The sequence below is a fragment of the Salmonella sp. 741265073_HBA genome (assembly GCF_046569105.1).
Taxonomy (GTDB): domain Bacteria; phylum Pseudomonadota; class Gammaproteobacteria; order Enterobacterales; family Enterobacteriaceae; genus Salmonella; species Salmonella enterica.
In genome coordinates this window covers 57,672-115,142 of record NZ_JBKFRY010000012.1, presented here as the reverse complement: position 1 = coordinate 115,142, position 57,471 = coordinate 57,672, and the positions used below count along the sequence as shown (strand labels likewise).

The following is a 57,471-nucleotide window of genomic DNA, read 5'->3' as shown; positions in this document are numbered from 1 at the left end:
GCATCCTGGGTCACGGATTACTGCGCGGCGCAGGTCTTGGCGGCCCGGTCGGCGCGGCGTTAAACGGCGTCAAAGCGATGAGCGGCAGCGCGTATCGCGTGACTATTCCGGCGGTGTTGCAAATAGCCTGCCTGCGACGAATGATGGCAGCCGTTCAGGCGTGAATGCCCTCACAGGGGGAAATATTTTCTTTTCCCCCTTATTAGATCATAGACAGTCCTCTTCCCCCTGATTATTATGCCGCGCCCCGAATACGGAACTCGTTATTTTGGGAAACTATTTCACCATTCAATTATGATGATTTTGAGGAATTATGGGCAACACTAAGTTGGCTAATCCGGCACCGCTGGGCCTGATGGGCTTCGGCATGACCACCATTCTGCTTAACCTGCACAATGCCGGTTTTTTCGCCCTGGACGGTATTATTCTGGCGATGGGGATTTTCTACGGCGGTATCGCGCAAATTTTTGCCGGTCTGCTGGAGTATAAAAAAGGCAATACCTTTGGTTTAACGGCCTTTACCTCTTACGGTTCGTTCTGGCTGACGCTGGTCGCTATCCTGCTGATGCCGAAAATGGGCCTGACGGATGCGCCTGACGCTCAGCTACTCGGCGCTTATTTAGGTCTGTGGGGCGTGTTCACGCTGTTTATGTTCTTTGGTACGCTGAAAGCCGCCCGCGCGCTGCAATTTGTTTTCCTGAGCCTGACCGTACTGTTCGCTCTGCTGGCGGTCGGCAATATCACCGGCAACGAAGCCATTATCCATATCGCAGGCTGGGTTGGTCTGGTTTGTGGCGCCAGCGCTATTTATCTGGCGATGGGTGAAGTACTAAACGAGCAATTTGGCCGCACTATTCTGCCAATTGGCGAGGCGCACTAAATCTCTTTTATTCCTCCCGCACCGGGAGGAATAACCCTACTATCAGTATCTTCCGGTCAGGATGACATATTCTCACGTCTGGCGCTCTTCGGACGGAAAGCGGCAACCACTTCCGGCGCGGTTTCGACATACGGCCCGTCAAGCAGCTGTATGCAATACGGCACGCTCGCAAAAATGCCCGGCACGCTAACGCTGCCATCGTCCGCTTTTACGCCTTCCAGCGTTTCTTTGATCGATTTTGGCTGTCCAGGCAGATTAAGAATTAACGCCTGTTTACGGATAACGCCCACCTGGCGGGAAAGAATGGCGGTCGGCACAAAGCGCAGGCTGATCTGGCGCATCTGCTCGCCAAAACCTGGCATTTCACGGTCGGCGATGGCAAGGGTCGCGTCCGGCGTGACGTCGCGACGCGCCGGACCGGTACCGCCAGTGGTCAGCACCAGATGACAGCTCATCTCATCAACCAGTTCACACAACGTTTGCTCGATAATTTCCTGTTCATCAGGAATTAAGCGCCGCTGGACCTCGAAAGGCGTGGTCAGCGCAGAAGCGAGCCACTCCTCAAGCGCAGGAATGCCTTTATCCTGGTAAACGCCGCTTGAAGCGCGGTCGGAGATAGAAACTAAGCCAATACGTAAGGTATCCATAATTATTCCGTTAAAACAGTCTCGTTAAACAGAATGATACACTGCGAAGGGAAGGACAGACAGGTTTCAGAAGAGGTAGCGTGACCCATATCAGGGCCACGCGTTAATGATTACAGCAGATCGCCGATCATTTTTTCCAGTTTTTCCTGGTCTACCGCAAACTTACGGATACCATCCGCCAGTTTGTCAACCGCCATGGGATCCTGGTGATGCTGCCACAGGAACTCGGCTTCGGTAATGCGTTCCGGGCGCGCTTTGACTTCGCCGGAGAAAGAGAGCTTACGCTCAATCGCCCCTTCGCTTTCCGCCAGTTCTTTCAGCAATGCCGGCGCGATAGTCAGACGGTCGCAGCCCGCCAGCTCCAGAATTTCGCCTACGTTACGGAAGCTTGCGCCCATAACGACGGTTTCGTAACCATGCTGTTTGTAGTACTCGTAGATTTCCGTTACGGAAACCACGCCCGGATCTTCAGCTGGCGCATAGTCTTTCTTGTCGGTATTGGCTTTATACCAGTCAAGAATACGACCTACGAACGGCGAGATCAGGTAGACGCCCGCTTCGGCACACGCACGCGCCTGCGCGAAGGAGAACAGCAGCGTCAGGTTACAGTTGATGCCTTCTTTTTCCAGCTGTTCGGCTGCGCGAATGCCCTGCCAGGTGGACGCCAGCTTGATCAGGATACGATCGTTGCTGATACCCGCATCATTGTAGAGTTTAATGATACGTTTTGCTTTGGCGATAGACGCTTCAGTGTCATAAGACAGACGCGCGTCAACTTCGGTAGAAATACGCCCCGGCACCAGCTTCAGGATTTCCAGGCCAATATTCACCGCCAGCTTATCGGTCGCGTCAACAACCTGCTGCGCGCGGTCGCTGCTCTGCTGTTTCGCCCAGGCGACAGCATCGTCAATCAGCTTACGATATTCCGGGATTTGCGCTGCGTTAAGAATGAGAGAAGGGTTAGTTGTAGCATCCTGCGGCTGGTACAGCTTCATTGCCGCGATATCTCCGGTATCAGCCACTACGGTGGTGAACTGACGAAGGGAGGTCAATTTGTCCGTCATGATAGAGTTTCTCTTTAAACAGCTTGTTAGGGGATGTAACCGGTCTACCCTGATGATAACACGACGCACTCACAGCGCAACCGCCTACATGCACCTGGCTGCCCTTGTGCACTGTTTGCGTATCTGCCAATGGTTGATGCGCAATTAAAGGATACCGCCGTATTTATGGTAAACTGCCGTTAATATTAGTCTGACAAGGTCATCTACATCATGGGTCACGCTTATACAGGATCATCAAAGCGTGACGGCATCAACAAGAGGGACGTTAATGCCTGAGTTTTTCAGTTTTATTAACGAAATACTCTGGGGCTCGGTAATGATTTACCTGCTGCTCGGCGCAGGATGTTGGTTTACCTGGCGTACCGGATTCATTCAATTTCGTTATATTCGCCAATTTAGCCGCAGTCTGAAAGGCAGCTTTAGCCCGCAGCCAGGCGGTCTGACGTCATTTCAGGCACTGTGTACCAGCCTCGCGGCGCGGATTGGCAGCGGTAATCTGGCCGGCGTGGCGCTGGCTATCGCCGCAGGCGGTCCCGGCGCGGTATTCTGGATGTGGGTCTCGGCCATCATTGGTATGGCGACCTCCTTCGCCGAGTGTTCGCTTGCCCAGCTTTATAAAGAACGTGACCCGACAGGCCAGTTCCGCGGTGGCCCGGCGTGGTATATGGCGCGCGGGCTGGGAATGCGCTGGATGGGCGTGGTTTTCGCCCTCTTTCTGCTCGTCGCCTACGGGTTGATTTTTAATAGCGTGCAGGCGAATGCCGTCTCACGCGCGCTCCATTTCGCCTTCAACATTCCGCCACTTATCTCCGGCATTGCTCTGGCGTTCTGTGCCCTGTTAATTATCATTCACGGCATAAAAGGCGTCGCCCGCCTGATGCAATGGCTGATTCCCCTCATCGCGTTATTGTGGGTCGCCGGCAGCGTGTTCATTTGCCTCTGGCATATTGAGCAAATGCCTGGCGTTATCGCCTCGATAGTCAAAAGCGCATTTGGCTGGCAGGAAGCCGCGGCAGGCGCAGCCGGATATACGCTCACTCAGGCTATTACCAGCGGTTTTCAGCGTGGGATGTTCTCTAATGAAGCGGGAATGGGGTCAACGCCTAATGCGGCCGCAGCGGCAACGTCGTATCCCCCTCACCCTGTCGCGCAGGGGATTGTGCAAATGATTGGCGTATTCAGCGACACCATTATCATCTGTACCGCCAGCGCGATGATTATCCTGCTGGCGGGGAATCACGCGTCCCATTCGTCAACAGAAGGCATTCAGCTTCTCCAACATGCAATGGTTTCGTTGACCGGTGAATGGGGCGCCAGCTTTGTCGCGCTTATCGTCATTCTGTTCGCGTTCAGTTCTATCGTCGCCAACTATATTTACGCCGAGAACAATCTGTTTTTTCTGCGGTTACATAACGCAAAGGCCATCTGGCTATTACGCCTTGCGACGCTTGGCATGGTTATCGCCGGTACGCTTATCAGTTTTCCGCTGATATGGCAGCTCGCTGACATGATCATGGCCTGTATGGCCATTACCAATCTGACGGCGATTTTGTTGCTCTCACCGGTGGTGTATACCCTCGCCAGCGATTATCTGCGACAACGGAAACTGGGCGTAAGACCGCAGTTCGATCCGCGGCGCTTCCCGGATATCGAACCACAACTGGCGCCAGATACCTGGGATGCGGCATCGCGCGATTAAGCCGACAATCACAACCATCGGTCAACTCTGCGGCGTTTTTTTGCTAAAGTCGCAGAAAATTCCCTGCAAGGACTGGATATGCTGATTCTGATTTCACCTGCAAAAACGCTTGATTATCAAAGCCCGCTGGCCACGACCCGCTATACCCAGCCGGAGCTGTTGGATCACAGCCAGCAGCTTATTCAACAGGCCCGCCAGCTTTCGGCGCCGCAAATTTCCAGGCTGATGGGAATTAGCGACAAACTGGCGGATCTCAACGCCACGCGTTTTCATGACTGGCAGCCTCATTTTACGCCGGATAATGCACGCCAGGCGATTCTGGCGTTCAAAGGCGATGTTTATACCGGTCTACAGGCGGAAACGTTCAACGACGCGGATTTTGATTTTGCTCAACAGCATCTGCGTATGCTCTCTGGCTTGTATGGCGTATTGCGCCCGCTGGATTTAATGCAGCCTTATCGTCTGGAGATGGGGATTCGCCTGGAGAATCCGCGCGGCAAAGATCTTTATCAATTCTGGGGCGATATCATTACCGATAAGCTCAACGAAGCGCTTGAGGCGCAGGGCGATCGGGTGGTGGTGAATCTGGCCTCCGAGGAATATTTTAAATCGGTGAAGCCAAAGAAACTGAATGCCGAACTGATTAAGCCCGTGTTCCTTGATGAGAAAAACGGCAAGTTTAAGGTGGTAAGCTTCTACGCCAAAAAAGCGCGCGGACTGATGAGCCGTTTTATTATTGAAAACCGCTTAACGAAGCCGGAACAGCTTACCGCGTTTGACCGTGAAGGGTATTTCTTTGATGAAGAAACCTCCACTCAAGACGAGCTGGTCTTTAAACGCTACGAGCAGTAACGACATCGCCGGATGGCGGTTACGCCTTATCCGGCCTACAAATCGACACCACCCATAGGCCCGGTAAGCGACAGCGCCACCGGGCGCAATGGTTATTGGCGGGTCATCATCAGCTTACGCAGGGCGGCAAAATCCGCAGGCAGATGATGTGAAAGTAGCGGCAGATCGGCGCGTTCGGCGAGCGCTTCAGGCAAGGCCAGCGTTTCTCCCAGAATGGACTCCACGCTTTCTTTAAACTTCGCCGGATGTGCCGTTCCGAGAAACAAGCCATACTCGCCAGGGTTTAACTGGTCGCGTAATGCCCGATACGCTACCGCCGCATGAGGTTCCGAGATATAACCTTTCGCTTTCAGCTCGCGCATCGTCTGCTGTGTCGTAGTATCATCTACCGCCGCATAGCCCAGCTCAGTCAGACGCCAGATTTTACGGCGGAATAGCTCCTCCACGCGCGGCCAGTTATTCGGCTGGCTGACATCCATCGCATTCGACAGGGTCGCCTGCGTCGCTTTCGGCGCCCACTTCCCGTCATGCAGAAAACGCGGCACCGTGTCGTTGACGTTGGTAGCGGCGATAAAGCGTTTCACCGGTAGGCCTAACGACTTCGCCAGCAGTCCTGCCGTCAAATCGCCAAAGTTGCCGCTGGGTACGGAGATCACCAGTTGGTTACGCGCCTCCTGCGGCAGTTGCGCCACGGCTTCAAAGTAGTAGCAAATTTGCGCCAACAGGCGGCTGATATTAATCGAATTAGCCGAATTCAGCCCCAGCGCCGTTTTCAGATCTTCGTCATCAAATGCCTGTTTCACCAGCGCCTGGCAAGCATCGAAATCGCCGTCGATCGCCACGGTTTCAATGTTGCCGCCCAGCGTACAGAACAGTTTTTCCTGCAACGGACTGATTTTACCGCGCGGGTAGAGAATGACGACCCGCACATTTTCCAGGCCATAGAACGCGTGAGCCACCGCCGCGCCGGTATCGCCTGACGTTGCGGTCAGAATCGTCACCGGTTTGTCGCCGCTGATATGCGTCAGCATTTGCGCCATAAAACGCCCGCCGAAGTCTTTAAAGGCCAGCGTCGGACCATGGAACAGCTCCAGGCAGCCGACATCGCTTTCTACCTGCGCTACCGGCGCCGGGAACGCAAACGCCGCGCGGACGCGCTCTTCCAGAATTTGCTGCGGTATTTCATCGCCAATAAATGCCGAGAGGATCTTTGCGCTACGGCTGACAAAGTCCTGGTTGAGCATCTCATCAATTTCCGTCAGGCTAAACTCCGGCAGTTCGTGCGGAAAAAAAAGTCCCTGCTGTTTGCCCAGTCCTTGCGTGACGGCCTGCGCAAAGCTGACCTGCTCATTATGGTCTTTCAGATTATAGAGTTTCATTGATTATCCCACTACTCGTGCGCCCGCCGTATCCAGCCGGCAAATATGAACGAAGCCTTCCTGATTTTGCAGATAATGTTTGCTCAGCCAGTCCGCGACGCGCTGCGCCGTCTCCGGTTTATCGCATAGCGCAAACAGCGTCGGCCCCGACCCGGAAATCCCGCTCGCCAGCGCGCCGATCTCCGACACCGCCTGCCGCGCCTGGCTAAAGCCCGGCAGTAAACGCGCGCGGTATGGTTCGGCAATAACATCTTTCATCAGCGCGGCGGCAAGCTGCGGCTGCCGCGAGTAACAGGCGTGAATAAAACCGGCCAGATGCCGTCCATGCGCAATGCAATCCTGACGGCGATACTGCGCAGGCAAAATGGCCCGTGCTTCTGCGGTGGAAACTTTAATGCCCGGATAAGCCAGTACCCATAGCCACTCATCAAAGCCCGGCACCTGCTGACTAATAATGCCGTTTTCTTCAATCATCAACTGCATACCGCCAAGAAAGCACGGCGCGACGTTATCGTAATGGATGCTGCCGGAGATACGGCCTTCCAGCTCGCCCATCAGCGCCAACAGACGCGTGTCGTTTAACGGTTTGCCGCAGTGCTCATTCATCGCGACCAGCGCGGCGACGACGGAACAGGCGCTGGACCCTAACCCGGAACCAATCGGCATATTTTTTTCCAGCGTCATCGCCACCGGGATGGTTTTCCCCAATGCCTGGCAAAAACGTTCCCAGCACTGATAAACAATATTTTCACGCGGCTCCGGCGGCAGTTTATCGGCAAATCGCCCCAGGTTATGCAGACGGAAATGGTCCGCTGCTTCAACGGATACCACATCGCCCAGCAACGTGCCGTCAACGGGTGTGACGGCTGCGCCCAACACGTCGAAACCGACGCTCATGTTCGCGCTGGAAGCCGGGGCATACACTTTCACCATGTTAAACTCCTAACTTCCATGAGAGGGTCCGTAACAGATCGGCAAACACGCCCGCCGCCGTCACATCATTGCCTGCGCCGTAGCCGCGCAGCACCAACGGCAAGGGCTGATAATAGTGGCTGTAGAACGCCAGCGCGTTTTCACCGTTTTTCACTTTGAAGAGCGGATCGTTACCATCAACTTCGGCAATCTTCACGCGGCACACGCCATCCTCTTCGATATTGCCCACATAGCGCAATACCTTACCTTCATCACGAGCTTTCGCCACACGGGCGGCAAACGCGTCGTCAAGCTGCGGCAGATGCGCCATAAAGGCGGTCACATCGCCGGAGGCGTCAAACTCGTCCGGCAACACCGGTTCAATCACGATATCGGAAAGCTCCAGCTCGCGGCCCGTCTCGCGGGCGAGGATCAACAGTTTACGCGCCACATCCATACCGGAAAGATCGTCGCGCGGATCGGGTTCGGTATAGCCCATCTCGCGCGCCAGCGCGGTCGCCTGTGAGAGACTCATCCCCTCTTCCAGTTTACCGAAAATAAAAGAGAGCGACCCGGAAAGAATGCCGGAAAATTTTTGCAGTTCATCACCCGCATTCAGCAGATTTTGCAGGTTTTCGATCACCGGCAAACCGGCACCGACGTTGGTGTCATACAAGAATTTGCGCCGTGATTGCGCGGCGGCGAAACGTAGCTGATGGTAGTAGTCCATCGACGAGGTGTTCGCTTTCTTGTTTGGCGTCACCACATGGAATCCTTCACGCAGGAAGTCGGCATACTGGTCGGCCACCGCCTGACTGGAGGTACAATCAACAATCACCGGATTGAGTAGATGATATTCTTTCACCAGGCGAATTAAGCGTCCCAGATTGAACGGCGCGTTCGCTTGCGCCAGTTCCGCCTGCCAGTTGTCCAGATTCAGGCCATGCACATTGGTTAGCAACGCCTTTGAGTTTGCCACGCCGCACACGCGTAGATCGATGTGCTTGTTCTTCAGCCAGGTTTGCTGACGTTTAAGCTGTTCCAGTAGCGCGCCGCCGACGCCGCCGACGCCAATGACAAACACTTCAATCACCTGATCGGTATTGAACAGCATCTGGTGCGTTACCCGCACGCCGGTGGTGGCATCGTCGTTATTCACCACCACAGAAATGGAACGCTCAGAAGATCCCTGAGCGATCGCCACGATATTGATATTGGCCCGCGCCAGCGCGGCGAAGAATTTCGCTGAAATGCCGCGTAGCGTGCGCATACCGTCGCCGACAACAGAGATAATCGCCAACCGCTCCGTAACCGCCAGCGGCTCCAGCAGCCCCTCTTTCAGCTCCAGATAGAACTCATCCTGCATCGCACGGCGGGCACGCGCGCAGTCACTCTGCGGCACACAGAAGCTGATGCTGTACTCAGAGGAGGACTGGGTAATGAGCACCACCGAGATCCCGGCGCGAGACATGGCGGCGAAAACACGCGCCGCCATCCCAATCATCCCTTTCATTCCCGGGCCGGAGACGCTAAACATCGCCATGTTGTTAAGGTTAGAGATCCCTTTAACCGGCAGATTATCATCGTCGCTGGATGCGCCGATCAGCGTTCCTGGCGCCTGCGGATTGCCGGTATTTTTAATCAGACAGGGGATCTGGAACTGGGCGATAGGCGTTATGGTGCGAGGGTGAAGGACTTTGGCGCCGAAGTAAGAGAGTTCCATCGCTTCCTGGTAGGACATCGATTTCAGCAGCCTGGCGTCCGGCACCTGGCGCGGGTCACAGGTATACACGCCATCGACGTCAGTCCAGATTTCACAGCAGTCAGCGCGTAAACAGGCGGCCAGCACGGCGGCGGAATAGTCGGAACCATTACGGCCCAGCACCACCAGTTCACCCTTTTCATTACCGGCGGTAAAGCCCGCCATCAGGATCATGTGATCAGCTGGGATCTGGCTGGCGGCGATACGGCGAGTCGATTCCGCGATATCGACGGTAGATTCAAGGTAATGGCCCACCGCCAGCAGTTTTTCTACCGGATCGATCACCGTGACGCGATGTCCACGCGCCTCCAGGAGTCCCGCCATAATCGCGATCGACATTTTTTCGCCACGGCAAATCAGCGCGGCGTTGATGCTGTCCGGGCACTGACCCAGCAGGCTGATACCATGCAAAACATGTTTGATCTGAGCGAATTCTTGTTCGACAACCATTTTCAACCGTGCAAGCGGGAATCCCGGCTGCGCGCTGGCAAGTCCTGCGAGCAGGTCAGAAAAAATACGTTCGGCATCGCTGATATTCGGCAAAGCATCCTGGCCGCCGATAGTTTTTTCAATCATTGCCACCAGATGGTTGGTAATTTTCGCGGGGGCGGAAAGTACGGTCGCTACCTGCCCTTGCCTGGCATTGCTTTCCAGAATATCGGCAACACGCAGAAAACGTTCTGCATTTGCCACTGATGTACCGCCGAACTTCAACACTCGCATGGTTGTTACCTCGTGATCTCTGGTCGAAAAAAAAGCCCGCACTGTTCAGGTGCGGGCTTTTTTCTGTGTTTCCTGTACGCGTCAGCCCGCACCGTTACCTGTGGTAATGGTGATGGTGGTAATGGTGGTGGTGCTGATGCGGTTCATGGATGTTGTGTACTCTGTCATTTTTATTTGTCTGTCTTGTATTCCTATATTGGTTAAAGTATCTGCCCGCCTAAGTCAATAAATTTTTAAATTGATCACATTCCGAAACTTGTTCATGTGCTGCTGGCGATATATTTATTTTCAACCAATTCCCCCTGTCATGATCTCTTGCAACCAGACGTAATCTCTTATTATTTTAAAAATTACAGCACGTTATTTTGTTAGTTTTTTTTCAATATCATGGACCAAACGGTGCAACATTACCGTATCTCGCTGTCCCAGCAGGCCGATTCGCTGTTGTAGCCAGTCGGTTAATTTGTGGTCATCGGCCGCCTCCAGAGTCGTTAACAGACGTAAAAGGCGCGCGCGTAACGCCTGTAACTGCGATTCATCAGCAATATCAACGGATTCAGTGGTCTGTTGCATTAAACCTGCTAATTGATAGCAATACACCATGACTGCCTGTCCCAGATTGAGCGAAGGGTAATCCGCCGCCATCGGCACGCCGGTCAATACATCCGCCAGCGCCAGCTCGTCATTGGTCAAACCGGAATCCTCACGGCCAAAAACCAGCGCGGCATGACGCATCCAGCGTGATTTTTCCTGTAATAAGGAAACCAGTTCAGCGGGCGAAGCGTAGTAATGAAATTTTGCCCGGCTGCGGGCTGTCGTCGCGACGGTAAAATCCACATCGTGGAGCGCGTCGGCAAGGGTGCGAAAAACCTCAATATTATCAATAATATCTCCAGATCCATGTGCGACCCAACGGGTGGCGGGCTCCAGGTGCGCCTGGCTGTCGACAATACGCAGGTCAGTAAATCCCATGGTCTTCATAGCCCGGGCGGCTGCGCCGATATTTTCCGCTCTGGCGGGAGCGACAAGAACGATTGTTACACGCATTTCATTACTCTTTTTGACTAATTTACAGGAAATTAGCTGGCGTTTGTAAGCATATTACGCTTCGCAAATTTACAAAATTTTAACGGATATCACTGAAAAAGCATTTTTGATTTCGTAAAAGACGCTACACTATTGCGTATCTGTACTATTGCTGTTTATGTTAACAGAACATCGTTATCCTGCTGTTTATTTAGGATAATTTAATTTAAAATAGATCCTGCTCTTTGGATTCATCGCATTTATTAGTTGGCTTACGTAACTAGTTGGAATATTGCAAATTTGTGATGAAAGCTAGCATTTAGCTACGATGATTTCATCAAACTGTTAACGTGCTACAATTGAACTTGATATATGTCAACGAAGCGTAGTTTTATTAGGTGTCCGGTACGTCTTAGCCTGTTATGTTGCTGTTAAAATGGTTAGGATGACAGCCGTTTTTGACACTGTCGGGTCCAGAGGGAAAGTACCCACGACCAAGCTAATGATGTTGTTGACGTTGATGGAAAGTGCATCAAGAACGCAATTACGTACTTTAGTCATGTTACGCCGATCATGTTAATTTGCGACATGCATCAGGCAGGTCAGGGACTTTTGTACTTCCTGTTTCGATTTAGTTGGCAATTTAGGTAGCAAACATGCAGACCCCGCACATTCTTATCGTTGAAGACGAGTTGGTAACACGCAACACGTTGAAAAGTATTTTCGAAGCGGAAGGCTATGATGTATTCGAAGCGACAGATGGCGCGGAAATGCATCAGATCCTCTCTGAATATGACATCAACCTGGTGATCATGGATATCAATCTGCCAGGGAAAAACGGTCTCCTGTTAGCGCGTGAACTGCGTGAACAGGCTAACGTTGCGCTGATGTTCCTGACGGGCCGCGATAACGAAGTCGACAAAATTCTCGGCCTCGAAATCGGCGCGGATGATTACATCACCAAACCGTTTAACCCACGCGAATTGACCATCCGTGCCCGCAACCTGCTGTCCCGTACCATGAACCTGGGTACCGTCAGCGAAGAGCGTCGTAGCGTTGAAAGCTACAAGTTCAACGGTTGGGAACTGGATATCAACAGTCGTTCACTGATCGGCCCGGACGGCGAGCAGTATAAACTACCGCGCAGCGAGTTCCGCGCGATGCTTCACTTCTGCGAAAACCCTGGCAAAATTCAGTCGCGCGCAGAGCTGTTGAAAAAAATGACCGGGCGCGAGCTGAAGCCGCATGACCGTACTGTTGACGTTACCATTCGTCGTATTCGTAAGCATTTCGAATCCACGCCGGATACGCCGGAAATCATCGCCACCATTCACGGCGAAGGTTATCGCTTCTGCGGCGACCTGCAGGATTAATTCGGCCCAGGCGCCAAACCGTAAAAACAGCCGGTAAGTTATTCTTACTGGCTGTTTCTTATGCTCCCCTTCCGCTAAGCGGCCCCGCTTTCCCTCCTGACCTGCCGTTATGACGTACTCTTTTACATAAAAATTGTCATGTAGCGCTGTTTATCTCAGCTTGCGAAAGTTAAGGTAGTTTGTGTATTAACATTAAAGAGTAATACACGGGATTTGTTGGTCCCCAAAAAATAAGGGGATGCTCACAGGACGTGAGGTTTCAAAGGATGAAAAAATCACCATTATGCTGCTACCTGTTTTGTGCAGCGATGTCAGCTTCATCAGCCGCGCTGGCTGCTACCGCGCCGGTCTCCGCAGGCGTTATTCATTTCAAAGGCCAGATTGTCGAATATGGTTGTAACCTTGCGCCTCACGATCGCAATATCGAGGTATCATGTTCGCGGAATAATATCCCCCATTTGCAGACAGTCGCCACACCGTCTGGAAACGCTATTTCGTTGATGAATGGAATCGCCACGGTACGGCACGTGTCGTTAAAAGATCATCCGGAGATTCAAAGTTTGATCGTCCAGTACCGCTAACCGCTTATGGCTCCCGCCGGGAGGAGTTCCGGCAGGCGGCGATTTCGCTCAGTAAAACGCCGCCCGCCTGCATTTTGTACTTTTCTCTCATTCGTATCCTACAACAGCGATGAACATCGCTTCGCTATCCTGTACGCTCTACGCGCTCGTTAAGCACGGTACCTATGATAGCTGTCATAAAATGATTGCAAATAAAATCATCACATTTACTATGGTTAACCTTACAAACAGCGTTGTCGCTCATGCATTGATAAGGTGAATACATTGACTTAAATATTCTTGTTGGCTATTTTAATTTACTTAATTATAATTTTAAGTGAATATTAAATTTATGTTTACCTTTTAATAGTCAACCACTTTATCAGCCATAATAATGGGGAAGATATGAAGCATTTAAACGGCGGGAATGTGTATCGTCCCACAGGGAAAGAAAAAAACCTGCAAGCCATTTTAAATATTCATCGGCACGTTATTCAAAACATCTCCCCTGTCACTATTACGGCCGGTAAAACACTGGATATCAAGATTGATAATCAATCCCACATCCTGTTAATCACTAAAGGCGCTATTAAAGTATGTCGGCGTATCGACAGCATTGTAATGGGCTGCGGTGTCTCACCAATGATTTTAGGCCTTGTAGATGCCTATGCTGACTTATACCAGTTAGAAGAGAATTCAGACGTCTTTTTTATCGCCGAAACCACCTGTGAATATTATCCTGTCCCAGTAAAAGATTTTGTGGAAATAGCCGATGAAAAGCATCTCTGGCGTGACATTTCGAACATCCTGATGTACCGCATTGCTTTCATGACTAACCGTGACAGAAACCTTATCGGGCAGGACGCCTATAGCCAGATAAAAGCGCTGTTACTTGAACTGTGGTCGTATCCTGAAAGCTCACGATTTGAGATCAACGCACAGAACTTCATACAGCAGAGAACCGGGCTTTCACGCAGCCGTATCATGCAGGTACTTTCAGAACTAAAAGCGGGGGACTATATAAAAATACTGCATGGAAGACTGTTAGAGCTTCGAAACCTGCCGGTTTCATTTTAAACGGACAAGCGTCGTATATTCTTAAAAATAAAGCAATATAGAGTTAAATAAACCCTCCAGGAAATAATAACTATTATCAAAAAAGAGATCTTGCTCTATAAATCCAGTCATCAACCATACTTCTTTAGTGGTATTTTATTAAACTTTGTTACCGGGTCCGAAACTGGACTGCCGTTCAATATTGCATCAGAATTTTTATTGAGTTCATAGTTGATATACGTAGAATAGCCGCCTGCTTATCTACAGAACAGAAAGAAGCGCATACAGAGTAAAATATAATATTTTATTTTATATGGCTATCTTTATTTTTCAGCGAATAGAATCAGGCAACAATTAATATGTTTAATAAGAAAATTATCATCCTGGCAATGTTAACTGCCGTAGCATCCGCACCGGTATTTGCCCAGAACACGATTACGTTCAATGGCAAAATTTACGATCAGGCATGTACGGTTCAGGTTAATGGCTCCACGGATACCACCATTGATTTAGGTAATTACAGCAAAGAACGCATCGCGGAAAAAGGCGCCACAACCGATTACGTGCCGTTTACCGTAAGCCTGGTTAGCTGCCCGGAAGCAGGGACTGGCGTACCGACCCAAGCCATGTTCCGCTTCCACGGCGCAACAGATGATTCCAACCCAACGTACTTCAAAAACGCGGACGAAGGATCGGAAACGGGCGCCGCGGGTGTCGGTATTTCTATTCAGAACGCTTCACATAGCGATGTGACAGATAACACGGATGATGCCGCAGTAAACCTGCCAACCGACGGCTCGACAGCAGACTTTACCTATTACGCCGCCATGGCTAACGATGGTTCCGCAACCGTAACCGGTGGAGATGTTAGCACTCAGGTTACGTATACCGTTTCGTATCAGTAAGGCATTCTCATCCTGATGTGGACAGGCAGGATGCCAGTCCATAGCGTAAAACATCTTTACAGAGTAAAAAATGAAACACATAAAGAAATCCGTGTTGGTCGTATTACTGACAAGCCATGTTGCCCATGCCAGCATTGTTGTTGGCGGAACCCGACTGGTTTTCGACGGCAATAATGATGAGTCGTCAATCAATGTAGAGAATAAAGACAGCAAAGCGAATCTTGTTCAGTCATGGTTATCGGTTGCCGATCCCCAGGTCACAAATAAGCAGGCGTTTATTATCACCCCTCCTCTTTTTCGCCTTGATGCCGGGCAAAAGAACAGTATTCGGGTTATTCGCTCTGGCGCCCCCCTACCTGCAGATCGGGAGTCTATGTACTGGCTCAATATTAAGGGTATTCCTTCTATTGATGATAATGCCTCCGCGAACCGCGTGGAAATCTCCATTAATACCCAAATAAAGCTTATATATCGACCGCCAGCATTAACAAAATCGACGCCTGATAGCCAGAGCCAGCAATTAAAATGGCAGACGGCAGGTGATGTTATTACCGTAAATAACCCCACTCCCTATTATATGAACTTTGCCAGTGTGACGCTTAACAGCCATGAAGTGAAATCAGCGACCTTCGTTCCGCCAAAATCATCAGCGTCATTTAAATTGGGTTCTACTGCCGCCTCTCATGGCACGGTAACGTGGCGATTAATCAGCGATTATGGGATGAGTTTAGAGCCGCATTCCGGTTCATTCTAGCCATTAACGACTTCACTTTACTTTTACCCTTTCAGGACTTTTACTGTGCAATTCTCCAGAGTAGAGCCCCGTTCTCAATTAGCGTTATCGTTTCTCTTTATATGCTGTTCCATAAAACCAGCGTTAGCGCATGATCATTTTAATCCATTATCGTTGGAAAATGATGAACCGGGCGTGGAGAATGTCGATCTATCGGTTTTCGAAAAGGGGGGGCAAGCAGAAGGCACCTATAACGTTGATATTTATATTAATAACACCAGTGTTGAAACAAAAAATATTGCCTTTAAAAATAAAAAATCAGCAGATAATAAGCTCTCCCTACAGCCGTGTCTTAGCGTTGAACAACTCAAGCAGTGGGGCGTAAAAACAGAAAACTTCCCCGAGCTTAAAAATGACCCAAACGGGTGTACCGATCTTAGTCTGCTGGCTGGCGCTGTAGCAAAGTTTAATGTCATCGGTAACCGGCTGGATTTAGCGATCCCTCAAATCGCGTTGATCGCCGACCCGCGAGAATTCGTCCCTACCAGCGAATGGGATGAAGGCATTAATGCTTTTTTGCTGAACTACAGTTTTACCGGATCACAGGATCACGATATTGATGAAAACCGGACGGAAAATAGCGAATACGCCAATCTGCGCCCTGGTATTAACATTGGCGCATGGCGTTTTCGTAACTACTCAACCTGGAATCATGATAGCGATGGACAAAATAGCTGGGATTCTGCCTACACCTATGTTTCTCGCGATATCGAATTTTTAAAAGGACAGCTGATCGCCGGGGAAAATAACACGCCCGCGGACGTCTTTGACAGTATTTCATTTAAGGGCGTACAGATCTCTTCTGATGACGATATGTTGCCGGACAGTATGAAAGGGTTCGCCCCGGTCATTCGCGGGGTGGCCAAAAGCAGCGCGCAGGTAACCGTTGAACAAAACGGTTATACCATCTACAAAACTAACGTTCCGGCGGGTCCATTCGCCATTAATGATCTTTATCCAACCGGCGGTTCGGGCGACCTGTACGTCATCATCAAAGAATCCGATGGTTCTGAACAGCATTTCATTGTGCCCTACGCCAGCGTTCCGGTATTACAGCGTGAAGGCCATCTGAAATACGACCTGACGGTAGGCCGCACGCGTTCATCAGATACGCATTCCGCGCAACAGAATTTCGCAGAACTGACGGCCTTATACGGATTAGCAGGCGGCATAACCGCCTATGGTGGAATAGAGAGTACGCTGAGCAATGATATTTATCATGCGGCGCTCATCGGGACAGGCTTAAACCTTGGCGATCTGGGCGCATTGTCTTTAGACGTCACCAACTCATGGTCAAAAATTAAAGCAGGCGATGTGGTTAGCGATACGCTTACCGGACAATCCTGGCGTATTCGTTACAGCAAAGATATTCAGTCAACAGGCACCAATTTCACTGTCGCCGGCTACCGTTATTCGACCAAAGATTACTACGCTCTTGAGGATGTGCTGGATACCTATAGCGATAATAGTCACTATGATCATGTACGTAATCGCACCGACCTGTCGTTGTCGCAAGACATTATCTACGGTTCCATTTCAGTCACTTTATATAATGAAGATTACTGGAATGACACTCATACCACATCATTAGGTATTGGCTATAACAACACATGGCATAACGTAAGCTATGGCATTAACTATTCTTATACGCTGAACGCCGATAATTCTCAGGATGAAGACGACGATACGGAAGACAGCAATGACCAGCAAATTTCAATCAATATTAGTATTCCGTTAGATGCCTTTATGCCGTCAACGTATGCCACCTACAATATGAACTCCGCGAAAGACGGCGATACCACGCATACTGTCGGTTTAAACGGAACAGCGCTGGCACAGAAAAATCTCTCATGGAGCGTTCAGGAAGGTTATTCCTCTCAAGAGAAAGCCACCAGCGGTAATGTGAGCGCAACCTATAACGGGACGTATGCGGATATTAACGGCGGATATAGCTACGATAATCATATGCGCCGTCTGAATTATGGCGTTCAGGGCGGCGTACTGTTACATCGAAATGGCCTGACACTATCCCAGCCAATGGACGACACCATCATATTGGTTAAAGCCCCTGGCGCAGCGGGTGTCCCCGTGAATAACGAAACGGGCGTGGACACCGATTTTCGCGGGTATGCCGTCGTACCTTATGCTTCGCCTTACCATCGTAATGAAGTGTCTTTAGATACGACGGGCATTAGAAAAAATATTGAGCTCATTGATACCAGTAAAACGCTGGTGCCTACCCGTGGCGCGGTGGTCAGGGCTGAATATAAAACCAATATTGGTTACAAGGCATTGATGGTATTAACCCGCATAAACAATCTACCTGTTCCTTTTGGCGCGACCGTCTCGTCTTTAACAAAACCAGACAATCACAGCAGTTTTGTTGGTGATGCGGGGCAAGCCTGGTTAACCGGACTGGAAAAACAAGGGCGGTTATTAGTGAAGTGGGGGCCAACAGCAGCAGACCAGTGTCAGGTCTCTTATCGTATACCGAGCTCCCCCTCCGCTTCTGGCGTAGAAATCTTACACGAGCAATGCCAGTGATTCTGGTGGGATAAAAGATGAATATGAACAGATTTGCTGCATTAGCCGCCCTGTTAACGTTCACGGGTCTGGCATTATGGTCGCCCTCGATCAGCGCGGCATACAATACCGCAGATGCCGTAGACATTAACGTTACGGGATTAATTTATGCCGATCCGTGTACCGTGACGGTCCCCGACACGATCTCTCTTGGACAATATGCCCGGGCGGATATCGCTGTGGCCGGTGGCAATACCGCCACCATTCCTTTCACCATAAAAATGACGAATTGCCCGGCAACGACCACAAAAGCCGCGATTTCATTTAACGGCGCACCTTATCCCGATCCAAATTATGCTTCTGCGATTTATGCAAACAGCGCGGCCAATCCGGCGCAGGATTTAGGATTACAGCTTTTTAACCTGGACGGCAAAAGTCTGGTCAATCTGGCCAACAACGTCACTTACACGGTGGATATCAACAGTAATACCCATGAAGCCAATTTGCCTGTCGCCGCAAGGATGTATACCCCGTATGGAAAAGTCACGGCAGGGGATTTCACGTCCGTTGTGACGATCACTATCGCATGGCAATAACATCTTTCTATTTCACCTGGTATAAAAGCAGGAATTTTTCATGAGAAGGTTATATCTGGCGCTTATTCTGCTGTTCGCGTGTTCCGGTCATAGTTACGCCTCCTGTAAACGTTCCGGAAATGAAGGCGCGATCACTATCACCCCGCCGTCGCAGCTTGTGGTGGATAGCCACGCCTATACCGCAGGCGAAGTGTTGTGGCAATCGGGCTGGGTTTCCACCTCCGAAGTCACAATGGATGGCTGTAGTCGCGATTATAAGGTCGGTTTTTTATATGAACCCGGTAGCGCGCAGTCAAATACATCAGCGACAATCAATGCGAATGACGGGAACAACACGCCGGTATTTAGCACCGGCATTTCCGGCGTGGGCATTGCGATTAAAACCCAAACGAATGCTGGCCCTTACGATAATGTCATGCCAATCGATAATACCTACCATAATGGCGATGGCAATAAAACACACCATGCGATGGCTCCCGCCTACAATGTTGAACTGGTCGCCTTAGGCGGTCCGATCACCTCCGGTACCGCGACATTCCAAAGCCCACTGGCGCGCGTATCTTTTCGCGATAGCGCAACGGAAGACTCCGGCGGCGACATCCTGACCCATCTGTATTTGGGTAATACGCAATTGATTATGAAAGCGATGGGATGCCGGGTAGAAACACCTGCCATCACCGTGGATTTAGGCAGCGTCAATTTAGGCAGTTTCGCTAACAGTCAAACCGCGGGCACAGGCGAGCAGGATATCTTATTGACCTGCGAACAAGGCACCGCTATCTCCGCATCGTTAAGCGCCCAACCGGCCAGCGGAAATAACCCTGATAATTCAGTCATCCAGTTGAGCAATGCAAGCGCGCCAACCAGCGCAACCGGCGTTGGCGTACAGTTGGGTATTCAGGCGCCGGACGCCGGTTTCTTTACCGACAGTTTGCCAATTAATCAAAAAATTGATCTCTTTACTCACACGATTACCACCAATGCCGATGGCAGCCAGACGGTTAACGGCGGAACCATGAATATGTCGACCACCCTGAAAATTAGCGCGCGCTACTATAAAACCGCCGCCACGGTGACTCCCGGCCAGGCGAATGCCACAGCAACATTAAACCTGACCTATAACTAACGGCATCACATTTTCTGGCGCTGCGCGGGAAAACGTTAACGCGCGCGCCCGTTATATTTATTTCCACAAACGTAATTCGTCATCTTTTACTGGCGGTAATGACTTACGTTGCTGACAAGAGAGCGAATACCAGTCCAGATGGCGCGTCAGGAACATCACGCCGCCAAGCGCCAGTAGCAGAACGCCGGTACCCAGAAGCAACGAGCTATCTTCCGAACGCAGCAATCCCCACATCACGCCATCCAGCGCCAATAACGCTAACGTAAACAGCACGCTATTGCGCCATCCTTTCAGCACCGCCTGCAAATAAACGCTATTCATCAACGCGCCCACCAGGCTTGCGGCGATCCAGGCTGGCGTGAAACCGATATGTTCCGACAGTGCCAGCAACAGCAGGTAGAACATCACCAGCGATAACCCCACCAGCAGATACTGCATCGGGTGTAACCGCTGCCCCGTCAGGGTTTCGAAGACAAAGAAAGCCATAAACGTTAGCGTAATCAACAAAATGGCATATTTCGTCGCTCTGTCCGTCAGTTGATACTGGTCGGCTGGCGTCGATACAGCGACGCTAAACGCCGGTAAGTTGTCCCAATCCACCTTTTGCGCATCAGCAAACTGTTCGCCGAGATTCGTGGCAAACCGGCTGGTTTGCCACTGGGCCTGAAATCCTGAACCGCTGATTTCGCGTTTACCGGGAAGAAAATCCCCCACAAAATTTGGGTGCGGCCAGTTGCTGGTCAGGGTCATTTCACTGCTACGCCCGACGGGAACCAGTGAAAAGCTGCCGGTTCCGCTTAAATTTAGCGACATATCCAACGTCAGGTTGCGCGTCGCCCACTGACTGTCCGGCAGCGGGATATGAATGCCCTCTCTACTTTCCGGTAAGCCGGTCCCCGGTTCTACAGTGAGCGTTTCACCATTCACCTGCGGCGCTTTTACTGCGCTGATACCGCGCGCATCGCCGACGCCTACGACGATAAAGGGCTTTCCAAGGGTAATGTTCGGTCTGTTCAGCTCATGCAGACGGGCCACATCAAACTCCGCCTTTATCGCCATATCGGTATGCCACACCTGCCCCTGATAAATACCTATTTTTCGCGCTTCAACGTTTTGATTGCCTTCGACCAATAGCGACTCCGGCAGCCAAAAATAGAGATAACTGCGCTTATACTGGACCTCTTTCTCCTCTTCCAGCACGGTATAGAGCTCTGTCACCGGAACCGCCACCAGCGGGCCGACAACCTTTTGCGGGCCGCTGGTACTCTGACGAATAGCGGCTTCTACATGGCTTCGATAATCAGCACGTTCCACGATGGTGTGCCGTACCATCATCAGGGGAATTAACAGCAGGATCATGGCGCCGCCTAACGTAATCATTTTCCACAACAGGGGGGATTTCAACATAGCGTTCTCCTTTGCAATGCCAGCAGTGTAAGAACGCGATGTGGGGAGAATTTGAAGTTATGTGAAGTGACGGTGAAGTGTCAACGAGGCCAGCACGCCGCCTTCGGGACGGTTGCACAACGTCACCTCACCGTTGAGCAGCCGCGCCGCCTCGCTGACAAACGCCAGTCCAAGCCCGCTGCTTTTACGCCCGTTTTCGCGGGGCAACGAATAGAATCGGTCGAAAATGCGCGGCAGCGCAAAATCAGGAATACCACAGCCGGAATCCGTCACCTGCAGGATCGCTTTCTCTCCCATCGGCTGAGCGCTTAATGTGATAACGCCATTTTCAGGCGTAAAGTCGATGGCATTGTCCAACACATTGCCCAGCGCCTGCGCCAGAAGCTCCGCGTCGGCGACGACAACCAGCGAGGAAGGCCGTAGAGTAAGCGTGATCTTTTTTGCCGCCAACTGAATACTGCGCGCCTCGCTAAGCTGCGTAAATAGCTCATCAACAGCAACCGGCGCGAGAGGGATATCCTGCCGGTTTTCCAGCCGCGCCTGGCGCAGCAGGGTCTCTACCAGCGCCTGCATTCGCGTATTTTGCGCCAGTATATTCTCTGTAAAGCGGGTAACCACATCCGCGGGCGGTCCTTCACGCAGAATCTCCGCCGCGCCGCGTATCGCCGCCAGCGGACTTTTCAGCTCATGAGTCAACGCATACACGTACTGCTCAATCTCATTCTTGCCTTCCAGCTTAATGCGCATACTCTCCAGCGCCTGCGCCAGTTTACGCAGCTCGCTGCTGCCTAATGCAGGTAACGCAAGCGGGCGGTTTTCGGTGACAGAATCCGCATAGCGCGTCAACCGGGCGATGGAGCGGTTAATCCACCAGACCATCCCCGCGCCAATCGCCAGCGCAATCCCCAGTAAAACGGCGCTGGCCCACAGAATGCGCCGTTCGCTGCGCTTAATCACCGGCGCCATTGCCGCATTCGGTTTGCCGACAGTCAGGACGCCGATAATCCGTCCATCGCTGATTATCGGCGCGGCTACGTACATCACCGTGCTATTGGGATCGGCAGAATCTTTTGCCGTGCTGCGGGCGCCATACTGTCCGCGCAGCGTAAGCCAAACGTCATTCCAGCGAGAATAATCCTGCCCCACCGCTTTGTTTTCCGAATCAAACAACACCTTCCCCTGCGCATCCGTCATGTAGACATGGTATTCATTACGCACTTTGACGATCCCGCTGATATTGGCGCGAAACGGGCGATGTTGCAGTTGGGCGAATGCCTTCGCCAACTGGCCGTCAGTCGGGTTGCCGGAGAGAAGATCGTCGCGGGCCAGCGCCGCCAGCAGCGTTGCGGTGTCAATCAGCGTCCCTTCCGTCGCGCGGCGGACGCCCGGCTTTATCTCCTGAACAAAGATAGACAGCACAAACACGGCGGCGACGGCGACAATAAGAAAGTAGCCCAGTAGCAAACGCATTCCGATGCGCATCAGACGCTCCTCAGGCTGTATCCCATTCCACGATGCGTGTTAATTGGCGAGAGATCCGGGTTGATCGCGCGTAGCTTAGCGCGCAGGGTTTTGATGTGTGTATCGACCGTCCGATCGAAGGTCTCCTGGGCATCAGACCAGACAATATCCATCAATTGCTGGCGCGAGTACACGCGCTCCGGCGACAGCAGCAGGGTTTTAAGGAGCAGAAACTCATAACGCGTCAGCGAGAGCGGCGTACCAAACCAGGCGATCTGCGCCGCCGGTTCATTGAGTTCAAAATGTCCGGTACGCACCACCGACGACGGCGCAGCAAACTTTTTCACCCGGCGCAGCAGCGTGCGAACGCGGGCGCTCACTTCGCGCGGCGAGAACGGCTTGGCGACATAATCATCTGCGCCGATCTCCAGACCAAGCAATCGATCCACTTCATCGCTACGGGCAGTCAGGAAAAGAATCGGCAGCGCAGGATGGCGTTCCAGCAACTGCCGACACAGCTCAAAGCCGCTGATATCCGGTAGTCCCACATCGAGAATCACCGCATCTGGCCGTTGCTGACGCGATTTTTCCAGCGCGGGCAGCCCGCGAGCGAATAGCTCAACGGTAAACCCTTCCAGTTGCAGGGTGTAGATGAGCGTATCGGCGATTCCCTGTTCATCCTCGACTAACCAGACCTGCGGTTGCTGCATACTCTTTCCCTGTTATTGTCGCCACGGCATGACCGGCACCGCGCTGATGGCGTTCTTCGGCGACCCGTCGACCACTTTGTCGGAATAGGCCAGATACGCCAGCGTGTTGCGTTTCTCATCATAGAAACGCACGACCTGCAATGACTTAAATATCAATGAGGTGCGTTTTTTGAAAACCACCTCTCCCTGCGCCTTGCCGTTCTTAATTTTGTCGCTCAGTTCAATAGGCCCGACCTGCTGACAAGAGATGGCGGCGTCAGACGTATCTTCCGCCAGCCCTAATCCGCCTTTTATGCCGCCCGTTTTCGCCCGGCTAACATAGCACGTCACGTTTTTGACATCAGGATCGTCAAAAGCTTCTACCACGATTTTATGGTCAGGACCGAACATTTTAAATACCGTATCGACTGAACCAATTTGTTCCGCGCGGGCGCTCTGCCCCAGCAGCAACAAAATTGAGAAAAGTACTAAGCTCTTGTATTTCATATTGTTACCATTCATAAAAGTTACGTTGCGTAATTATTAGACATTCTAAAATAAAATGGTTATAGATCACAGGATTAGAATAATTACGTGTCACGTTGCCTAAAAAAAGCATTTAAGCTCAAAAAAAACACTGAATGCTAAAAGAACAAAAAATGCTATTATCCTCTTACCTGATATCGGGTGCTCGTTGTTGAAAGGATGGGGATATTTTATGGATCAGGCTGGCATAATTCGCGACCTGTTAATCTGGCTGGAAGGTCATCTGGATCAGCCGCTGTCACTTGACAATGTGGCGGCAAAAGCAGGCTATTCCAAGTGGCACCTGCAGAGAATGTTTAAGGACGTGACGGGCCACGCCATTGGCGCTTACATCCGCGCCCGTCGTTTATCGAAATCAGCAGTGGCGCTGCGTTTGACCGCGCGTCCAATTCTGGATATTGCTCTTCAGTACCGCTTCGATTCTCAGCAAACCTTTACGCGCGCCTTTAAGAAACAGTTTTCCCAGACGCCAGCGCTGTATCGTCGCTCCTCGGAATGGAGCGCCTTTGGCATTCGCCCGCCATTACGGCTGGGCGAGTTTACCGTGCCGGAACATCAGTTCGTTACGCTGGAAGATACGCCGCTCCTTGGCGTCACGCAGAGCTATTCCTGCTCGCTGGAACAGATTTCCGACTTCCGCCACGAAATGCGCGTGCAATTCTGGCATGATTTCCTCGGTCATTCGCCAACTATTCCGCCAGTGCTTTATGGGCTTAATGAAACGCGCCCCAGCATGGAGAAAGACGATGAGCAGGAAGTATTCTATACCACCGCACTGCCGCAAGAGCAGGCCGATGGCTATGTTCAGTCGGCGCATCCTGTGCTGTTGCAGGGCGGTGAATACGTCATGTTCACCTATGAAGGGTTAGGAACCGGCGTGCAGGATTTTATCCTGACCGTTTACGGCACCTGTATGCCAATGCTGAATCTGACCCGTCGTAAAGGACAGGATATAGAGCGATACTACCCGTCAGAAGATACCAAAACCGGCGATCGCCCTATCAACCTGCGCTGCGAATTTCTGATCCCGATTCGCCGTTAACGCTGTAGCTCATCCAATGCAGGGGCGTCCAGATGCGAAACGTCCCCTGCGGTTTCTACCACCCACCCAGACGCCAGCCACTGACTTTCCTGGTAATCGATGCGGGAAATAGAGCAGTTGCGCAAACGTAACCGGCGTTCCGCCCAGGCGGGTAGTCCCAGTATAGTACTGACCAGACAGCCCAACGCGATACCGTGACTGACCAATAAAGGTCGGCTGCCCTGCGGTAGCTCCAGACAGGACGCCAGCGCGGCATGAACGCGATCGCTCAACTCCTGCATCGATTCCCCACCGGGAATGCGGCCATCCTGCGTGCCGTTGACCAGCTGACGACGCCAACCCTCTTCTTCTTCCGTCAGCGAATCGATCTGGCGCTTTTCCAGCACGCCCATATCCAGCTCGCGCAGGCGGGAGTCAAAGGTGATATCACACCCGCACGCCTGGGCGATAATCTCCGCCGTGCGTTTTGTGCGGCCTAAATCGCTGCTGATGATATGGGTGATGCCGAGGCTGCGGGCGCGTTCTCCTACCTGCATGGCCTGCTGCTCGCCTTTTGCTGTCAGGGGACTGTCCGATTGGCCCTGAATACGTCGCTCGGCGTTCCACTGCGTTTCACCGTGGCGAACAAGGTATACCTGTAACATGTTTTTTTTCCGTTATACTGCGATAAATTTTTAAAACTGAGCTTAATTATGCACCAGGTTATCTCTGCGACCACCAATCCTGCCAAAATTCAGGCAATTCTACAGGCATTTGAAGAGATTTTCGGCGAAGGATCGTGCCATATTACGCCCGTCGCCGTCGAGAGCGGCGTACCGGAGCAGCCCTTCGGAAGCGAGGAAACGCGTGCTGGCGCACGAAATCGCGTGGATAATGCGCGACGCCTGCATCCACAAGCTGATTTCTGGGTAGCCATTGAAGCCGGAATTGACGATGACGCCACCTTCAGTTGGGTGGTGATTGATAACGGCGTTCAGCGCGGTGAAGCGCGATCGGCCACGCTGCCGCTGCCCGCCGTCATTCTCGACAGAGTCCGCCAGGGAGAAGCGCTTGGCCCAGTGATGTCGCAGTACACAGGTATTGACGAGATTGGTCGCAAAGAGGGCGCCATTGGCGTATTTACCGCCGGAAAATTAACGCGCTCCAGCGTTTACTACCAGGCGGTGATCCTGGCGTTAAGCCCGTTTCATAACGCGGTGTATCGATAATTATTTGCGCTATGTTGTAGGCCTGATAAGCACAGCGCCATCAGGCATTTCGCGCGATGTTGCCGGATGGCCGCTTCGCCTTATCCGGCCTACGAGAAAATCAGGCGTTTTTCAGCAGTACGTTCTCAAGCCAATGACGCAGTTCAACCGGCGCGGATTTCAGGCTGTTTGATCCGCGCGTGATGGTGGCGATGCCCGCCCCCAGCTCGGTTTTCAACTCGCGCTGGCTCATTTCGCCACGCAGCAACTCCTCAATAATGCGCACGCGCGTTCCCAGCGCTTCACGCTCGTCCGGCGTAAGCATCAGTTGTAATAAAGGCAGATGCAGATCCTCTGCATATGCCTGACGGAGTAACTCCACAAAACGAAGCCACTCCTGATTACGTTGTTCGGCGATAGCCGATGAATAAGGGGAATGCTGGGTCATGTTATACCGCCGTTTGTACTGTTACACGAGTACAAATGATAACATAACCCGTCTGCATTAATACCGTCGCTGCCACTCAGAGTCGCTCATTAAGGCCTCTTTCTGCCCCATAAAGTGGCGATAGTAAGCGTCATAGGCCAGAACGTTTTTCACGTAGCCGCGCGTTTCCGAAAAGGGAATGCTTTCGACAAACGCTACGGCATCGATACGCCCGGCGCTATTGCCAAGCCAGGTGCGCACGCGCCCCGGCCCGGCGTTATACGCCGCCGAGGCGAAAATGCGGTTATTGCCAAACTGCTGATAGACATACTGCAAATAGCTGGTGCCAATGTTGATGTTGGTCTCCGGCTCCAGCAGTTGGCCGGGGCCGCGGTAGTCCGGAATCGAAAACATTTTCACCGTATGGGTGGCCGTGCCCGGCATAATCTGCATTAAGCCGCTGGCCCCTACCGGCGATTTTACTTTCGGGTTCCAGGCGCTCTCCTGGCGGGCAATCGCCATGGCATAGCTTTGTGAGATATCTTTTCCGCGGGTATAGCGGGTAAAAAGATCGTTATACGCCAGTGGAAAACGCTCCTCCAGATGATCCCACAGTTTTCCGGCGATCGTCGCCTGTACGCTCAGATCCCACCAGTGCTGGTTAAACGCATAGCGCGCCAGCTGCGCCTGTTCAGATTTACTACGGCTTTTTACCAGATTCGCCCATTCGCTGCGCGCCGTGTTATCCAGGTTCCAGTACATCAGCTCCCGTACACGCGCCATCTCCGGCCCCTGCGTCAACGCGCTGTTTACGTTGGCGGGCGCTTTATCGATTTTAAGCGTGTACTCTTCGCCTAAACGCTGCGCCGCGACCATCGGATAAAAACCGCGCTTCTGCATTAAAGCATGAAGGATCTCTTTCGCTTCGGCGTCACGACCGCGCTCCAGCAATAAATCCGCCTGCCAGTAACGCCACTCGTCTTTCTCTTTCGCCTCCATCGGCAGGCGGGCAAGCCAGGTATTGAGACCGCGACGATCGCCCATCCCCAGCGCCATACGCACGCGCCGCTCGATAAGCGACGTCGATTGCGAGCGCATAATCGCGTCATCGCGCCATTTCGCCTGCGCATCGGTCACATCGTTGCCCATCAGTCGCCAGGCAACGATATCGCGCAGCGCCTGCGTTTGTTCCTCATTAAGTTTCTGCGCCTGTACCAGCGAGGGGATCATCAGACGCGCATTTTCCGCGTCCTGGCGGGCGACGCTGGCAAACGCGACTTCCGCCATCTGGCGGGTAAAATCGGTGGCGCCGGTGGTGCGTGCGAAGGTCAACACGTTATTAGGGTCATTAGCCAGGGTAATGATCGCTGAGGCGATCGTTTGATATTCCGCCGGCATCTGTCCGGCCAGCACCGTAACCAACCCCGTATTCCCGGCTTTCATCGCCAGCCGAATACGTTCCAGATACGCCAGCGGGTCTTGCTTGCCGGAGGCCCGCCAGACGCTGAAAAGTTTATCGCAGGCATTCGGCTGACTTTTGCCGGTCAGCCAAAGCTCTTTCGCGCCCTGCCAGGCCGCTTCCGTTTGCCCGGTACTCCATTTCGCGTAGTAATAGTTACATTGCGCTTCCGTGGTGCCGGGTTTCTCCGGGCTAAACGCCAGCAAGCCGCGCCAGTCTTCACGACGCGCCAGCTCATTGACGAAGCGTGATTGCAGCGTACGCGCAGGCGGAAGCGTAGGATTGGCGCGCACAAACTGCGTGACGGCAATCGCCGGTTGGTTCATCAAATCGTCGGTGATCTTACGGTATTCCAGATACGGGTAGAGCGGATAATCTTTCAGACCCGGCATCATCTGCTCTACCACATCCATCTGGCGGTTGTCCCAGGCCTGCTTAATCTGCGCATAGCGGTTACGCTGCTCTTCCAATGAGTCGGCCCGCGCGAGGTGACAAAAGGTCAGCAGGCATACGCTGGCGGCGACGAGACGCCAGACAAATGGTTTGGCTCTATCCACAAGCACTTCCTCAATTGTTATCCAATGCAGCATCATGCCGCGTAATGAATTTATGCTAACCAGTCATAGCCATTTGCGCCACGTTACGGACACTTTTTTACTTTTATTGCGAGTGCGATCTGCTGGCTGGGCTTAGGCAGGGAAAAAGGCTACACTTCGCCTTTGAAATCTATTCACCATCACGATAAACATAGAGGCGAAGTCCAACGTGGCTCAATTCGTTTATACCATGCATCGTGTCGGCAAAGTGGTTCCGCCGAAACGTCATATTCTGAAAAACATCTCGCTGAGCTTCTTCCCTGGCGCCAAAATCGGCGTGCTGGGCCTTAACGGCGCCGGTAAGTCCACCCTGCTGCGCATCATGGCGGGTCTCGATAAAGATATCGAGGGCGAAGCGCGCCCGCAGCCCGGCATTAAGATTGGCTACCTGCCGCAGGAACCTCAGCTAAACCCGGAACACACGGTACGCGAGTCGATTGAAGAGGCCGTTTCGGAAGTGGTTAACGCCCTCAAACGTCTGGATGAAGTGTACGCGCTGTATGCCGATCCGGATGCCGACTTCGACAAGCTGGCCGCAGAGCAGGGCCGGCTTGAAGAGATTATCCAGGCGCACGACGGTCATAACCTGAACGTGCAGCTTGAGCGCGCTGCTGACGCTCTGCGTCTGCCGGACTGGGATGCCAAAGTCGAAAAACTGTCCGGCGGCGAGCGCCGTCGCGTGGCGCTGTGCCGTCTGTTGCTGGAAAAGCCGGACATGCTGCTGCTCGACGAACCCACCAACCACCTGGATGCCGAGTCTGTTGCGTGGCTGGAACGTTTCCTGCACGACTTCGAAGGCACCGTCGTGGCGATTACCCACGACCGTTACTTCCTCGATAACGTTGCCGGTTGGATTCTGGAACTTGACCGCGGCGAAGGTATTCCGTGGGAAGGCAACTACTCCTCCTGGCTGGAGCAGAAAGATCAGCGTCTGGCGCAGGAAGCGTCTGCCGAAGCGGCGCGCCGTAAATCCATTGAGAAAGAGCTGGAGTGGGTGCGTCAGGGCGCGAAAGGCCGTCAGTCGAAAGGTAAAGCGCGTCTGGCTCGCTTTGAAGAACTGAACAGCGTTGAGTATCAGAAACGTAACGAAACCAACGAACTGTTTATTCCACCAGGACCGCGTCTGGGCGACAAAGTCATTGAAGTCAGCAACCTGCGTAAATCCTACGGCGACCGCGTACTGATCGACGACCTGAGCTTCTCGGTACCGAAAGGCGCTATCGTCGGGATCATCGGGCCAAACGGCGCGGGTAAATCGACCCTGTTCCGCATGATGTCCGGTCAGGAGCAGCCTGATAGCGGCACCATTACGCTGGGTGAAACCGTCAAGCTGGCCTCGGTCGATCAGTTCCGCGACGCGATGGACAACAGCAAAACCGTCTGGGAAGAAGTGTCCGGCGGGCTGGATATCATGAAGATCGGCAATACCGAAATGCCAAGCCGCGCCTATGTAGGCCGCTTCAACTTCAAAGGCGTCGATCAGGGCAAACGCGTTGGCGAACTGTCCGGCGGTGAGCGCGGTCGTTTGCATCTGGCGAAGCTGCTGCAGGTGGGCGGCAACGTCCTGCTGCTCGACGAACCGACGAACGATCTGGATATCGAAACCCTGCGCGCGCTGGAAAACGCCCTGCTGGAGTTCCCTGGCTGCGCGATGGTTATCTCGCACGACCGTTGGTTCCTTGACCGTATCGCCACCCACATTCTGGATTATCAGGATGAAGGTAAGGTGGAATTCTTCGAAGGTAACTTTACCGAATACGAAGAGTACAAGAAACGCACGCTGGGCGCCGAGGCGCTGGAGCCGAAGCGTATCAAGTACAAGCGTATTGCCAAATAAATGTCTGAATGCCGGGTGGCGCTTGCGCTTACCCGGCCTACAAACCCAGCGATTCCAATACGTTGTGAAACTGTAGGCCTGATAAGACGCGGTAAGCGTCGCATCAGGCATTGGTTCTTATCCCTGCTCGCCCATCATCTCTTTCACCAGTTCCACACAGCGCAAAAAGCGGCCATCGTAGTCAGCCTCTTTAACGTGAACGAACTCAATGTTGTTTTCTTTCAGCATCTCGACCAATAGGCTCTGGAACGCTTTACGATCCACTGAACTGCCCAGGCTTCGCAGTCCGTCAGCTACCCACGGCGTATTATTCTCCAGCAAAATCACCAGGTCGAAGCGATACTCGTCGATCAGCGCCTGGACAAAGGGATGCTCGCGCCCTTCGTATTTTTTGCAAAATGCCTGGGTGGTGACGAAATCGGTATCGATAAACGCCACTTTATTCGCATATTTCACTGCGAAATCAATATATTGCGCATGGCCCAGCGCAATTTTATCGTAGTCGGAATACTGTAACGCCATCTCATCGCCGCCCAGATGCGAAAAGACATAGTCGCGGCCATATTCCCAGGCGCTGGTGGTATTAAAAATATTGGCGAGCTTATTGACCAGCGTAGACTTGCCGCTTGATTCCCCGCCCAGAATCGCGACGGTACGCACGAAAAACGGCTTCACTTCGGTAGGAATATATTCCCAGTAACGAAACGGATTTTCGCGGATTTGCGCTCCGCTGATATTCATAAACGTGCGTTCAGGATCGACCAGCACCGTCTCAATCCCTAAATGCTCAAGATACTGCGGCGCATCAGCCTCTTCGGAAGTGTAGATCCAGCTCGGCTGTATTCCCTTCTCTGCCATAAACGCTTTAATGCCGTTGCTCCAGACGTCCCAGCCATGCGGATAAGGCTCCATCCCCTCTTCATTAAAGGCGTGGATGCGAATATTTTTTTGGTATTTGAAGGTTTGCAATAACCAGCGCAGGCGATCCGACACGGTGGGCTGCTGCGACATGGCGCTATCCTCAAACAGCCCGCGGTCGCGCGTATCGTCATATCCCATAATGATGTGCAACTCATCTACCTGGCTACAGGCGCGCTGGATCAAGTAGATGTGTCCGGTATGCAATGGATAAAATTTACCGAACACCACGCCAATGTTTTTCTGTCGGCGGGGAAACTCCAGCCCGAGAAAACGGTGTAGCGCCTCCAGTTTTTGCGCGCTGGGGCTTTTGATTTTGGCGTTAAGTAACTGACTCAGATACCCCTTGGTCATACCGCTGGCGTCAGCCACCTGTTGCAGTGTGCAACCTTGCTGCTTAATCGCGGTTTTGAGATAGTCGAACGATGACACAAGAGCCTCCTGCTGGAAAAATCGCATAACACTGCCTGATGGCGCTTCGCTTATCAGGCCTACAACATCAATCCGTATCAATCCGTAGGCCGGATAAGACGCATTGCATCGCCATCCGGCAAATTATACAACATCACTACATACAGAGAATTATAAGTCGTCAAACACGCTTAACGCATCTGCGAGCTTTTTAACACCGAACACCTGCATTCCTTCCGGCGGCTTTTTCGGTACGTTGGCGGCAGGCACAATCGCCCGACGAAAACCGTGTTTCGCCGCCTCGGAAATACGCTCCTGCCCGCTCGGCACCGGACGAATCTCGCCTGCCAGCCCCACTTCGCCAAACACCACCAGATCCTGCGGCAACGGCCTGTCACGCAGGCTGGAGACCATCGCCAGCAGTAAAGCCAGATCCGCGCTGGTTTCGGTGACTTTCACGCCGCCGACCACGTTGACGAAGACGTCCTGATCCGACATTTGCAGACCGCCGTGTCGGTGCAGCACCGCCAGCAGGATTGCCAGACGGTTTTGTTCCAGACCAACCGCCACGCGTCTGGGGTTCGCCATCATCGAGTGATCGACCAGCGCCTGAATCTCCACCAGCAACGGTCGCGTACCTTCCCAGACGACCATCACTGAACTACCGGAAGTGACCTCATCGCCGCGGCTTAAAAAGATGGCGGACGGATTGCTCACTTCGCGCAACCCCTGTTCGGTCATGGCGAAGACGCCCAGCTCATTGACTGCGCCAAAGCGGTTTTTGTGGCTGCGCAGCGTGCGGAAACGAGAATCGGCGTCGCCGTCGAGCAATACTGAGCAATCGATACAGTGTTCCAGCACTTTCGGCCCCGCCAGCGACCCGTCTTTGGTGACGTGGCCGACCATCACGATCGCCACGCCGCGCGTTTTGGCGAAGCGCGTCAGGTAGGCTGCCGTTTCGCGGACCTGGGCGACGCTGCCTGGCGACGACTGGATGTCCGCCATATGCATCACCTGTATGGAGTCGATCACCATCAGTTTCGGCTGTTCTTCTTCGGCAATCAGGCAAATTTGTTCGATGCTGGTTTCCGACAGCATATTCAGATTCGCCGTCGGCAGGCCAAGCCGATGCGCGCGCATCGCCACCTGCTGTAGCGACTCTTCGCCGGTGACGTACAGTGTTTTCATCTGCTCGGCGAGCTTGCACAGCGTTTGCAGCAGCAACGTTGATTTGCCCGCGCCGGGGTTACCGCCAATCAAAATGGCGCTGCCGGGTACCACCCCGCCGCCCAGCACGCGGTCAAACTCTTTAAAACCGGTAGAAAAGCGCGGCAGTTCCTCAAGACTGATGTCAGACAGTTTCTGCACTTTTGATACGCCCGCACTGCCGGCGTATCCGCTCAGACGTTCGTTACGCGCCACCGTCGGCGACGCGGCAAGGCGCACCTCGGTAATGGTGTTCCAGGCATGGCAGGCGCTGCATTGCCCCTGCCAGCGCGGGTAATCGGCCCCGCATTCATTACAAACAAAGGCGCGTTTGGGAGCTTTTGCCACGTTTTACCTCTTTCGTTAACGCTGTTGCCGGATGGCGCTGGCGCTTATCCGGCCTACGGTCGCCTTGCCATTGGGCAGGTTAATCATTTCTGGTTCATGCTGCCGGAGAGAATGCAAAACACGCCCATCAGGTCAGCGTGGCGGATCGTAATCTCCGTCTTTTCGTTTACTTTTGGCTTGGCATGGAAGGCAATACCTAACCCTGCCGCTTTGATCATTGGCAGATCGTTAGCGCCGTCGCCAATCGCCACCGTCTGCGCCAGCGGGATGTCATGCTCTTGCGCCAGACGAAGCAAGGTATTGGCTTTATACTCAGCATCCACAATATCGCCGATAACGTGGCCGGTAAATTTACCGTCCATGATCTCCAGCTCATTGGCGACCGCCGCCGTCAGGCGTAGCTGGTCACGCAGATAGTCGGCGAAGAAAGTGAAGCCGCCGGAGGCGATAGCGATTTTCCAGCCAAGCGCTTCCAGTTTTAGCACCAACTGCGTTAATCCTGGCATTAGCGGCAGATTCCCGCGCACCTGGCGCAAAATATCGGCATCCGCGCCTTTCAGCGTCGCCACGCGGCTGCGCAGGCTGGCGGTAAAATCAAGCTCGCCGCGCATCGCGCGCTCCGTCACTTCAGCCACCTTCTCACCGGTACCGGCCAGCTTCGCGATTTCATCGATACACTCAATTTGGATCGCCGTGGAATCCATATCCATCACCAGCAGCCCCGGCGTGCGCAGATGCGGAATTTTACCCAGCGGCGCGACATCCAGCTGCGCCTCATGCGCCAGCCGCGTCGCACGCGGCGTCAGCGACCCCGCCAGACGAATGACCTGATAATCCTCCACGCACCAGGCGGCGACAATCACCATTGCGGCGCCCAGTTTGGTCTGATATTGAGTTAAACGCTGCTTATCCAGCCCGCGCCCATACAGCAGCCAACCGCTGCGGCCTGCATGGTAATCCAGAGGCATCACCTCGTCGCCGCTTAAAGAAAGAGGCAAACCAGGCCATAAAGAGACATCTTCAGGCAGATCGCACCAGGTAATGTTAGGCATTAAAGCTCCTGTAAATCGTTCAGGCCGGTAACCGCCCCGCGGAAAATAACGCATGAGGCTACCTTGTAACCATCGCTTCTGGCAACATTAAGCCTCAAATTTTCAGCAGGTGGAATATGGCTCGCGCAAAACTGAAATTTCGGCTGCATCGTGCAGTCATTGTATTGTTCTGTCTCACACTGCTCGTCGCGCTCATGCAGGGCGCGTCCTGGTTTAGTCAAAACCACCAGCGACAGCGCAACCCGCAGCTGGAAGAGCTGGCCCGCACGCTGGCGCGCCAGGTGACGCTCAACATCGCCCCGCTGATGCGCAGCGAAACACCGGATGAAAATCGCATCAACGCCGTGCTGCGTCAGCTCACGCAAGAGAGCCGTATTCTGGATGCCGGCGTCTATGATGAACAAGGCGATCTTATTACTCGCGCTGGCGAAAGCGTCAACGTGCGCGACAGGCTGGCGCTGGATGGCAAAAAAGCGGGCAGCTATTTTAACCAACAAATTGTCGAGCCTATCCAGGGGAAAAACGGCCCATTGGGCTACCTGCGTCTGACGCTGGATACCCACACGCTGGCCACCGAAGCAAAGCAGGTCGATAACACCACCAACATTCTACGCCTGATGCTACTACTCTCGCTGGCGATAGGCGTGGTGCTGACGCGCACCTTGCTACAAGGTAAACGCACCCGCTGGCAGCAGTCCCCCTTCCTGTTAACGGCCAGCAAGCCTGTTCCGGAAGAGGAAGAGCGTGAGGAAAAAGAGTAAAATGACGGCTTAATAAAGGTAAGGAAAACCACCATGACAACATTACGCCTGCTTATTTCTGACTCTTATGACCCCTGGTTTAACCTGGCGGTCGAGGAGTGCATTTTCCGCCAGATGCCCGCCACCCAGCGTGTGCTGTTCCTGTGGCGCAACGCGGATACGGTGGTCATTGGACGCGCGCAAAACCCGTGGAAAGAGTGTAATACGCGGCGTATGGAAGAAGATAATGTCCGTCTGGCCCGCCGTAGCAGCGGCGGCGGCGCGGTATTCCATGACCTCGGTAATACCTGCTTTACCTTTATGGCCGGTAAACCGGAATACGATAAAACCATCTCCACCCATATTGTGCTCGCGGCGCTGAATTCGCTGGGCGTCATGGCCGATGCTTCGGGACGCAACGATCTGGTCGTAAAAACGCCGGACGGCGATCGCAAAGTCTCCGGTTCAGCCTATCGCGAAACCAAAGATCGCGGCTTCCATCACGGTACGCTGCTGTTGAACGCCGACCTCAGCCGTCTGGCGAACTATCTGAATCCCGATAAAAAGAAACTTGCGGCGAAAGGGATTACCTCCGTTCGCTCCCGCGTGGCCAATCTTACCGAGCTATTACCGGGTATCACCCATGAACAGGTCTGCCAGGCGGTCACGGAAGCCTTTTTCGCCCATTACGGCGAACGCGTCGACGCGGAAGTGATTTCACCGGATAAAACGCCGGATCTGCCCAACTTCGCCGAAACCTTTGCCCGACAAAGTAGTTGGGAGTGGAATTTCGGCCAGGCACCGGCGTTCAGCCATCTGCTGGACGAACGTTTCACCTGGGGCGGCGTCGAGCTGCATTTTGACGTCGAGAAAGGTGTGATTACCCGTGCGCAGGTGTTTACCGATAGCCTGAACCCGGCACCGCTGGAAGCGCTGGCGGGGCGGCTGCACGGCTGTTTGTACCGCGCGGATAAACTACAGGAAACGTGCGAAGCGCTGATAGCGACGTTTCCGGAACAGGAGAGTGAGTTGCGGGAACTGGCGAATTGGGTCGCAGGGGCCGTGCGTTAAAGAATTGCCGGATGGCAGCTACGCCTTATCCGGCCTACAAATGAGTGCTTTCTGTAGGCCGGATAAGCAACGCGCCATCCGGCATTACCGCCACTCACCAGCGTCAAGATCCCTCACCTCCCCCGCCCAATCAACCGGGTAAACGCCATTGCGAACATCACGATGAAAGGTCGAAAACGGCCAGTCCTGCACCCGCCTTACCCAACCGTGCTTCACGGGGTTGAAGTAGAGGTAATCGGCATGTCGGCGAAAGTCCTTTTCGTCGCGAATCGCGTGCTCCCAGAATCGTGGCTGCCACACGTCATGGCGCATTATCGATTTGGTAAATAACTTTTTAAGCTCCCGCCAGCGAGATGAAAAGTCACAATCGTTCTCAGGAAGCGTCCAGATGCAATGCAGATGCTCAGGCAACACGACAAAAGCATCAATTTGAAAAGGCTTCGTATTTTTCACTCGGCGAATAGCAGAGCGTAATTCCGCAATCTGACGGACAAGTAAATCACTTTTCCGGTTTTTAAGATTAACCGTGAAAAACCAGGTTCCACCGTTAATGTAATAACGACGATAGTTCGACATTTTGTTCATTCCTTAAACAAAATCCAAACGTAACGGGTTAATAGCAAAAGGCAATGCGGAGAGGGTAATTCGGGAATGAGGCTCGCAGTATAAACAGCAGATTGCCGGATGGCGGCTACGCCTTATCCAGCCTACAAGTCGATCCGGTAACAACCGCAGGCCGTTGTAGGCCCGGTAAGCGAAGCGCCACCGGGCACAGCACAATCTTACTCTTTATCGCCCAGAAGTACGGATTCCAGTGCGATTTTGATCATGTCGTTGAAGGTCGTCTGACGCTCAGCGGCAGTGGTCTGCTCGTGGGTACGGATGTGGTCGGACACGGTGCAGATAGTCAGCGCTTTCGCGCCAAACTCAGCCGCAACGCCGTAGATGCCCGCCGCTTCCATCTCTACGCCCAGTACGCCGTATTTTTCCATCACGTCGAACATTTCGCCGTCCGGAGAGTAGAACAGGTCTGCAGAGAACAGGTTGCCCACGCGCGCGTCAACGCCCAGCGCTTTTGCCGCATCAACTGCGTTACGTACCATGTCGAAGTCAGCGATAGCCGCGAAGTCATGATCTTTAAAACGGATACGGTTCACTTTGGAGTCGGTGCAGGCACCCATACCGATCACCACGTCGCGCAGTTTGACGTCCATGCGCACAGCGCCGCAGGAGCCGACGCGAATGATTTTCTTCACACCGAAATCGGTGATCAGCTCTTTGGTGTAGATGGAGCAGGACGGGATACCCATACCGTGGCCCATCACGGAGATCTTACGGCCTTTGTAAGTCCCGGTGAAACCTAACATGCCGCGAACGTTGTTCACTTCGCGAACATCTTCGAGGAAAGTCTCAGCAATGTGCTTCGCGCGCAGCGGGTCGCCCGGCATCAATACGACGTCAGCGAAATCACCCATTTCTGCATTAATATGTGGAGTTGCCATCTTCAGTTCCCTTTAAATTTGTTGTTATTGCCTGATGGCGGCTACGCCTTATCAGGCCTACAAAACGTCTGTAAAAACAGTGAAATACCCTAAGGATTTCGCGTTGTAGGAAGGCGACGAATTCGTGAATCCCCGGGAGCATAGATAAACTATGTGACCGGGGTGAGCGAATGAAGTCAACGCATCTACAGCGCGAAAGACAACGGGTATCACAGCATGTTTTTACCGTAATCCATTGGCGATGTACCAAAGTAGGTCGCCAGCGTCTGGCCGATATCCGCGAAGGTTTCACGGTGACCTAAAGAGCCCGGTTTGACTTTTGGACCGTAGATCAGCACCGGAATGTGCTCACGGGTATGGTCAGTACCGGTCCAGCTCGGGTCACAGCCGTGGTCAGCGGTCAGGATCAGAATGTCATCTTCACCCACCAGCTCCATCAGCTCCGGCAGACGGCGGTCAAACAGCTCCAGACCTGCGGCGTAGCCCGCGATGTCGCGACGGTGGCCCCAGGAAGAGTCGAAGTCGACGAAGTTAGTGAAGACGATGGTCTTATCGCCCGCTTCTTTCATCTCTTTGAGGGTCGCGTCGAACAGCGCGTCCAGACCGGTCGCTTTCACTTTCTTAGTGATGCCGCAGTTGGCGTAGATGTCGGCAATCTTACCGACGGACACCACGTGGCCCTGTTTTTCATCGACCAGTTTCTGCAGCACGGTCGGCGCTGGCGGTTCAACGGCCAGGTCGTGACGGTTACCGGTACGCTGGAAGTTACCGGCCTTGTCGCCGATAAACGGACGCGCGATCACGCGGCCAATGTTGTAGCCGCCTTCGGTCAGCTCTTCACGGGCGATTTCGCACAGCTCGTAGAGTTTATCCAGGCCAAAGGTCTCTTCGTGGCAGGCAATCTGGAACACGGAGTCAGCGGAGGTGTAGAAAATCGGCTTGCCGGTTTTCATGTGCTCTTCGCCGAGCTGGTCCAGAATGACCGTACCGGAAGAGTGGCAGTTACCGAGATAGCCCGGCAGGTTGGCGCGTTTCACCAGCTTATCCAGCAGTTCCTGCGGGAAGCTGTTTTCGTGATCGCTGAAATAGCCCCAGTCGAATAGCACCGGTACGCCGGCGATTTCCCAGTGGCCGGACGGCGTATCTTTGCCGGAGGACAGTTCGTGCGCCCATGCGTATGCGCCAATAACGTCCGCGTTGCCGTCCATGCCGGCGGCAATTTTACCGGTAGAGCCTTCATGCGCTTTCACCAGACCCAGACGAGTCAGGTTAGGCAGATTCAACGGGCCTTTACGGCCATTGTCAGCTTCGCCTTTGGCGCAAGCTTCTGCGATGTGGCCCAGAGTGTCGGAACCTACGTCGCCAAAACGATCCGCGTCTTCAGTAGCGCCGATGCCGAATGAGTCCAGCACCATAATAAATGCACGTTTCATATCTTCTCCGTACTTAGTGCTTCAAAAATAATTGATCAGATCAGTATACAACTATTCAGTAATTCGACGATAGACCGAAGGTGTGCTTGCTGGCGCTTTATCGTCAAGGATAATTGCCGCTTTGACGGCCTTCGCCGCTTCCTGCCAACTGGTTTCGTCTTTGGCATGAATCACCGCCAGCGGGCGCTGCCCGTCGATGCTGTCGCCCAGACGGGCCATGTCGGTAAAGCCAACGCTGTAATCAATGGTGTCAGACGCCTGACGACGGCCGCCGCCCATCGAGACGACCGCCATCCCCAGCGCACGCGTATCCATTGCGCTGATAAACCCTTCGGTATCAGCATATACCGCTTTGCTCAACATGGCGGTCGGCAGGTATTTATCGTAGTTCTCAACGAAATCGCTCGGCCCTTTCTGCGCGGCCACCATACGACCAAAGACTTCTGCCGCTTTACCGTTATCCAGCACCGCCTGCAGTTTGGCACGCGCTTCGGCGTCGTCTTTCGCCAGCTGGCCGGAGATCAGCATCTCCACACATAGCGCCATAGTGACGTCAAACAAGCGCGGATTGCGGTATTCACCGGTCAGGAACTGCACGGCTTCACGCACTTCCACCGCGTTACCGGCGCTTGAAGCCAGCACCTGATTCATATCGGTTAACAACGCCGTAGTGCGAACTCCCGCGCCGTTTGCCACGCCGACAATCGCTTCAGCAAGGGCTTCAGAAAGTTCATAGGTTGGCATAAACGCGCCGCTGCCGACTTTGACGTCCATTACCAGCGCATCCAGCCCTTCGGCCAGTTTCTTGGCGAGGATGGAACCGGTGATCAGCGGAATAGAGTCCACCGTCGCGGTAATATCGCGGGTGGCGTAAAAACGTTTGTCCGCCGGTGCAAGCGAGCTGGTTTGCCCAATAATCGCCACACCCACGTCTTGAATAATTTCGCGGAAACGGTTGTCGTCCGGGAAGATATCAAAGCCCGGGATCGCTTCCAGTTTATCGAGCGTACCGCCGGTATGTCCGAGGCCACGACCGGAGATCATCGGCACATAACCGCCGCAGGCCGCTACCATTGGCCCCAGCATCAGAGACGTCACGTCCCCTACGCCGCCGGTCGAATGCTTATCGACAATCGGGCCATTGAGATTCAGGCTTTTCCAGTCAAGGACAGTACCGGAATCCCGCATCGCCATGGTCAGCGAAACACGCTCCGGCATGGTCATATCGTGGAAGAAGATGGTCATCGCCAGGGCGGCAATCTGCCCTTCAGAGATAGTATTGTCACGAATACCATTGATAAAGAAACGAATTTCTTCGTCACTCAACGCATGACCATCACGCTTTTTACGAATAATTTCTTGTGCGAGAAACACGGTACCCTCCTGAGGGAAAAGAGTAGAAGGCTTACATCGCCGGATGGCGGTTAACGCCTTATCCGGCCTACAGGCCTGGATTTGTAGGCCGGATAAGCGCAGCGCCATCCGGCAAATCAGAGCTTAGTAGCTGCTGGCGCTCTTACCGTCGCCGTGACCCAGCGCTTTCAGCAGGCTTGCCAGCAGGCTGGATGCGCCAAAGCGGTAGTGACGAGAATCTGCCCAGTCAGCGCCAAACAGTTCGTCTGCAATCGCGAGGAATTTCTGCGCGTCTTCCGCCGTACGTACGCCGCCCGCCGGTTTGAAGCCAACGGTTTTGGAAACGCCCATGTCGCGGATCACTTCCATCATGATGCGCGCGCTTTCCGGCGTAGCGTTTACCGGCACTTTACCGGTAGAGGTTTTGATGAAATCCGCACCGGCTTTAATGGAGATTTCAGAGGCTTTACGAATCAGCGCCTCTTCTTTCAGCTCGCCGGTTTCGATGATCACTTTCAGCAATACGTTCGCTGCGGCACAAGCGTCTTTACAGGCTTTTACCAGGTCAAAACCCACCTGCTCGTTACCGGCGATCAACGCGCGGTACGGGAATACCACGTCCACTTCGTCAGCGCCGTAGGCGATCGCCGCACGGGTTTCCGCCAGCGCAATATCGATGTCATCATTGCCATGCGGGAAGTTAGTCACCGTTGCAATGCGGATGTCCGGCGTACCTTGTTCTTTCAGAGTCTTACGCGCAATCGGGATAAAACGCGGGTAAATACAAATCGCCGCCGTATTCCCGACCGGGGTTTTTGCCTGATGACACAACGCGATCACTTTTTCATTGGTGTCGTCATCGTTCAGAGTGGTCAGATCCATCAGTTTGAGCGCACGCAGGCTGCTTGCTTTTAAATCAGTCATGACATTCTCCAACGGCATTGCCGTATAAAATTTCACCTTGCGAGTCTGTTAATATTCTAACATTCACTCGCGATTACACTTCGATATACATCACAGTTAATGAAAACTACGTACAAATTTGCATTACTGTAATGAGATCTGAATCAAATTATCCCGCCGTCACCGTCTGTTCTTCGAGCGATAAGCGCATCAGGATCAAAGTCGGTTTGCCGCCATTTTCTACAATAGCGCATCGTCCCGGCATAAAGAGGAAACGAAGATGCCTGCCTCATGCGAAACTGCGCTCCAGCAGCGTTGCCAGCAAATTGTGACCAGCCCGGTGCTCACGCCTGAACAAAAACGCCATTTTCTGGCGCTGGAAGCTGAAAACGCCCTGCCTTATCCCACCCTGCCGGAAGATGCCCGCCAGGCGCTGGATGAAGGCGTCATTTGCGATATGTTTGAGGGGCACGCCCCCTTCAAACCGCGCTACGTGTTGCCCGATTACGCCCGATTTCTGGCTAACGGTTCACAGTGGCTGGAACTGGAAGGCGCGAAAGATCTGGATGATGCGTTATCCCTACTCACCATTCTGTATCATCACGTTCCTTCCGTGACGTCCATGCCGGTTTATCTCGGCCAGCTTGATGCGTTGCTGCAACCGTATGTTAGAATTCTAACACAAGATGCGATCGATATTCGAATAAAACGTTTCTGGCGTTATCTCGACAGAACGCTGCCAGACGCCTTTATGCATGCCAATATTGGCCCTGCCGATACGCCTGTCACACGAGCGATTTTGCGCGCTGATGCCGAGCTAAAGCAGGTGGCGCCTAACCTGACGTTTATCTACGATGCGGAAATTACGCCGGACGATCTGCTGCTGGAGGTCGCCAAAAACATTTGCGAATGTAGTAAGCCACACATTTCCAATGGCCCTGTAAATGATAAAATTTTCACAAAAGGCCATTATGGCATCGTCAGTTGTTATAACTCGCTACCGCTTGGCGGCGGCGGCAGTACGCTGGTACGTCTCAACCTGAAAGCCGTGGCAGAACGCAGTACGTCTGTCGATGACTTCTTTTCACGCACGCTACCGCACTACTGCCGACAGCAGATCGCCATCATTAATTCACGATGTGAATTCCTCTATGAAAAGTCACATTTCTTTGAGAATAGCTTTCTTGTACAGGAAGGTTTGATCGATCCCGAACGTTTTGCGCCGATGTTCGGTATGTACGGGCTGGCGGAAGCCGTGAATCTGCTGTGCGAAAACGCGGGCCTAAACGCCCGTTACGGCAAGAATGAAACGGCGAACGAGCTGGGCTACCGTATTAGCGCCCAACTGGCGGATTTCGTCGAAAATACGCCAGTGAAGTATGGCTGGAAGCAACGGGCGCTGCTCCATGCCCAGTCTGGCATCAGTTCCGATATTGGCACTACGCCGGGCGCACGTCTGCCGTATGGCGATGAACCGGACCCTATCACCCATTTGCAAACCGTCGCGCCGCACCATGCCTTTTATCATGCCGGGATCAGCGACATTCTGACGCTGGACGAAACCATCAAGCGTAATCCGCAGGCGCTGGTTCAGCTTTGTCTTGGCGCGTTCAAAGCCGGGATGCGGGAATTTACCGCCAATGTCAGCGGCAACGATCTGGTGCGCGTCACCGGTTATATGGTGCGCCTGTCGGATCTGGCGAAATTTCGCGCCGAAGGCTCGCGCACGAATACCACCTGGCTGGGAGAAGAAGCCGCACGTAATACCCGCATCCTGGAACGACAGCCACGCGTAGTCAGCCATGAACAACAGATGCGCTTTAGTCAGTAAGATCATTGCGTTTTCCTGCGTCGATGGGCCAGGCAGCCGCCTGGCATTATTCTTACAGGGCTGCAATTTGCGCTGTAAGAATTGCCATAACCCGTGGACGATGGGACGCTGTAACGACTGCGGGGAATGCGTATCGCAGTGTCCGCATCACGCCCTCAGCGTTGATGGCGGGAAAGTGGTATGGCGGTCGGACGTCTGCGAGCAGTGCGATACCTGCCTGAAAATGTGCCCACAGCGGGCAACGCCAATGGCGCAAACCATGAGCGTTGACGATGTGCTGCGTCATATTCGTAAAGCATCGCTGTTTATTGAAGGTATTACCGTCAGCGGCGGAGAGGCGACCACGCAATTACCGTTTATTGTGGCGCTATTTATGGCGATCAAAGCCGATCCGCAGTTACAACGGCTGACCTGTCTGGTGGACAGTAATGGTCAGTTAAGCGAGACCGGCTGGCAGAAACTACTGCCGGTTTGCGACGGCGTAATGCTCGATCTGAAAGCCTGGAAGAGCGAGTGTCATCACCGTCTGACCGGACGTGATAACACGCATATTAAGCACAGTATCCGCTTTCTTGCTGCGCGGGGAAAACTGGCGGAGCTGCGGTTGCTGGTTATCCCGGGTCAGGTGGACTATGCGGCGCATATCGATTCACTGGCGGCGTTTATTACTTCGCTGGGCGAGGTTCCGGTGCGCCTGAATGCCTTTCATGCGCATGGCGTCTATGGCGAAGCGAAAGCCTGGCCAGGCGCGACGCCGCAAGAGGTGGAACGGCTGGCTGACGGATTGCGCGCGCGTGGGGTGGCGAAGCTGATTTTGCCGGCGCTATATTTGTAAGCGTCACCTGCCGGATGGCGGCTGCGATGCCCTCAGAGCCGAAACAAGGTAATGGTATTGCGATACAGCGTATCGGCTATCACCTCTGCGGGCTCCGGACGTAATTCGCAGAGCGCATCAAATACGCGCGCCGCCTGCTCCGGGCGATTCGGCTGCCCCTGAAACCCCTTTAGCGGCATATCCGGCGCATCGGTCTCCAGCAACAGCGCGTCCAGCGGCAACCGCGCCATAACATCACGGGTTTTACTGGCGCGCGGGTAGGTGATGGTGCCGCCGACGCCGATTTTATAGCCCAGTCGCACAAAGCGTTCGGCCTGTTGCAGACTGCCGGCAAAACCATGCACCACGCCGGTCCGCGGCAGATCCTGGCGCTTTAAATGCATCGCCAGTTTGTCATGCGTGCGCCGCGAGTGCAGGATCACCGGCAGATCGTAGCGTTTTGCCAGTTGCAGTTGCGCGTCTAAAAATCGCTCTTGCCTGGCGAACTGCGGATCGTCGCGATAAAGATCGAGACCGATCTCGCCTACCGCCACGACGTTCTGTTGTTGCGCCAGCGCCTGTTGCAGCTTATCAGGATCGTCATCGGCATGACGCTCAATCACAATGGGGTGCAATCCCAGCGCAGCATAAAGCGACGGGAAACGCGCCGCCAGCGCCAGCACGCGGGGAAAGTGCGCCGCCTCGGTCGCCGGCACGATGATTTTTTCAACGCCCGCCTCACAGGCACGCTGAATACTGGCGCGCTCATCGCCCGTAAAGGGCGGGAAATCAAAATGGCAGTGTGTATCGATAAAGCGCCAGCTCACGCCAGATCCTCGTCGGTAAATGTGGTGTCGTTTGCCTGCGGCGCGCTAATGACCTCCGCCACATGCGTATCATTGGCCACCGGCGCCGGAGGCACGACCACCGTTTCCGGCATGGCAATCCGCGACGTATGGCGCAAGAGAGGCGGCGTTGCGGCGAGCAATTTACCAACGGTGGCAAGGAAATAACGCCCGCATAATTGCCCGGTTTTGTAATCCTCACGCAGCGCCGGGATACGGCTGCCCAGCGCCATGCTGTGCAGCGGTTTCGGCGGATAAATTTCAATGATCCGCAGCTTACCCGGCGGCTTTTCAATAAATTGTTGGATCGCGCTGTAGGACGTTTCATGATGCTGCACCAGGTTGACCAACGGCTGTAGACTGCTCTCCCCCAGCCAGCGCTCCATACGCTTAAACCACTGCGGCGTGTAATACATTTGCGAGGGTACGGTGCGGATCACCACAATGGTTTTCGCCCCCCGCTTTGCCGCCTCCTGAACCGGAATGGCGTCGCTAATGCCACCGTCCAGATAGTTGATGCCCTCTAACGTAACGCCGGTACGGTAGAAACCCGGTATGGCGCTGGAGGCGCGAATGATATCAAGCCAGTTTTGTTTTGTCGGCGAGAAATAGCCCGGCGTGTAATCATCCCCCCGGCAGGCGCACATATAAAAGGATTTTCCGCTGTCGAACAGGCGCGCTGCGGTATCCATCTGCAGCGGCATTCGGGCGGCGGTGGATTCCACCAGCCAGTCGAGGTCAATAAGGTTTCCTCCGCGTACAAATCGCAGCGGATCAAAAAATTCGCGCCTGGTGGTATAGCGCATAATGACTTTACGCCCGTAGCCGGGCTGGTTGCAGAGATACGCCGAGAGATTTTGCGCACCGGCTGATGTGCCGAAGTAGAGATGGAAAGGATTAAACTGCGCGCGCATAAACTCATCCAGCACGCCTGCGGTAAAGATGCCCCGCTGCCCGCCACCCTCGCAGACCAGCGCCATACGGCCTGGCCGGAACGGTGTTAATGATAACGGCGCAATATTGCCGAGCGTAACCGGTATTCGCTGGCCCACCTCTGCCTTCCTGTTTTTCATTTTTTTCCAGGCTGACAAGGTAACGCAAAACGTTAACGGCTAAAACCGTAAAAGCCAGTCCGCTGGACTGGCTTGATAGCAATATATCTTTACAGCTGCCTGCTAGGGTCGTTTACGGCCCATGAACAGGCTGACCAGGAAGAGCACGATCCCGACGACGAAGACGATTTTCGCCGCGCCGGCAGCCGTACCAGCCAGTCCACCAAAACCCAATGCGGCGGCAATTAACGCGATAACCAGAAATATAATGCCCCAACGAAACATAAGCCTCTCCTTTACCATAGTTAATGTCGACCGCTAAATATGAGCGCTCAGGCTACTCATTCGCGATATTTTTAGTGTGGTGCACATTACGCCTCCCGACAAACGTCGGGAGGACGAATTACGACGAATTACTGAACTTTCAGATCGTTTTTAACACTTTTTACGCCATCAACGGCTTTCGCGATGCTTTCAGCGCGGTCACTTTGTTCCTGAGTTTCAACGGTACCGGAGAGCTGTACGACGCCATCGGTCGTTTCCACTTTTACTTTACGGGAAGGGACGAGATCGTCCGCCAGCAACTTGGCTTTGACTTCACTGGTCGTGGCCGTATCACCGGCATAACCTTTCACGGAACCTTCTTTATTGTCGCGAACGTGAAGTTTGTCGCTAACGGAGGTCACGCCTTCTACGCCTTTCGCCACTTTCACGGCGGCTTCAGCCTGCGCCTGGCTTTCTACAAAGCCGCTCAGGGTGACGACTTTCTGATTGGTTTCGACAGAAATATCGGTGCTTTTAATATTGTCATGGTCTACCAGCGCAGCTTTTACTTTCGCAGTGATAGCGCTGTCATCCATGAAGTTACCGACTTTATTCATAGAGCTATCGACTTTTTGCCCTGCGGTTTCGGTTCCGCTTTGCGCCTTGTCCGTTGTTGCGTTTTCTGCAAAGGCAGAACCTGTCGCAACGGCAGAGGTCAACATTACGGCCAGCAGAGTTTTAGAAATCTTCAGTCTTGTCATAGTCATCGATTTTGTCCTGTATAGTTTGCTCGTAATTTGAGCTCAGGCAACACGAGGTTGCATTGCTGAATGCGGTGAAACTCACCGGTTTCTGAAGTCAATGACTGGCATCACATTCGTGAATTTGTAACGACGCGTCGCCTGCCACCCTTCCGTTTCAGTTATTAATATCGTGACTGAAACAAATCTCAGCTTTAAGCTCTCATATTCACGCATTGAACAGGCATTAAAGCCGACATTTATGTCATCACTTTGTTAAATATAGATCACAATTTTAAAATCGCTTGTCGGTGCGTATAAAAAACAGGCAGATCGGAGAAAAAACGCGGGATTTAAGAACATTCCGTAAGCGGTTAAAAAGGCAGGGAAAGTACGAAGGCGCGGCGGATGCCGCGCCCGGAAAGGGATCAGTGTTCGCGCGTTTTACGGAACTGAACGTCAGGGTAACGTTCCTGGGTCAGGTTCAGGTTAACCATCGTGGGGGCGATATAGGTGAGGTTGTCGCCGCCATCCAGCGCCAGCTGCGTTTCATTCTTACGCTTAAACTCTTCGAATTTCTTCGCATCGGCGCTTTCCACCCAGCGCGCCGTCGCCACGTTGACGGATTCATAAATCGCCTCAACGTTGTATTCGCTTTTCAGGCGCGCGACAACAACGTCAAACTGCAAAACGCCCACGGCGCCGACAATCAGATCGTTGTTGGAGATGGGACGGAATACCTGCACCGCCCCCTCTTCAGAAAGCTGCACCAGCCCTTTCAGTAGCTGCTTCTGCTTGAGCGGATCTTTCAGGCGAATACGACGGAACAGTTCCGGCGCAAAGTTCGGGATACCGGTAAACTTCATCATCTCGCCCTGAGTGAAGGTATCGCCAATCTGAATGGTGCCGTGGTTATGCAGACCCAAAATATCGCCCGGGTACGCTTCTTCAACGTGCGAACGGTCGCCCGCCATAAAAGTTAACGCGTCGGAAATCACCACATCTTTGCCGGTACGGACCTGGCGTAGCTTCATGCCCTTCTCATACTTACCGGAAACCACGCGCATAAACGCCACGCGGTCGCGGTGTTTCGGGTCCATATTGGCCTGAATTTTAAAGACAAAACCGGTGAACTTCTCTTCCGAGGCTTCCACTGTGCGGGTATCGGTTTGACGCGGCATCGGCGCGGGCGCCCACGCCACTAAACCATCCAGCATATGGTCAACGCCAAAGTTACCCAGCGCGGTACCGAAAAATACCGGGGTAATTTCCCCTGCCAGGAACAGCTCTTCATCAAACTCGTTAGACGCGCCCTGCACCAGTTCCAGCTCGTCGCGCAGCTGCTGCGCCAGGTCTTCACCGACGGCGGCGTCCAGATCCGGGTTATTCAGCCCTTTAACGATGCGCACTTCCTGAATGGTGTGGCCCTTACCGGTCTGATAAAGATAAGTTTCATCTTTATAAAGGTGATAAACGCCCTTAAACAGCTTCCCGCAGCCAATCGGCCAGGTGATCGGCGCGCAGCCGATTTTCAGCTCATTCTCGACTTCATCCAGCAGCTCCATCGGGTCGCGGATATCACGGTCGAGTTTGTTCATAAAGGTCAGGATTGGCGTATCACGCAGACGGGTAACTTCCATCAGCTTACGAGTCCTGTCCTCAACGCCTTTTGCGGCGTCGATCACCATCAGACAGCAGTCCACCGCCGTCAGGGTACGGTAGGTATCTTCGGAGAAGTCTTCGTGCCCCGGGGTGTCCAGCAGGTTCACCAGACAGTCGTGATACGGGAACTGCATCACCGAGGTGGTGATAGAGATACCACGCTGTTTTTCCATCTCCATCCAGTCAGATTTTGCATGTTGGCTGGAGCCACGGCCTTTTACCGTACCGGCGGTCTGAATCGCCTGTCCGAACAGCAACACTTTTTCGGTAATGGTGGTTTTACCGGCGTCCGGGTGAGAAATAATGGCAAAAGTGCGGCGTTTGGCCACCTCTTGCAAATAAGGAGACAACGTCATAGTCAAATCTTCTTGAGTAAGCGCGGCGTTTGACCACGCATGTTGAATACGAAAAATGCGGCTATTTTACCCATCAACCTGGGGGAGGCAATCAGTGTTTACACAGGAGCTGCTCCAGTTCGCTTAATGACGCCACAGTCCAGGTTGGATGAATACCCGCGGGCTGCTCGCGATGATGCGCGTTAAGCCAGCAGGTCGACAGTCCGGCGTTAATGCCGCCAAGAATATCGGATTCCGCGGTATCGCCAACCATTAATACGCGCGAGCGGTCAGGGTTCCCCGCCTGCTCCAGGGCGTAGTTAAAGATTTTCGGATCGGGCTTCGCGACGCCAACCTGCTCGGAAATCACCAGCAGATCGAAATACTCGCGCAGCCCGGTGCGCTCCAGACGAGTTTGTTGTAGCGCGGTAAAACCGTTAGTAATAATACCGATTTTAGCCTGCCCGCGAATCGCATTAAGTAGCGAAACGGCGCCCGGCAAAGGAGAACAGATCTCCGCCATCGCACTAATAAAAGCGTCATTCAGCAGCCCCGGCGCAACGTTTAGCCGTTCAGCCCAACTTTGAAAACGCGCGTGCTGCAATTGTAATGAGGTAATCGCGCCGTTCTGATAATCCACCCATAGCGGCTTATTCACGGCCTGGTAATCCTGGAAATCCTCAGCGGTAAAGGTGACGCTATAGTCAAGGAACATCCGCTGTAAACCGGTGAAAGAATCAAACGTAAACAGCGTTTCATCGGCATCAAAGAAAATCCAGTCCCACTTCATCATTACACCTTGCCTCTTTTATTACATGCTTATCGGTAACGCCATGATGATGGCGTCCTCATGCCCTTGTGCCGTGGGATAGTAATTGCGGCGAATCGTCGCCTCGTTAAACCCCAGACTTTCATACAGCGCGATGGCGGCAGCGTTAGAGGCGCGTACCTCCAGCCATAGCGTTACAACACCGCGTTTTTCCAGTTCATCAATCAGATGCTCAAGCAGCATACGCCCCAGCCCCCGACGCTGAAAATCCGGATCGACGGCAATATTGAACAGCGTCGCTTCGTCCAGCACCACCTGTGTAATGGCAAACGCGGCCATTCTGTCAGCAGCGGTCAGCTTAAGATTGAGATACCGTTCGCCCTGGTTGCCGAAAAACGTTTTTTCGCTCCACGGAAACGCATGAGCGCGTTGCTCAATCTGCCAGGCTGCGGGGAGATCGGTCGTGCTGAGGATAGAAATCGTGTTCATGTTCGCAGATTTGTTGCCATAGTGCGGCGCGTGCCGCCGGGTTTGCCCGGAGTTCATTAAACGCCGGCGTCGTGACCTGAGCGCCTTCGAGTTGGAGCGGCGCGTCAGTTCCTAACCGCCAGCTATTACAACGGCTGCCCTGCGGCAGCATGGCGACGCGCTCAGGCGCCAGGGATAAAACCTGATCGGGACTCACGGTCAACGCGCGTAAAATATCGCGCATTAGCGGCTCGTTCAGCGCGGGTAATTCCTCTGCAACCACGATCAGACGAACGTGCGCGGGAAGGGAAATCGCAATCTCGCCTTGTAGCGCGCCAGGACGTCGCAGCGCCCACTGCGTAATACCCAGTTGCTGTAACTGCCAGTCTCGTCGGGATGTCATAGCGAAACGCTCCTGTAATCAGGGGCGCAAATATAGCAAATCTGTCGAATCTCCGCCATCAAACTACTATAATCGCCGCCAGTCTGAATTAAGGAGCATTCCATGTCTGCTTTTACCCCGGCAAGTGAAGTCTTGCTGCGCCACAGTGATGATTTCGAACAAAGCCGTATTCTTTTTGCCGGAGATTTGCAGGATGACCTGCCCGCGCGCTTTGAATGCGCCGCCAGCCGCGCGTATACGCAACAGTTTCACCACTGGCAGGCGTTAAGCCGCCAGATGGGCGATAACGTCCGTTTTAGCCTGGTCGCGCAAGCCAGCGATGTCGCTGACTGCGATACGCTGATCTACTACTGGCCGAAAAATAAACCCGAAGCGCAGTTCCAGTTGATGAATATTTTGTCGCTGATGCCGGTGGGCAGCGATGTTTTCGTCGTGGGGGAAAACCGCAGCGGCGTGCGTAGCGCCGAACCGATGCTGGCGGACTATGCGCCGCTGAACAAAGTAGATAGCGCGCGACGTTGCGGCCTTTACCATGGTCGTCTGGAAAAGCAGCCGCAGTTTAGTCTTGAATCCTGGTGGGCCGAGTACAACATCGACGGGCTGACTATCAAAACGTTGCCGGGCGTATTCAGCCGCGACGGACTGGATGTCGGTAGCCAACTGCTGCTGTCTACGCTGACGCCGCACACCAAAGGTAAAGTGCTGGATGTCGGCTGCGGCGCTGGCGTGCTTTCCGCCGCGCTGGCCAGCCATTCGCCGAAAGTGCGCCTGACGCTGTGTGACGTCAGCGCTCCGGCGGTGGAAGCCAGCCGCGCCACGCTTGCCGCTAATGGCCTTGAAGGCGAGGTATTCGCCAGCAACGTCTTTTCGGAAGTCAAAGGACGTTTTGACATGATCATCTCCAACCCGCCGTTCCACGACGGAATGCAAACCAGCCTCGATGCGGCGCAAACGCTCATTCGCGGCGCAGTGCGCCATCTGAACAGCGGCGGAGAGTTACGCATCGTGGCGAACGCCTTTCTGCCCTATCCTAAAATTCTGGATGAGACTTTTGGCTTCCATGAAGTCATCGCGCAAACCGGGCGCTTTAAGGTTTATCGTACCGTGATGACCCGTCAGGCGAAGAAATAGTTGGCCTGATAAGCGCAGCGCCATCTGGTTGCATGTGCCGGATGGCGACGCCAGGCGTCTTATCCAACCTACGTCTCGCGCCCATTTTTGCAGCAATCAATCTATCCCATGCAATTAACTATTGACGAATAGCTGAAAACCACTAGAATGCGCCTCCGTGGTAGTGATTCTTTTCAAGAATCGATGGTATGCGAAGGTGGCGGAATTGGTAGACGCGCTAGCTTCAGGTGTTAGTGTCCTTACGGACGTGGGGGTTCAAGTCCCCCCCCTCGCACCAATTATCTTATCTTTCCTTTGTCTCTTCATTTTCATCCCTGATTCCAGTTCATCATTGCCAACATCATGCCGCCAATAAGCGCTATACACGATGGCAGCAGTACAAAATGCCGTAATTGTTTGTGATACAACATCAGCGCAGACAGTAGCAATCCTGATACAATCAACAGCTTCAGCGCATAAGCTGACAGGCCGATAAACGCCAGTCCAACAATAATCACTCCAGGCAATAATACGCCCCATCCGCTGCCTAACGTTCGCTGCAACATGGTTTCACCTCTGGAATTGATAATGATAACCAATATCATATGATATATTTTCTCATTTGTCAGCCAGGGAGGAAGCTAAAGAGATGAGTTTTACTTAACGGTTGATGACACGTATTCAGTAAGGTGATAAATTGTCCGACTGTTAACGTAAAAACAACAACACCTCGCTTTAGGCGACCTTTTCTCATACGTTATTTTCATGTTGGCGCCCGATTCCGTGTATATCACCGATAAATAACGACAATTACCCATGACAACACCATCCTGGCGGTCGCTTCGTATTAAGAAGTATCAGTTTTCTTTACGTCTTTTCTTGTTTCTCAACGCCGTGTCGGCGCTATTTACTCTCGTTTTCCCCCTTTATCAAATCAATGTATTTTGCACGCCAATGATTGGGATAATGGTCCTGAGCGTATTACTGTTGATATGGCATGGGAAATATGGACAAAAAAGAATTAATCTCCCCTTTATCTCCCTACTCTTTGGGGGAATATGGGCGGCGCATATTGCGCTAAAGTATCCGGCATTAGGCCATTATGATTTCTCTTTTTTACTGATTTCCCTGCTTAGCGTTCTGTTTATCGGCTCGATAGCCTTTGCCGCGAATATCGTCGCGTTTACGCTCTATTCGCTACCGCCAGTCGCGGTCTGCCTGTGGCTGAACGGTAATGAACAAGGTTTGCGAATTCTCTATTTGCTGGCCCTGCCAATGGTGGGAATCGCTATTCAACATGTTATCCAGAAACGCTACGATAATTTTGCCCAACAGCTCATGTTTAAGCTGCTGGCCGAGCGGGAAACCCTCAATGGCCTGAGTATGCTTGATCCATTAACCGGCTTATATAACCGCCGTGGCCTGCAAAATCGGCTGGATACGTTACAGGAGCCGGGCAGCCATGAACACTACGTCCTGCTATTGGATATCGATCATTTCAAAGCGTACAACGATCACTACGGTCATATGATGGGCGATCAGGCGTTAATCCGCGTCTCAGCGGCAATTCGGGACGCCGTTCGATCGCGCGATGTCGTCTGCCGTTTTGGCGGGGAAGAATTTCTGGTGTTGCTGACCACCGCCGAACCACAGCAAGCCCGCGCTACCGCAGAACGTATCCGACAGGAAGTATACGATCTTAAAATCCCGCATATGTTTAACGAAAGCGTCGCCACCAATGTCACTGTCAGTATCGGCATTGCGCCCCTGACGGATCGCAATATCGGAGACGCTATCGAAAAAGCGGATAAAGCGCTCTACGAAGCCAAGCATCTTGGACGTAACCACATTCTGGTCAGCGACGACATGCGCGCCCTATGAATCCTGCTGGCGTAATCGTGCTACGCCAACAGCGTTAACCATAAACCGCTTGCCATCGTTTATCGCTATCGATAGGATTAGCAATCATTATCATTTAGATTAACATCATTAAACTGCGCTATGGCCTACCGTTCCGCACCGATTGCTGACGATATTATCTGGCGAGCTGCTCCCCAGCCGGAAGACGCCTCGCTGGCGGACGCAGTACGCGAGACGATCGCCTCTACCCGTAAGCACCTGTTGGACTTCATCCGGCTGGATGAAACGCCGCCGCCAACGGCGATGACTCTTGCCCAGTGGACGCACCCCGCGACGTTTCGTTCATTGCTGGCCGCCTATTCCGATCACATCTATCGACACACGCCAGGCCTGCCACGTGAAAATAAGCCGTTACTCTCCCTGTGGGCGCAATGGTATATCGGGCTGATGGTGCCGCCGCTGATGCTGGCATTACTGACGCAAGCGCGCGCTATCAATGTCTCGGCAGAACATATTCACGTTGAATTTCATGAAACCGGGCGCGCCGCGTGTTTCTGGCTTGATGTGCATCAGGATAACCTGGCAACGGAGCGTTCCCCGGAAGAACGAATGGAAACGCTGATAGTCTCCGCACTACAGCCGGTCATTCAGGCGCTGGAGGCGACTGGCGACATCAACGCGAAACTTATCTGGAGCAATACCGGTTATTTAATCAACTGGTATCTGACTGAGATGAAACCGCTGCTTGGCGAAGCCCTGCTGGCAACGCTACGCCAGCGCTGTTTTTTTGAAAAGCAGCTATCCGACGGTCAGGATAACCCGCTGTGGCGGACCGTCGTAATGCGCGACGGTCTTCTGGTACGCAGAACCTGCTGTCAACGTTACCGCTTACCTGATGTACAGCAGTGCGGCGACTGCACGCTAAAGTAAACCGCTTTACGTTACCTTCAGTTATCGTCACGGCTTACTGCTGCTGGCCTGTCACATTATTATATTTACAGCGGCGCTCTCCGTATGCCAAATTACGTTTTGCCATTTTTGGGTCTACCGTGGCTATTGGTAAGGTCTCAGGAGAGAAGAATGAGTCTGCAATCTGTACGGCAATTTCTGGCCGATCATGCTCCCGATATTGAAATTATCGAATTAAATCAAAGTACAGCGACTGTCGAGCTGGCAGCCAAAGCGCACAACGTAGAGCCAGGGCAGATAGCTAAGACGCTCTCGCTTAAAGTAAAAGACACCATTATCCTGGTGGTCGCGAAAGGCGATGCCCGCCTGGATAATAAGAAGCTTAAAACCACTTTCGGCGCAAAAGCCCGTATGTTGAGCAGCGATGAAGTGGTCAATGCAACCGGACATCCTGTCGGAGGCGTATGTCCCTTCGGGCTGGAGCACCCGCTGCCCGTTTATTGCGACATCTCTCTGAAGGGGTATAACGAAGTCTTGCCTGCCGCAGGCGCCACGCACAGCGCGGTACGCATCACGCCGGAAAGAATGGCTGAACTGACATCGGCGACCTGGGTAGACGTGTGCCAATAACGTGCCTGACACCCGGATTCCCCGAACAAGCACGGCGCATCCGGCACGGGCTATACCCGATGCTGGAGCGCGGTAGCATCTCCGGCGCGCAGATATAACAGAATATCCGCCGCATCGAGTAACCCGGCATCAGAACTCACGCCCAGCTTGGACATCACATTAAACTTATGCGCCCGGATAGTCTTAATGTTACGTTCTAACTGGACGGCAATTTGCGGCATTGAGTAGCCGTTCGACATAAAACGCAGAATCTCCCGCTCGGTTGGACTAAGCATACAATTCTGGTGAAGTTCCCAAAGATTGTCTGTACGCTCCGTTGTCCGCCGGGCGCTATTAAGCGATGTAAATAAGGCATCCTGTAAAACATCCAACGGAGACGCTTTGCTGATGACTCCATCCAGCGGCAGCGGGGATAGCGCGCTGATTAAGCGGGCTTCAGCATCATCATCGGCAATCACCAGACGTCGCATATGGGGATAATTTATCGCCAGTTCCGTCAGGCTGGATAATCCTGTCCGGCGTTCAGTTCTTAACGCAGAAAGAGAAAAAATAACGGCAGAAAACGGCGTCTTTAGCGCAGCCTTATAAAACGCGGATGGTTTTGAAAAAATATGAAGCGTATGTCGGCAATCCGGCATTGCATCAAATAGCCCTTTAATACCAATGGTGCTCATCACGCATTTTTCTACGAGCGCAACATTTCTCTTGCTGATTCTGTTTTCCATTCCATGGTTTCTCCATATACCGAAGGTAGGTTCAATTCTCTGGCTCCCTGAGAACTGTTTATCCATGCATACATCTCTGCATTACTGTGTATTGATAAGCGTCGCATGGCGCTATTTTTTTGGGCGCTAATTGTTTTATTACTTTTTTTAAGTAACGCCGCAATTTGGTTAATGCCCCACCCTTTTCCTAAAAGGCGTAATACTTTTCGTTCAGACAGCGTAAGGACAATCGGCCTGTCGCGGGACTCCTGAATTTCAGACGGCACCTGAGGCGATAATAACGTTTTGCTTATTCTTTCTGAGCGAGCGTTTCCCGCACGGATAACGCTAATAAGATTCTCAATTGGCTCTTCGTCTGAAAGCAAGGTGCTGACGGGGCCCATCAGGAGATCAACCGCATGTGGATAGCTGGATTTAGGAACCAGAAATACCCAATGTATGTCGCGATATTGCGAGAGTAAGCTATAAAAATATTCGCAGATAGCACGGGGAGAGGCATTGTTAACTGCTAAATCAGCAATAACTAAATTACTTCGGCGTAGTTGTAACAGCGTTAGCTCTTCTATCGTACGGCAATACGCCAGTTTATAATCGGGGAAATTACCTGTTATAGCCCCTTTAAGGCCTTCCTGTATAAGGGGGGTTTTACTGATAATAAGTCCATTTTTGCAGCATCCTGGCAGCATAATTCCTCCGCACCCACGCCGCCCCTTTTCATTGTCCCATTAATAAAAATACTATTAACAATGAGCGCAAAGAAATATAAGCCGAGTGGATTAATTATCCTTGTTTTACTTTTAAAAATATAACATTGATTGCGCTACAATCCACATAGCACAAAAACATGAAATCACTATCGCATAGTTACTCATAAAACCAGAAGCAAGACAATTAAATTAACTAAATTTGCACATTAGTAATTCTAACGAAACTCATCATATTAATAAATTTAAAATATGAGTTCATCCTTCATTCATATTGCTGAATCCTAAATTAAAAGCCCAACAATACTGACTGCCTCCCATAAAATTCATGTAATATCTGCAAATTACACTATGTCATGCCTACTTTTACGCCTGCTGCTCACGCCATTGTTGTAAAACGATTAATGCATATCGTTGATAAAATTCACCACATCATTGATTCAAAAATGAACGGCCAGGCAGGCATAATGTCTCTACTCTGGAAACGGACATACGAGAACCGTCGCCCATAAGGATATCCTGCCTGTGACAAAGCGCACGTCTCAGGAAACTTATGCGTTGCGCCTGGCGGTTGACGTTTTTATCAACAAGAAATTGATCTTAACCAACGCCACCATGCCTGCGCTTCGTGTTAAAAAGAAAGCCTCTGTCATAGTGGCGGCGCATAGAATGTCTTTTCGGACAGGACGAGTCATGCAAGAAGAGCAATCAATTCAACGAGCAGTAACACGGTTATGTATTCAATGCGGGCTGTTTTTATTGCAGCACGGGGCGGAAAGCGCACTGGTTGATGAGCTTTCCACCCGCCTCGGTTTGGCGCTCGGTATGGATAGCGTCGAAAGCGCGATCTCCTCTAACGCCATTGTCCTGACGACCATTAAAGACG

At 52.9% G+C, this 57,471-nt stretch carries 58 protein-coding genes, 1 tRNA gene and 1 other annotated feature (2 of these 60 running past the window's edge); of the genes, 25 read left to right on the top strand and 34 right to left on the bottom strand.

The features are described 5' to 3' along the window. On the top strand, positions 1-164 hold the 3' end of the coding sequence (gene msyB / locus ACLD3P_RS16515) for an acidic protein MsyB (RefSeq protein ID WP_001103472.1). Its footprint begins 550 nt before the window's first position; 164 of the gene's 714 nt are visible here — the last part of the coding sequence; its start codon lies beyond the left edge, outside the window; it ends in the stop codon at positions 162-164. Between the two features lie 149 nt (positions 165-313). Then, entirely contained in the window at positions 314-880 is a 567-nt protein-coding gene (gene satP, locus ACLD3P_RS16510) for an acetate uptake transporter (protein ID WP_000528525.1), read from the top strand. A gap of 56 nt (positions 881-936) precedes the next feature. Here satP and mog read toward each other — a convergent pair whose 3' ends face one another. Further along, complete coding sequence (gene mog / locus ACLD3P_RS16505; RefSeq protein ID WP_000380373.1) at positions 937-1,527, bottom strand: molybdopterin adenylyltransferase; 591 nt, start codon at positions 1,525-1,527, stop codon at positions 937-939. Between the two features lie 110 nt (positions 1,528-1,637). Continuing rightward, entirely contained in the window at positions 1,638-2,591 is a 954-nt protein-coding gene (tal, locus tag ACLD3P_RS16500; RefSeq protein WP_000130175.1) for a transaldolase, read from the bottom strand. Between the two features lie 268 nt (positions 2,592-2,859). On the opposite strand from tal, the gene ACLD3P_RS16495 reads away from it, so the two are divergent. Together ACLD3P_RS16495 and yaaA are read left to right on the top strand one after the other, a co-directional pair. Further along, positions 2,860-4,290 (top strand): alanine/glycine:cation symporter family protein, encoded by a 1,431-nt coding sequence (locus ACLD3P_RS16495; RefSeq protein WP_115286391.1) that lies wholly within the window; start codon positions 2,860-2,862, stop codon positions 4,288-4,290. Positions 4,291-4,368: 78 nt separating this feature from the next. Beyond that, on the top strand, positions 4,369-5,142 hold the full coding sequence (yaaA, locus tag ACLD3P_RS16490; RefSeq protein ID WP_000906175.1) for a peroxide stress protein YaaA: 774 nt from the start codon (positions 4,369-4,371) through the stop codon (positions 5,140-5,142). Between the two features lie 92 nt (positions 5,143-5,234). On the opposite strand, the gene thrC is transcribed toward yaaA, so the two are convergent. From thrC to yjjY, 6 genes are all read right to left on the bottom strand, one after another. Beyond that, on the bottom strand, positions 5,235-6,521 hold the full coding sequence (gene thrC / locus ACLD3P_RS16485) for a threonine synthase (RefSeq protein WP_024797403.1): 1,287 nt from the start codon (positions 6,519-6,521) through the stop codon (positions 5,235-5,237). A 3-nt stretch (positions 6,522-6,524) separates the two neighbouring features. Further along, positions 6,525-7,454, bottom strand: coding sequence for a homoserine kinase (gene thrB, locus ACLD3P_RS16480; protein WP_000241685.1), 930 nt, complete (start codon positions 7,452-7,454; stop codon positions 6,525-6,527). Between the two features lies 1 nt (position 7,455). After that, positions 7,456-9,918, bottom strand: coding sequence for a bifunctional aspartate kinase/homoserine dehydrogenase I (gene thrA, locus ACLD3P_RS16475; RefSeq protein WP_001264677.1), 2,463 nt, complete (start codon positions 9,916-9,918; stop codon positions 7,456-7,458). Between the two features lie 25 nt (positions 9,919-9,943). Next, positions 9,944-10,064, bottom strand: a sequence feature (Thr leader region). Further along, on the bottom strand, positions 10,000-10,065 hold the full coding sequence (thrL, locus tag ACLD3P_RS16470; protein ID WP_001575544.1) for a thr operon leader peptide: 66 nt from the start codon (positions 10,063-10,065) through the stop codon (positions 10,000-10,002). (Overlaps the previous feature by 65 nt.) Before the next feature lie 213 nt (positions 10,066-10,278). Then, positions 10,279-10,965: a tRNA/rRNA methyltransferase gene (locus tag ACLD3P_RS16465; protein ID WP_024797402.1), complete on the bottom strand. Its 687-nt coding sequence runs from the start codon at positions 10,963-10,965 to the stop codon at positions 10,279-10,281. Positions 10,966-11,364: 399 nt separating this feature from the next. Further along, positions 11,365-11,505 (bottom strand): protein YjjY, encoded by a 141-nt coding sequence (gene yjjY / locus ACLD3P_RS16460; protein ID WP_001541509.1) that lies wholly within the window; start codon positions 11,503-11,505, stop codon positions 11,365-11,367. A 95-nt stretch (positions 11,506-11,600) separates the two neighbouring features. On the opposite strand from yjjY, the gene arcA reads away from it, so the two are divergent. The 8 genes from arcA (at position 11,601) to sthE (ending at position 19,876) form a co-directional block, all read left to right on the top strand. Continuing rightward, the gene (arcA, locus tag ACLD3P_RS16455; RefSeq protein ID WP_001194359.1) at positions 11,601-12,317 is read left to right on the top strand and encodes a two-component system response regulator ArcA; all 717 of its coding nucleotides are present in this window, start codon (positions 11,601-11,603) and stop codon (positions 12,315-12,317) included. Positions 12,318-12,583: 266 nt separating this feature from the next. Next, positions 12,584-12,898, top strand: a complete 315-nt coding sequence (locus tag ACLD3P_RS16450) for a hypothetical protein (protein WP_000749516.1) — start codon at positions 12,584-12,586, stop codon at positions 12,896-12,898. Positions 12,899-13,282: 384 nt separating this feature from the next. Next, complete coding sequence (locus ACLD3P_RS16445) at positions 13,283-13,954, top strand: winged helix-turn-helix transcriptional regulator (RefSeq protein WP_232795535.1); 672 nt, start codon at positions 13,283-13,285, stop codon at positions 13,952-13,954. A 338-nt stretch (positions 13,955-14,292) separates the two neighbouring features. After that, a complete protein-coding gene (locus tag ACLD3P_RS16440; protein ID WP_076167007.1) occupies positions 14,293-14,838 on the top strand; it encodes a fimbrial protein in 546 nt (181 codons plus the stop codon). Between the two features lie 70 nt (positions 14,839-14,908). Continuing rightward, positions 14,909-15,592, top strand: a complete 684-nt coding sequence (sthA, locus tag ACLD3P_RS16435; protein ID WP_063916996.1) for a fimbrial biogenesis chaperone SthA — start codon at positions 14,909-14,911, stop codon at positions 15,590-15,592. Positions 15,593-15,637: 45 nt separating this feature from the next. Then, complete coding sequence (locus ACLD3P_RS16430) at positions 15,638-18,175, top strand: fimbrial outer membrane usher protein (protein WP_131046633.1); 2,538 nt, start codon at positions 15,638-15,640, stop codon at positions 18,173-18,175. A 17-nt stretch (positions 18,176-18,192) separates the two neighbouring features. Beyond that, complete coding sequence (locus tag ACLD3P_RS16425) at positions 18,193-18,750, top strand: fimbrial protein (protein ID WP_094913561.1); 558 nt, start codon at positions 18,193-18,195, stop codon at positions 18,748-18,750. A gap of 40 nt (positions 18,751-18,790) precedes the next feature. Beyond that, a complete protein-coding gene (gene sthE, locus ACLD3P_RS16420; RefSeq protein WP_094887780.1) occupies positions 18,791-19,876 on the top strand; it encodes a fimbrial major subunit SthE in 1,086 nt (361 codons plus the stop codon). A gap of 57 nt (positions 19,877-19,933) precedes the next feature. Here the strand turns inward: sthE and creD are convergent, their stop codons facing one another. Genes creD through creA form a run of 4 tightly spaced genes read right to left on the bottom strand, consistent with a single transcriptional unit; the run spans position 19,934 to position 23,940 of the window. Further along, a complete protein-coding gene (gene creD / locus ACLD3P_RS16415; protein ID WP_000920390.1) occupies positions 19,934-21,283 on the bottom strand; it encodes a cell envelope integrity protein CreD in 1,350 nt (449 codons plus the stop codon). Between the two features lie 57 nt (positions 21,284-21,340). After that, positions 21,341-22,765 (bottom strand): two-component system sensor histidine kinase CreC, encoded by a 1,425-nt coding sequence (creC, locus tag ACLD3P_RS16410; protein ID WP_001219537.1) that lies wholly within the window; start codon positions 22,763-22,765, stop codon positions 21,341-21,343. Further along, positions 22,765-23,454 carry a two-component system response regulator CreB gene (creB, locus tag ACLD3P_RS16405; protein ID WP_411006505.1) on the bottom strand — a complete coding sequence of 230 codons (690 nt, stop codon included), beginning with the start codon at positions 23,452-23,454 and terminating at the stop codon, positions 22,765-22,767. The genes creC and creB overlap by 1 nt, the downstream gene beginning before the upstream one ends. A 12-nt stretch (positions 23,455-23,466) precedes the next feature. Continuing rightward, a complete protein-coding gene (gene creA / locus ACLD3P_RS16400) occupies positions 23,467-23,940 on the bottom strand; it encodes a protein CreA (RefSeq protein ID WP_000875811.1) in 474 nt (157 codons plus the stop codon). A 211-nt stretch (positions 23,941-24,151) separates the two neighbouring features. On the opposite strand from creA, the gene robA reads away from it, so the two are divergent. Next, on the top strand, positions 24,152-25,021 hold the full coding sequence (gene robA, locus ACLD3P_RS16395; protein WP_000371685.1) for an MDR efflux pump AcrAB transcriptional activator RobA: 870 nt from the start codon (positions 24,152-24,154) through the stop codon (positions 25,019-25,021). On the opposite strand, the gene gpmB is transcribed toward robA, so the two are convergent. Continuing rightward, positions 25,018-25,665: a 2,3-diphosphoglycerate-dependent phosphoglycerate mutase GpmB gene (gene gpmB, locus ACLD3P_RS16390; protein ID WP_000942363.1), complete on the bottom strand. Its 648-nt coding sequence runs from the start codon at positions 25,663-25,665 to the stop codon at positions 25,018-25,020. The two genes, robA and gpmB, sit on opposite strands and share 4 nt — an antisense overlap. 48 nt (positions 25,666-25,713) lie before the next feature. Between gpmB and yjjX the strand changes: the two genes are divergently transcribed. After that, on the top strand, positions 25,714-26,229 hold the full coding sequence (gene yjjX / locus ACLD3P_RS16385; protein WP_000554311.1) for an inosine/xanthosine triphosphatase: 516 nt from the start codon (positions 25,714-25,716) through the stop codon (positions 26,227-26,229). 100 nt (positions 26,230-26,329) lie between these two features. On the opposite strand, the gene trpR is transcribed toward yjjX, so the two are convergent. Together trpR and sltY are read right to left on the bottom strand one after the other, a co-directional pair. Then, the gene (gene trpR, locus ACLD3P_RS16380) at positions 26,330-26,656 is read right to left on the bottom strand and encodes a trp operon repressor (protein WP_000192003.1); all 327 of its coding nucleotides are present in this window, start codon (positions 26,654-26,656) and stop codon (positions 26,330-26,332) included. A gap of 57 nt (positions 26,657-26,713) precedes the next feature. After that, complete coding sequence (sltY, locus tag ACLD3P_RS16375; RefSeq protein ID WP_205600538.1) at positions 26,714-28,684, bottom strand: murein transglycosylase; 1,971 nt, start codon at positions 28,682-28,684, stop codon at positions 26,714-26,716. A 175-nt stretch (positions 28,685-28,859) separates the two neighbouring features. On the opposite strand from sltY, the gene ettA reads away from it, so the two are divergent. After that, on the top strand, positions 28,860-30,527 hold the full coding sequence (gene ettA / locus ACLD3P_RS16370) for an energy-dependent translational throttle protein EttA (RefSeq protein WP_000046770.1): 1,668 nt from the start codon (positions 28,860-28,862) through the stop codon (positions 30,525-30,527). Between the two features lie 117 nt (positions 30,528-30,644). On the opposite strand, the gene nadR is transcribed toward ettA, so the two are convergent. The 3 genes from nadR to serB all read right to left on the bottom strand — a co-directional run bounded on the left by nadR (position 30,645) and on the right by serB (position 34,462). Next, entirely contained in the window at positions 30,645-31,877 is a 1,233-nt protein-coding gene (nadR, locus tag ACLD3P_RS16365; RefSeq protein WP_001519486.1) for a multifunctional transcriptional regulator/nicotinamide-nucleotide adenylyltransferase/ribosylnicotinamide kinase NadR, read from the bottom strand. Between the two features lie 150 nt (positions 31,878-32,027). Beyond that, positions 32,028-33,410 carry a DNA repair protein RadA gene (gene radA, locus ACLD3P_RS16360; RefSeq protein WP_001029710.1) on the bottom strand — a complete coding sequence of 461 codons (1,383 nt, stop codon included), beginning with the start codon at positions 33,408-33,410 and terminating at the stop codon, positions 32,028-32,030. Positions 33,411-33,493: 83 nt separating this feature from the next. Then, positions 33,494-34,462 carry a phosphoserine phosphatase gene (gene serB / locus ACLD3P_RS16355; protein WP_001132983.1) on the bottom strand — a complete coding sequence of 323 codons (969 nt, stop codon included), beginning with the start codon at positions 34,460-34,462 and terminating at the stop codon, positions 33,494-33,496. Positions 34,463-34,578: 116 nt separating this feature from the next. Between serB and ACLD3P_RS16350 the strand changes: the two genes are divergently transcribed. Beyond that, entirely contained in the window at positions 34,579-35,223 is a 645-nt protein-coding gene (locus ACLD3P_RS16350) for a YtjB family periplasmic protein (RefSeq protein ID WP_000090067.1), read from the top strand. A 33-nt stretch (positions 35,224-35,256) separates the two neighbouring features. Continuing rightward, positions 35,257-36,273, top strand: coding sequence for a lipoate--protein ligase LplA (gene lplA / locus ACLD3P_RS16345; protein ID WP_131046637.1), 1,017 nt, complete (start codon positions 35,257-35,259; stop codon positions 36,271-36,273). Positions 36,274-36,357: 84 nt separating this feature from the next. Here the strand turns inward: lplA and ACLD3P_RS16340 are convergent, their stop codons facing one another. From ACLD3P_RS16340 to deoC, 5 genes are all read right to left on the bottom strand, one after another. Beyond that, complete coding sequence (locus ACLD3P_RS16340) at positions 36,358-36,849, bottom strand: REP-associated tyrosine transposase (RefSeq protein ID WP_000073956.1); 492 nt, start codon at positions 36,847-36,849, stop codon at positions 36,358-36,360. 206 nt (positions 36,850-37,055) lie between these two features. Then, the gene (gene deoD / locus ACLD3P_RS16335) at positions 37,056-37,775 is read right to left on the bottom strand and encodes a purine-nucleoside phosphorylase (protein ID WP_000224864.1); all 720 of its coding nucleotides are present in this window, start codon (positions 37,773-37,775) and stop codon (positions 37,056-37,058) included. Between the two features lie 209 nt (positions 37,776-37,984). Next, on the bottom strand, positions 37,985-39,208 hold the full coding sequence (deoB, locus tag ACLD3P_RS16330) for a phosphopentomutase (protein WP_000816454.1): 1,224 nt from the start codon (positions 39,206-39,208) through the stop codon (positions 37,985-37,987). Positions 39,209-39,259: 51 nt separating this feature from the next. Continuing rightward, positions 39,260-40,582: a thymidine phosphorylase gene (gene deoA / locus ACLD3P_RS16325; RefSeq protein WP_000477840.1), complete on the bottom strand. Its 1,323-nt coding sequence runs from the start codon at positions 40,580-40,582 to the stop codon at positions 39,260-39,262. A gap of 123 nt (positions 40,583-40,705) precedes the next feature. Further along, entirely contained in the window at positions 40,706-41,485 is a 780-nt protein-coding gene (gene deoC, locus ACLD3P_RS16320; protein WP_001519713.1) for a deoxyribose-phosphate aldolase, read from the bottom strand. A gap of 259 nt (positions 41,486-41,744) precedes the next feature. Between deoC and ACLD3P_RS16315 the strand changes: the two genes are divergently transcribed. Together ACLD3P_RS16315 and ACLD3P_RS16310 are read left to right on the top strand one after the other, a co-directional pair. Then, on the top strand, positions 41,745-43,295 hold the full coding sequence (locus ACLD3P_RS16315; RefSeq protein WP_001111686.1) for a YjjI family glycine radical enzyme: 1,551 nt from the start codon (positions 41,745-41,747) through the stop codon (positions 43,293-43,295). Further along, positions 43,267-44,130 (top strand): YjjW family glycine radical enzyme activase, encoded by an 864-nt coding sequence (locus ACLD3P_RS16310; protein WP_131046638.1) that lies wholly within the window; start codon positions 43,267-43,269, stop codon positions 44,128-44,130. The genes ACLD3P_RS16315 and ACLD3P_RS16310 overlap by 29 nt, the downstream gene beginning before the upstream one ends. Before the next feature lie 32 nt (positions 44,131-44,162). On the opposite strand, the gene ACLD3P_RS16305 is transcribed toward ACLD3P_RS16310, so the two are convergent. The 8 genes from ACLD3P_RS16305 to ACLD3P_RS16270 all read right to left on the bottom strand — a co-directional run bounded on the left by ACLD3P_RS16305 (position 44,163) and on the right by ACLD3P_RS16270 (position 50,647). Beyond that, on the bottom strand, positions 44,163-44,936 hold the full coding sequence (locus tag ACLD3P_RS16305; RefSeq protein ID WP_000119005.1) for a metal-dependent hydrolase: 774 nt from the start codon (positions 44,934-44,936) through the stop codon (positions 44,163-44,165). After that, positions 44,933-46,006 carry a patatin family protein gene (locus ACLD3P_RS16300; RefSeq protein WP_131046708.1) on the bottom strand — a complete coding sequence of 358 codons (1,074 nt, stop codon included), beginning with the start codon at positions 46,004-46,006 and terminating at the stop codon, positions 44,933-44,935. Before ACLD3P_RS16300 ends, ACLD3P_RS16305 begins: the two co-directional genes overlap by 4 nt. A 123-nt stretch (positions 46,007-46,129) precedes the next feature. After that, a complete protein-coding gene (locus ACLD3P_RS16295; RefSeq protein ID WP_000490276.1) occupies positions 46,130-46,291 on the bottom strand; it encodes a DUF1328 domain-containing protein in 162 nt (53 codons plus the stop codon). A gap of 128 nt (positions 46,292-46,419) precedes the next feature. Further along, complete coding sequence (osmY, locus tag ACLD3P_RS16290) at positions 46,420-47,037, bottom strand: molecular chaperone OsmY (protein ID WP_000178963.1); 618 nt, start codon at positions 47,035-47,037, stop codon at positions 46,420-46,422. A gap of 401 nt (positions 47,038-47,438) precedes the next feature. Then, positions 47,439-49,028, bottom strand: coding sequence for a peptide chain release factor 3 (gene prfC, locus ACLD3P_RS16285; protein ID WP_000175965.1), 1,590 nt, complete (start codon positions 49,026-49,028; stop codon positions 47,439-47,441). A gap of 91 nt (positions 49,029-49,119) precedes the next feature. Next, positions 49,120-49,797 (bottom strand): pyrimidine 5'-nucleotidase, encoded by a 678-nt coding sequence (yjjG, locus tag ACLD3P_RS16280; RefSeq protein WP_000870686.1) that lies wholly within the window; start codon positions 49,795-49,797, stop codon positions 49,120-49,122. A 21-nt stretch (positions 49,798-49,818) separates the two neighbouring features. Beyond that, entirely contained in the window at positions 49,819-50,265 is a 447-nt protein-coding gene (rimI, locus tag ACLD3P_RS16275) for a ribosomal protein S18-alanine N-acetyltransferase (protein ID WP_001092434.1), read from the bottom strand. Beyond that, positions 50,210-50,647 (bottom strand): DNA polymerase III subunit psi, encoded by a 438-nt coding sequence (locus ACLD3P_RS16270; protein ID WP_000204003.1) that lies wholly within the window; start codon positions 50,645-50,647, stop codon positions 50,210-50,212. Before ACLD3P_RS16270 ends, rimI begins: the two co-directional genes overlap by 56 nt. A gap of 102 nt (positions 50,648-50,749) precedes the next feature. Between ACLD3P_RS16270 and rsmC the strand changes: the two genes are divergently transcribed. Both rsmC and ACLD3P_RS16260 read left to right on the top strand, forming a co-directional pair. Further along, complete coding sequence (gene rsmC / locus ACLD3P_RS16265; protein WP_001272293.1) at positions 50,750-51,778, top strand: 16S rRNA (guanine(1207)-N(2))-methyltransferase RsmC; 1,029 nt, start codon at positions 50,750-50,752, stop codon at positions 51,776-51,778. 190 nt (positions 51,779-51,968) lie between these two features. Further along, a tRNA-Leu gene (locus tag ACLD3P_RS16260) sits at positions 51,969-52,055 on the top strand. Between the two features lie 31 nt (positions 52,056-52,086). Here the strand turns inward: ACLD3P_RS16260 and ACLD3P_RS16255 are convergent. Next, on the bottom strand, positions 52,087-52,323 hold the full coding sequence (locus tag ACLD3P_RS16255) for a DUF1435 domain-containing protein (RefSeq protein WP_000941878.1): 237 nt from the start codon (positions 52,321-52,323) through the stop codon (positions 52,087-52,089). Between the two features lie 250 nt (positions 52,324-52,573). Here ACLD3P_RS16255 and ACLD3P_RS16250 point away from each other — a divergent pair, with 250 nt between their 5' ends. The 3 genes from ACLD3P_RS16250 (at position 52,574) to ACLD3P_RS16240 (ending at position 55,156) form a co-directional block, all read left to right on the top strand. Then, a complete protein-coding gene (locus ACLD3P_RS16250; protein ID WP_131046639.1) occupies positions 52,574-53,638 on the top strand; it encodes a GGDEF domain-containing protein in 1,065 nt (354 codons plus the stop codon). 120 nt (positions 53,639-53,758) lie between these two features. Beyond that, positions 53,759-54,547: a siderophore-iron reductase FhuF gene (gene fhuF / locus ACLD3P_RS16245; RefSeq protein ID WP_411006506.1), complete on the top strand. Its 789-nt coding sequence runs from the start codon at positions 53,759-53,761 to the stop codon at positions 54,545-54,547. 150 nt (positions 54,548-54,697) lie between these two features. Then, entirely contained in the window at positions 54,698-55,156 is a 459-nt protein-coding gene (locus ACLD3P_RS16240) for a YbaK/EbsC family protein (protein WP_000058276.1), read from the top strand. A 50-nt stretch (positions 55,157-55,206) separates the two neighbouring features. Here ACLD3P_RS16240 and bglJ read toward each other — a convergent pair whose 3' ends face one another. Continuing rightward, complete coding sequence (gene bglJ, locus ACLD3P_RS16235) at positions 55,207-55,881, bottom strand: DNA-binding transcriptional activator BglJ (RefSeq protein WP_000431546.1); 675 nt, start codon at positions 55,879-55,881, stop codon at positions 55,207-55,209. After that, a complete protein-coding gene (locus ACLD3P_RS16230) occupies positions 55,842-56,567 on the bottom strand; it encodes a helix-turn-helix transcriptional regulator (RefSeq protein ID WP_076936325.1) in 726 nt (241 codons plus the stop codon). The genes bglJ and ACLD3P_RS16230 overlap by 40 nt, the downstream gene beginning before the upstream one ends. A gap of 711 nt (positions 56,568-57,278) precedes the next feature. Here ACLD3P_RS16230 and ACLD3P_RS16225 point away from each other — a divergent pair. Further along, positions 57,279-57,471 carry the start of a threonine/serine exporter ThrE family protein gene (locus ACLD3P_RS16225; RefSeq protein ID WP_411006508.1) on the top strand. The gene runs 584 nt beyond the window's last position, so only the first 193 of its 777 coding nucleotides appear in the window; its start codon is at positions 57,279-57,281; the stop codon falls past the right edge of the window.

Coding starts and splice junctions, on each gene's coding strand:
- satP (WP_000528525.1), top strand. CDS start 314: ATGGGCAACACTAAGTTGGCTAATCCGGCACCGCTGGGCCTGATGGGC.
- mog (WP_000380373.1), bottom strand. CDS start 1,527: ATGGATACCTTACGTATTGGCTTAGTTTCTATCTCCGACCGCGCTTCA.
- tal (WP_000130175.1), bottom strand. CDS start 2,591: ATGACGGACAAATTGACCTCCCTTCGTCAGTTCACCACCGTAGTGGCT.
- ACLD3P_RS16495 (WP_115286391.1), top strand. CDS start 2,860: ATGCCTGAGTTTTTCAGTTTTATTAACGAAATACTCTGGGGCTCGGTA.
- yaaA (WP_000906175.1), top strand. CDS start 4,369: ATGCTGATTCTGATTTCACCTGCAAAAACGCTTGATTATCAAAGCCCG.
- thrC (WP_024797403.1), bottom strand. CDS start 6,521: ATGAAACTCTATAATCTGAAAGACCATAATGAGCAGGTCAGCTTTGCG.
- thrB (WP_000241685.1), bottom strand. CDS start 7,454: ATGGTGAAAGTGTATGCCCCGGCTTCCAGCGCGAACATGAGCGTCGGT.
- thrA (WP_001264677.1), bottom strand. CDS start 9,918: ATGCGAGTGTTGAAGTTCGGCGGTACATCAGTGGCAAATGCAGAACGT.
- ACLD3P_RS16465 (WP_024797402.1), bottom strand. CDS start 10,965: ATGCGTGTAACAATCGTTCTTGTCGCTCCCGCCAGAGCGGAAAATATC.
- yjjY (WP_001541509.1), bottom strand. CDS start 11,505: ATGACTAAAGTACGTAATTGCGTTCTTGATGCACTTTCCATCAACGTC.
- arcA (WP_001194359.1), top strand. CDS start 11,601: ATGCAGACCCCGCACATTCTTATCGTTGAAGACGAGTTGGTAACACGC.
- ACLD3P_RS16450 (WP_000749516.1), top strand. CDS start 12,584: ATGAAAAAATCACCATTATGCTGCTACCTGTTTTGTGCAGCGATGTCA.
- ACLD3P_RS16445 (WP_232795535.1), top strand. CDS start 13,283: ATGAAGCATTTAAACGGCGGGAATGTGTATCGTCCCACAGGGAAAGAA.
- ACLD3P_RS16440 (WP_076167007.1), top strand. CDS start 14,293: ATGTTTAATAAGAAAATTATCATCCTGGCAATGTTAACTGCCGTAGCA.
- sthA (WP_063916996.1), top strand. CDS start 14,909: ATGAAACACATAAAGAAATCCGTGTTGGTCGTATTACTGACAAGCCAT.
- ACLD3P_RS16425 (WP_094913561.1), top strand. CDS start 18,193: ATGAATATGAACAGATTTGCTGCATTAGCCGCCCTGTTAACGTTCACG.
- sthE (WP_094887780.1), top strand. CDS start 18,791: ATGAGAAGGTTATATCTGGCGCTTATTCTGCTGTTCGCGTGTTCCGGT.
- creD (WP_000920390.1), bottom strand. CDS start 21,283: ATGTTGAAATCCCCCCTGTTGTGGAAAATGATTACGTTAGGCGGCGCC.
- creC (WP_001219537.1), bottom strand. CDS start 22,765: ATGCGCATCGGAATGCGTTTGCTACTGGGCTACTTTCTTATTGTCGCC.
- creB (WP_411006505.1), bottom strand. CDS start 23,454: ATGCAGCAACCGCAGGTCTGGTTAGTCGAGGATGAACAGGGAATCGCC.
- creA (WP_000875811.1), bottom strand. CDS start 23,940: ATGAAATACAAGAGCTTAGTACTTTTCTCAATTTTGTTGCTGCTGGGG.
- robA (WP_000371685.1), top strand. CDS start 24,152: ATGGATCAGGCTGGCATAATTCGCGACCTGTTAATCTGGCTGGAAGGT.
- gpmB (WP_000942363.1), bottom strand. CDS start 25,665: ATGTTACAGGTATACCTTGTTCGCCACGGTGAAACGCAGTGGAACGCC.
- yjjX (WP_000554311.1), top strand. CDS start 25,714: ATGCACCAGGTTATCTCTGCGACCACCAATCCTGCCAAAATTCAGGCA.
- trpR (WP_000192003.1), bottom strand. CDS start 26,656: ATGACCCAGCATTCCCCTTATTCATCGGCTATCGCCGAACAACGTAAT.
- sltY (WP_205600538.1), bottom strand. CDS start 28,684: ATGCTGCATTGGATAACAATTGAGGAAGTGCTTGTGGATAGAGCCAAA.
- serB (WP_001132983.1), bottom strand. CDS start 34,462: ATGCCTAACATTACCTGGTGCGATCTGCCTGAAGATGTCTCTTTATGG.
- ACLD3P_RS16350 (WP_000090067.1), top strand. CDS start 34,579: ATGGCTCGCGCAAAACTGAAATTTCGGCTGCATCGTGCAGTCATTGTA.
- lplA (WP_131046637.1), top strand. CDS start 35,257: ATGACAACATTACGCCTGCTTATTTCTGACTCTTATGACCCCTGGTTT.
- ACLD3P_RS16340 (WP_000073956.1), bottom strand. CDS start 36,849: ATGTCGAACTATCGTCGTTATTACATTAACGGTGGAACCTGGTTTTTC.
- deoD (WP_000224864.1), bottom strand. CDS start 37,775: ATGGCAACTCCACATATTAATGCAGAAATGGGTGATTTCGCTGACGTC.
- deoB (WP_000816454.1), bottom strand. CDS start 39,208: ATGAAACGTGCATTTATTATGGTGCTGGACTCATTCGGCATCGGCGCT.
- deoC (WP_001519713.1), bottom strand. CDS start 41,485: ATGACTGATTTAAAAGCAAGCAGCCTGCGTGCGCTCAAACTGATGGAT.
- ACLD3P_RS16315 (WP_001111686.1), top strand. CDS start 41,745: ATGCCTGCCTCATGCGAAACTGCGCTCCAGCAGCGTTGCCAGCAAATT.
- ACLD3P_RS16310 (WP_131046638.1), top strand. CDS start 43,267: ATGAACAACAGATGCGCTTTAGTCAGTAAGATCATTGCGTTTTCCTGC.
- ACLD3P_RS16295 (WP_000490276.1), bottom strand. CDS start 46,291: ATGTTTCGTTGGGGCATTATATTTCTGGTTATCGCGTTAATTGCCGCC.
- osmY (WP_000178963.1), bottom strand. CDS start 47,037: ATGACTATGACAAGACTGAAGATTTCTAAAACTCTGCTGGCCGTAATG.
- prfC (WP_000175965.1), bottom strand. CDS start 49,028: ATGACGTTGTCTCCTTATTTGCAAGAGGTGGCCAAACGCCGCACTTTT.
- yjjG (WP_000870686.1), bottom strand. CDS start 49,797: ATGAAGTGGGACTGGATTTTCTTTGATGCCGATGAAACGCTGTTTACG.
- rimI (WP_001092434.1), bottom strand. CDS start 50,265: ATGAACACGATTTCTATCCTCAGCACGACCGATCTCCCCGCAGCCTGG.
- ACLD3P_RS16270 (WP_000204003.1), bottom strand. CDS start 50,647: ATGACATCCCGACGAGACTGGCAGTTACAGCAACTGGGTATTACGCAG.
- rsmC (WP_001272293.1), top strand. CDS start 50,750: ATGTCTGCTTTTACCCCGGCAAGTGAAGTCTTGCTGCGCCACAGTGAT.
- ACLD3P_RS16255 (WP_000941878.1), bottom strand. CDS start 52,323: ATGTTGCAGCGAACGTTAGGCAGCGGATGGGGCGTATTATTGCCTGGA.
- ACLD3P_RS16250 (WP_131046639.1), top strand. CDS start 52,574: ATGACAACACCATCCTGGCGGTCGCTTCGTATTAAGAAGTATCAGTTT.
- fhuF (WP_411006506.1), top strand. CDS start 53,759: ATGGCCTACCGTTCCGCACCGATTGCTGACGATATTATCTGGCGAGCT.
- ACLD3P_RS16240 (WP_000058276.1), top strand. CDS start 54,698: ATGAGTCTGCAATCTGTACGGCAATTTCTGGCCGATCATGCTCCCGAT.
- bglJ (WP_000431546.1), bottom strand. CDS start 55,881: ATGGAAAACAGAATCAGCAAGAGAAATGTTGCGCTCGTAGAAAAATGC.
- ACLD3P_RS16230 (WP_076936325.1), bottom strand. CDS start 56,567: ATGCTGCCAGGATGCTGCAAAAATGGACTTATTATCAGTAAAACCCCC.